The organism is Streptomyces sp. NPDC040405 (assembly GCF_055595765.1).
Genome location: NZ_JBVIVI010000003.1, coordinates 461059 through 518729 on the forward strand (window position 1 = coordinate 461059; position 57671 = coordinate 518729).

At 73.4% G+C, this 57671-nt stretch carries 40 protein-coding genes (2 of these 40 only partly in view); 26 read left to right on the forward strand and 14 right to left on the reverse strand.

Translation table 11 applies throughout. The features are described 5' to 3' along the window. From ACZ59A_RS15710 to ACZ59A_RS15740, 7 genes are all read left to right on the forward strand, one after another. Window positions 1-5448, forward strand: the 3' portion of a protein-coding gene (locus ACZ59A_RS15710; RefSeq protein WP_470958653.1) for an SDR family NAD(P)-dependent oxidoreductase. 1509 nt of this gene lie to the left of the window's left edge; only the last 5448 of its 6957 coding nucleotides appear in the window; the start codon falls outside the window, past its left edge; it ends in the stop codon at window positions 5446-5448. A 2-nt stretch (window positions 5449-5450) separates the two neighbouring features. After that, on the forward strand, window positions 5451-10508 hold the full coding sequence (locus ACZ59A_RS15715; protein ID WP_470958656.1) for a beta-ketoacyl synthase N-terminal-like domain-containing protein: 5058 nt from the start codon (window positions 5451-5453) through the stop codon (window positions 10506-10508). A 68-nt stretch (window positions 10509-10576) separates the two neighbouring features. Beyond that, window positions 10577-10891 carry an acyl carrier protein gene (locus ACZ59A_RS15720; RefSeq protein WP_470959665.1) on the forward strand — a complete coding sequence of 105 codons (315 nt, stop codon included), beginning with the start codon at window positions 10577-10579 and terminating at the stop codon, window positions 10889-10891. A gap of 2 nt (window positions 10892-10893) precedes the next feature. After that, the gene (locus ACZ59A_RS15725) at window positions 10894-11772 is read left to right on the forward strand and encodes an alpha/beta fold hydrolase (RefSeq protein WP_470958659.1); all 879 of its coding nucleotides are present in this window, start codon (window positions 10894-10896) and stop codon (window positions 11770-11772) included. Then, the gene (locus tag ACZ59A_RS15730; RefSeq protein ID WP_470958662.1) at window positions 11769-13004 is read left to right on the forward strand and encodes a glycosyltransferase; all 1236 of its coding nucleotides are present in this window, start codon (window positions 11769-11771) and stop codon (window positions 13002-13004) included. Before ACZ59A_RS15725 ends, ACZ59A_RS15730 begins: the two co-directional genes overlap by 4 nt. Next, window positions 13001-14113 (forward strand): class I SAM-dependent methyltransferase, encoded by a 1113-nt coding sequence (locus ACZ59A_RS15735; protein ID WP_470958664.1) that lies wholly within the window; start codon window positions 13001-13003, stop codon window positions 14111-14113. The genes ACZ59A_RS15730 and ACZ59A_RS15735 overlap by 4 nt, the downstream gene beginning before the upstream one ends. Window positions 14114-14331: 218 nt before the next feature. Then, on the forward strand, window positions 14332-16347 hold the full coding sequence (locus ACZ59A_RS15740) for an RICIN domain-containing protein (RefSeq protein WP_470958667.1): 2016 nt from the start codon (window positions 14332-14334) through the stop codon (window positions 16345-16347). Window positions 16348-16368: 21 nt separating this feature from the next. Here ACZ59A_RS15740 and ACZ59A_RS15745 read toward each other — a convergent pair whose 3' ends face one another. The 3 genes from ACZ59A_RS15745 to ACZ59A_RS15755 all read right to left on the reverse strand — a co-directional run bounded on the left by ACZ59A_RS15745 (window position 16369) and on the right by ACZ59A_RS15755 (window position 19452). Then, complete coding sequence (locus ACZ59A_RS15745; RefSeq protein WP_470958669.1) at window positions 16369-17718, reverse strand: MFS transporter; 1350 nt, start codon at window positions 17716-17718, stop codon at window positions 16369-16371. A gap of 203 nt (window positions 17719-17921) precedes the next feature. Then, a complete protein-coding gene (locus tag ACZ59A_RS15750; RefSeq protein ID WP_470959667.1) occupies window positions 17922-18002 on the reverse strand; it encodes a putative leader peptide in 81 nt (26 codons plus the stop codon). A 91-nt stretch (window positions 18003-18093) separates the two neighbouring features. Continuing rightward, a complete protein-coding gene (locus ACZ59A_RS15755; protein WP_470959669.1) occupies window positions 18094-19452 on the reverse strand; it encodes an FAD-binding oxidoreductase in 1359 nt (452 codons plus the stop codon). A gap of 176 nt (window positions 19453-19628) precedes the next feature. Here ACZ59A_RS15755 and ACZ59A_RS15760 point away from each other — a divergent pair, with 176 nt between their 5' ends. From ACZ59A_RS15760 to ACZ59A_RS15790, 7 genes are all read left to right on the forward strand, one after another. Then, window positions 19629-20981 carry a hypothetical protein gene (locus ACZ59A_RS15760; RefSeq protein WP_470958671.1) on the forward strand — a complete coding sequence of 451 codons (1353 nt, stop codon included), beginning with the start codon at window positions 19629-19631 and terminating at the stop codon, window positions 20979-20981. A 233-nt stretch (window positions 20982-21214) separates the two neighbouring features. Then, the gene (locus ACZ59A_RS15765) at window positions 21215-22024 is read left to right on the forward strand and encodes an SDR family NAD(P)-dependent oxidoreductase (protein WP_468045148.1); all 810 of its coding nucleotides are present in this window, start codon (window positions 21215-21217) and stop codon (window positions 22022-22024) included. A 33-nt stretch (window positions 22025-22057) separates the two neighbouring features. Beyond that, the gene (locus ACZ59A_RS15770) at window positions 22058-23425 is read left to right on the forward strand and encodes an MFS transporter (RefSeq protein WP_470958675.1); all 1368 of its coding nucleotides are present in this window, start codon (window positions 22058-22060) and stop codon (window positions 23423-23425) included. Window positions 23426-23461: 36 nt separating this feature from the next. Next, complete coding sequence (locus ACZ59A_RS15775; RefSeq protein ID WP_470958678.1) at window positions 23462-24322, forward strand: isocitrate lyase/PEP mutase family protein; 861 nt, start codon at window positions 23462-23464, stop codon at window positions 24320-24322. Window positions 24323-24330: 8 nt separating this feature from the next. After that, on the forward strand, window positions 24331-25317 hold the full coding sequence (locus ACZ59A_RS15780; protein ID WP_470958681.1) for a C-terminal binding protein: 987 nt from the start codon (window positions 24331-24333) through the stop codon (window positions 25315-25317). Window positions 25318-25336: 19 nt separating this feature from the next. Continuing rightward, window positions 25337-27193, forward strand: a complete 1857-nt coding sequence (locus ACZ59A_RS15785) for a bifunctional sugar phosphate isomerase/epimerase/4-hydroxyphenylpyruvate dioxygenase family protein (protein WP_470958684.1) — start codon at window positions 25337-25339, stop codon at window positions 27191-27193. 40 nt (window positions 27194-27233) lie between these two features. Next, window positions 27234-27962, forward strand: a complete 729-nt coding sequence (locus ACZ59A_RS15790) for a GntR family transcriptional regulator (RefSeq protein ID WP_470958687.1) — start codon at window positions 27234-27236, stop codon at window positions 27960-27962. Window positions 27963-27988: 26 nt separating this feature from the next. On the opposite strand, the gene ACZ59A_RS15795 is transcribed toward ACZ59A_RS15790, so the two are convergent. The 4 genes from ACZ59A_RS15795 to ACZ59A_RS15810 form a co-directional block, all read right to left on the reverse strand. Continuing rightward, window positions 27989-29266 carry a DUF1266 domain-containing protein gene (locus ACZ59A_RS15795; protein ID WP_470958690.1) on the reverse strand — a complete coding sequence of 426 codons (1278 nt, stop codon included), beginning with the start codon at window positions 29264-29266 and terminating at the stop codon, window positions 27989-27991. 39 nt (window positions 29267-29305) lie between these two features. Beyond that, window positions 29306-29869: a hypothetical protein gene (locus tag ACZ59A_RS15800; protein ID WP_470958693.1), complete on the reverse strand. Its 564-nt coding sequence runs from the start codon at window positions 29867-29869 to the stop codon at window positions 29306-29308. Between the two features lie 85 nt (window positions 29870-29954). Next, the gene (locus ACZ59A_RS15805; protein WP_470958695.1) at window positions 29955-30941 is read right to left on the reverse strand and encodes an FkbM family methyltransferase; all 987 of its coding nucleotides are present in this window, start codon (window positions 30939-30941) and stop codon (window positions 29955-29957) included. A gap of 200 nt (window positions 30942-31141) precedes the next feature. Continuing rightward, on the reverse strand, window positions 31142-32674 hold the full coding sequence (locus tag ACZ59A_RS15810; protein WP_470959671.1) for a glycoside hydrolase family 43 protein: 1533 nt from the start codon (window positions 32672-32674) through the stop codon (window positions 31142-31144). A 378-nt stretch (window positions 32675-33052) separates the two neighbouring features. On the opposite strand from ACZ59A_RS15810, the gene ACZ59A_RS15815 reads away from it, so the two are divergent. Continuing rightward, a complete protein-coding gene (locus ACZ59A_RS15815) occupies window positions 33053-34618 on the forward strand; it encodes a GMC family oxidoreductase (protein WP_470958698.1) in 1566 nt (521 codons plus the stop codon). A 24-nt stretch (window positions 34619-34642) separates the two neighbouring features. Here the strand turns inward: ACZ59A_RS15815 and ACZ59A_RS15820 are convergent, their stop codons facing one another. The 3 genes from ACZ59A_RS15820 to ACZ59A_RS15830 all read right to left on the reverse strand — a co-directional run bounded on the left by ACZ59A_RS15820 (window position 34643) and on the right by ACZ59A_RS15830 (window position 39192). Beyond that, window positions 34643-35374 (reverse strand): TIGR03943 family putative permease subunit, encoded by a 732-nt coding sequence (locus tag ACZ59A_RS15820; RefSeq protein ID WP_470958702.1) that lies wholly within the window; start codon window positions 35372-35374, stop codon window positions 34643-34645. After that, complete coding sequence (locus tag ACZ59A_RS15825) at window positions 35371-36384, reverse strand: permease (RefSeq protein WP_470958704.1); 1014 nt, start codon at window positions 36382-36384, stop codon at window positions 35371-35373. The genes ACZ59A_RS15820 and ACZ59A_RS15825 overlap by 4 nt, the downstream gene beginning before the upstream one ends. Before the next feature lie 117 nt (window positions 36385-36501). Then, window positions 36502-39192 (reverse strand): SpoIIE family protein phosphatase, encoded by a 2691-nt coding sequence (locus ACZ59A_RS15830; protein WP_470958707.1) that lies wholly within the window; start codon window positions 39190-39192, stop codon window positions 36502-36504. A 262-nt stretch (window positions 39193-39454) separates the two neighbouring features. Between ACZ59A_RS15830 and ACZ59A_RS15835 the strand changes: the two genes are divergently transcribed. From ACZ59A_RS15835 to ACZ59A_RS15850, 4 genes are all read left to right on the forward strand, one after another. After that, the gene (locus ACZ59A_RS15835; protein ID WP_470958710.1) at window positions 39455-39913 is read left to right on the forward strand and encodes a hypothetical protein; all 459 of its coding nucleotides are present in this window, start codon (window positions 39455-39457) and stop codon (window positions 39911-39913) included. 851 nt (window positions 39914-40764) lie between these two features. Further along, window positions 40765-41895 (forward strand): PLP-dependent cysteine synthase family protein, encoded by a 1131-nt coding sequence (locus tag ACZ59A_RS15840; protein WP_470958712.1) that lies wholly within the window; start codon window positions 40765-40767, stop codon window positions 41893-41895. Beyond that, window positions 41892-43190: an MFS transporter gene (locus tag ACZ59A_RS15845; RefSeq protein WP_470958715.1), complete on the forward strand. Its 1299-nt coding sequence runs from the start codon at window positions 41892-41894 to the stop codon at window positions 43188-43190. Before ACZ59A_RS15840 ends, ACZ59A_RS15845 begins: the two co-directional genes overlap by 4 nt. A 187-nt stretch (window positions 43191-43377) precedes the next feature. Beyond that, window positions 43378-44256 carry an SDR family oxidoreductase gene (locus ACZ59A_RS15850; RefSeq protein WP_470958718.1) on the forward strand — a complete coding sequence of 293 codons (879 nt, stop codon included), beginning with the start codon at window positions 43378-43380 and terminating at the stop codon, window positions 44254-44256. Window positions 44257-44269: 13 nt separating this feature from the next. On the opposite strand, the gene ACZ59A_RS15855 is transcribed toward ACZ59A_RS15850, so the two are convergent. Further along, window positions 44270-45289: a DUF5954 family protein gene (locus ACZ59A_RS15855; RefSeq protein ID WP_470958721.1), complete on the reverse strand. Its 1020-nt coding sequence runs from the start codon at window positions 45287-45289 to the stop codon at window positions 44270-44272. Window positions 45290-45488: 199 nt separating this feature from the next. On the opposite strand from ACZ59A_RS15855, the gene ACZ59A_RS15860 reads away from it, so the two are divergent. The 7 genes from ACZ59A_RS15860 to ACZ59A_RS15890 all read left to right on the forward strand — a co-directional run bounded on the left by ACZ59A_RS15860 (window position 45489) and on the right by ACZ59A_RS15890 (window position 54447). Further along, window positions 45489-46994, forward strand: coding sequence for a cryptochrome/photolyase family protein (locus ACZ59A_RS15860; protein ID WP_470958724.1), 1506 nt, complete (start codon window positions 45489-45491; stop codon window positions 46992-46994). A gap of 150 nt (window positions 46995-47144) precedes the next feature. Further along, window positions 47145-48308, forward strand: coding sequence for an NAD(P)/FAD-dependent oxidoreductase (locus tag ACZ59A_RS15865; RefSeq protein WP_470958727.1), 1164 nt, complete (start codon window positions 47145-47147; stop codon window positions 48306-48308). A 49-nt stretch (window positions 48309-48357) separates the two neighbouring features. Next, complete coding sequence (locus ACZ59A_RS15870; protein WP_470958730.1) at window positions 48358-50088, forward strand: thiamine pyrophosphate-binding protein; 1731 nt, start codon at window positions 48358-48360, stop codon at window positions 50086-50088. Window positions 50089-50159: 71 nt separating this feature from the next. After that, a complete protein-coding gene (locus ACZ59A_RS15875; protein WP_470958733.1) occupies window positions 50160-51488 on the forward strand; it encodes an MFS transporter in 1329 nt (442 codons plus the stop codon). Window positions 51489-51493: 5 nt separating this feature from the next. Then, window positions 51494-52204, forward strand: a complete 711-nt coding sequence (locus tag ACZ59A_RS15880) for an aspartate/glutamate racemase family protein (protein ID WP_470958736.1) — start codon at window positions 51494-51496, stop codon at window positions 52202-52204. Continuing rightward, window positions 52150-53160: a LysR family transcriptional regulator gene (locus tag ACZ59A_RS15885; RefSeq protein WP_470958739.1), complete on the forward strand. Its 1011-nt coding sequence runs from the start codon at window positions 52150-52152 to the stop codon at window positions 53158-53160. Before ACZ59A_RS15880 ends, ACZ59A_RS15885 begins: the two co-directional genes overlap by 55 nt. A 48-nt stretch (window positions 53161-53208) precedes the next feature. Beyond that, window positions 53209-54447 carry a 2-oxoadipate dioxygenase/decarboxylase family protein gene (locus ACZ59A_RS15890; RefSeq protein ID WP_470959673.1) on the forward strand — a complete coding sequence of 413 codons (1239 nt, stop codon included), beginning with the start codon at window positions 53209-53211 and terminating at the stop codon, window positions 54445-54447. 6 nt (window positions 54448-54453) lie between these two features. On the opposite strand, the gene ACZ59A_RS15895 is transcribed toward ACZ59A_RS15890, so the two are convergent. From ACZ59A_RS15895 to ACZ59A_RS15905, 3 genes are all read right to left on the reverse strand, one after another. Further along, the gene (locus tag ACZ59A_RS15895; RefSeq protein WP_470958743.1) at window positions 54454-55659 is read right to left on the reverse strand and encodes an alpha/beta hydrolase; all 1206 of its coding nucleotides are present in this window, start codon (window positions 55657-55659) and stop codon (window positions 54454-54456) included. A gap of 144 nt (window positions 55660-55803) precedes the next feature. Continuing rightward, the gene (locus tag ACZ59A_RS15900; protein ID WP_470958745.1) at window positions 55804-57054 is read right to left on the reverse strand and encodes an alginate lyase family protein; all 1251 of its coding nucleotides are present in this window, start codon (window positions 57052-57054) and stop codon (window positions 55804-55806) included. Then, window positions 57051-57671: the 3' portion of an alginate lyase family protein gene (locus ACZ59A_RS15905; RefSeq protein ID WP_470958748.1), read on the reverse strand. Its footprint extends 2727 nt past the window's final position; only the last 621 of its 3348 coding nucleotides appear in the window; its start codon lies off the right edge, out of view; it ends in the stop codon at window positions 57051-57053. The genes ACZ59A_RS15900 and ACZ59A_RS15905 overlap by 4 nt, the downstream gene beginning before the upstream one ends.

Below are 57671 nucleotides of genomic sequence, written 5' to 3' on the forward strand. Positions count from 1 at the left end.
ACCGAGGAGGCGGTCGCGCACGGCGCCGTGCGGCCCCTCTTCCAGCGCCAGGTGCTGGCCGCCGAGCGCACCGCGCTGCTGGAGACCGCCCCCGGCCACGCCACGCGCTGTGTGCCGAGCCCCTTCACCGCCGGCTACCACGCCCTCAAGGAGCGGCTGCGGGACGAGGGCGTCCCCGACCGGGAGCTGTGGGAGCGGCTGGAGAGACTGAACGTGGGGCGGCTGCGCATCGCCAGCAAGGGTCTGGAACGCGGCCCCGACGGCAGGCTCACCGAGGCCGACGAGCAACGCCAGCTCTCCGACGGGATGTTCATGGCCGGGCAGGTCGCGGTGCTGCGCTCGGCCACCACCACCGTCGCCGCGCTCCACCAAGCGGTGGGCCCGGCAGCGGCGGACTTCCTTGCCGCGCGGGCCGGGGTGCTGTGCGCGCCGCTGGGCGTGGCCGCGGCCCCCGCGGTGGCACCGGCGCCCGCGCCGCTGGACGTGGCCGTGGTCGGCATGGCCTGCATGTTCCCGCAGGCGCCCGACCTCGCCTCGTTCTGGGCCAATGTGGTGGGCGGCGTGGACGCCATCACCGAGGTGCCCGCCGAGCGCTGGGACCCCGCCGTCCACTACACGGGCGACGACGACGGCGCCTCCGCCTCCCAGTGGGGCGGTTTCCTGCCGCGCATTCCCTTCGACCCGCTGCGCTACGGCATCCCCCCGGCGTCCCTCGGCAGCATCGAACCCGTCCAGCTGCTGGCCCTGGAGGCCGCCCGCCGGGCGCTGGACGACGCCGGGTACGGCGACCCCGGGGACGGTGGCCGGACCTTCGACAGGTCGCGCACGTCCGTGGTGTTCGGCGCCGAGGCGGGGAGCGACCTGTCCAACGCGCAGACCCTGCGCGCCGTCCTGCCGTCGTACTTCCGCGAGGTGCCACCGGACCTGGCCGAGCAGCTGCCCAGGCTCACCGAGGACTCGTTCCCCGGCATGCTCGCCAATGTCATCTCCGGGCGGATCGCCAACCGGCTCGACCTCGGCGGCGCCAACTACACCGTGGACGCGGCGTGCGCGTCCTCGCTCGCCGCCGTCGACGTGGCCTGCAAGGAGCTGACCGCTGGCACCAGCGACATCGTGCTGTGCGGCGGCGCCGACCTGCACAACGGCATCAACGACTATGTGCTCTTCTCCTCCGTGCACGCCCTGTCCCCGACCGGCCGCTCCCGGGCGTTCGACGCGTCGGCCGACGGCATCGCGCTCGGCGAGGGCGTCGCCTGCGTCGTCCTCAAGCGGCTGGCCGACGCCGAACGCGACGGCGACCGGATCTACGGCGTCATCAAGGGCGTCGGCTCCTCCAGCGACGGCCGTTCGCTCGGGCTGACCGCCCCCCGCCCCGAGGGCCAGCGGGCCGCGCTGGAGCGCGCGTACGCCAGCGCCGGGGTGTCCCCGGCGAGTGTCGGTCTCGTCGAGGCGCACGGCACCGGTACGGCGGTGGGGGACCGTACCGAACTCACCGTCCTCACCGAGGTGTTCGCGGAGGCGGGGGCGGCCCCCGGCGGCATCGCGCTCGGCTCCGTCAAGTCCCAGATCGGGCACACCAAGTGCGCCGCCGGGCTGGCCGGGCTCGTGAAGACCGCGCTGGCGCTGCACACGGGCGTCAAGCCGCCGACCCTGCACGTGACGCGGCCGAGCGCGGCGTGGGACGCGGAGCGCGGCCCGTTCGTCTTCCACACCGAAGCGCGGCCGTGGGCCACGGCGCCCGCGGACCGGGTGGCCGGGGTCAGCGCGTTCGGCTTCGGCGGCACCAACTTCCATGTGGTGCTGGCGGCACACGGCAAGGGCGCGCCGCCACCCGCACACACGCTCGACGCCTGGCCCTGCGAACTCTTCCTCTTCCGCGGGGCCGACCGGGCGGCGGCGCTGCGCGCGGTCGAGGAGACGCTGCGGCAGACCGAGGCCAATGACGTGGCGGGGCGGCCATGGCGGCTGCGCGACCTCGCGCTGGCCGCCTCCCGGCGGGCCGACACCGGTCACGAACCGGTGCGGGTCGCGGTGGTGGCCGCGGATCTGGACGATCTGGCCGAGCGGTTACGGCGGGTGCTGGCGGGCGACGTGTCCCCCGCCGGGTCGCGGCCGAGACCGGGTGGTCGGGACGACGGGTTGTACGTGGCGCCGGGCACCGAGCCCGACGAGCCGGTGGGGAAGGTGGCATTCCTCTTCCCCGGGCAGGGCAGCCAGCGGCCCGGGATGTTCGCGGACGTGTTCGTGGCCTTCCCCGAACCGCGGCGGCAGCTGCTCCACGGCTCCCGCTACGCCGGTGTGCTGTACCCCCCGGCCGCCTTCGACGAGGCCGGGAAGGCGGCGCAGCACGCGGCCCTCACCGACACCCGGGTGGCCCAGCCCGCCCTGGGCATCGTGGGGCTCGCCGCCCACGCCCTGCTCACCGCGGCCGGGGTGCGGCCCGACATGGCGGCCGGGCACAGCTACGGCGAGCTGGTCGCGCTGTGCGCCGCGGGCGCCCTCGACCCGCGCGCCCTGCCCCGGCTCAGCGCCGAGCGGGCCGCCGCCATCCTCGACGCGGCCGAGGCCGCCGGACCCGAGCCGGGCACCATGGCCGCCGTGACCGCCCCGCCCGACACCGTCGAGCGGCTGCTGCGCGAGGCCGGGCTCGCCGAGCGCGTGGTGGCCGCCAACCACAACGCACCCCAGCAGACAGCGATCTCCGGCCCCGAACGGGAAGTGGCGGACGCCGTCACACTGCTGCGGGAGGCCGGGCACACGGTCCGTCGGCTCCCGGTGGCCTGCGCCTTCCACAGCCCGCTGGTCGCCGGGGCCGGGCCGCGCTTCGCCGAGGCGCTGGCCGAACACCCCGTGGCGGCACCGGAGTTCCCCGTGTGGGCCAACCGCACCGCCGCCCCGCACGGCGCCGAACCGGACGCCATACGTGCCGAACTCGCCGCCCAGATCGGCGCCCCGGTCCGCTTCCAGGAGCAGATCGAGGCCATGTACGCGGCGGGCGCCCGGATCTTCGTCGAGGCCGGGCCGGGCACCGTGCTGACCCGGCTGGTGGCCGAGATCCTGGGCGACCGCCCGCACCGCACCGTCGCCTGCGACACGCGCCGGGGCCGTACCGAGGGGCGACGAGGCGGCTTCGAGGGGCCGCGTGGGTTCCTCGACGCCCTCGCCCAGCTGGCCGTCGCCGGGGTTCCGGTGCGTACGGGCTGGCTGTTCCGGGGCCGGGACGCCGTGGACGCGGCGTCCACCGCACCGCCGAAGCGGCCCGGATGGACGGTCGACGGACAACTGGTCCGCACCGCGGACGGTGACCTTCTCCCCGGTGCGCTGGCACCGGCCCGACGTGTCGTGGAGGCGACGGTGAGTCAGACGGACCGCAAGGGCGGCGACGGATACGGGGACCGGGATGCCCTGATCGCCGAATATCTGAGAACGAGCCGGGAGATGATCGCCGCTCAGCGCGACGTCCTGCTCACCTACTTCGGCGGGGCGGCGGGGGAGCGGCCCACGGCGCCGCCCCCGGTGGCCACCGCGGCCCTGCCCCTGGCCGCCCCGGCCACCGCGCCGCCCATCGCGGCGGAGCCCGTGGTGGCCACTCCCGCCCCGGTCGTCCACGAACCGGCCGCGCCGGCCGCCGACGTGGCCGCGCCCGCCACCGGCCCCGATGTGCTGCACGCCGTCTCCGAGATCATCAGCGAACGCACCGGCTACCCCGTCGACATGATCGAACCCGATCTCGACCTCGAAGCCGACCTCAGCATCGATTCCATCAAGCGCGCCGAGATCGCCGGTGAGCTGGCCAGGCGCCTCGGCATCGCGGGCGCCGGAACCGCCGCGCTGGGCGACGAGGAGCTGGAGGAGCTGGCCAAGGCCCGTACGACCGCGGCCGTCACCGACTGGCTCACCGCGCGTCTCGCACCCGCCTCCCCGGCACCCGCCGCCGCTGCTGCTGCCGCGGCTGAACTCGCCGTCGTACCGGGCGTGGCGCCCCGGCGGATGCGGCTGGTGCCCGTACCCCTGGAGGAGGGTGCCGCGCCGCTCGACCTCACCGGCAAGCGCTTCGCCCTGCTCGGCGGGGACCCGGGCGGCGTGGCCGACGCGGTCGCCGCCCGGCTGGCCGGCCACGGCGCCGAGGCCGTGCCCCTCGCCGCGGGCCATCTGCTCGCCGAGGAGGACGGCCCGGTGGACGGCGTCCTGCTGCTCGACCCGCTGGCCGGGTCCGGCGCGCCCCTGCTGCCGCAGGCGTTCGCCGTGCTCCAGGCGGCGCTGCGGCGCGGACCGCACCGGCTGCTGGCCGTGCGCACGGCCGACCCGCTGGACCCGCGCCCGGCCGGGCTGCGCGGGGTGTTCCGTACGGTGGCCAGGGAGTACCCGGACACGGCCGCCACCCTGGTGGAGCTGGCCGCCGACGCGCCCGGATCCGCCGACGACGTGGCCGGTGCGGTGCTCGACGAGCTGTCCGCCGCCGACCGTACGCCCGTCGTCCTGCGCACCCCCGATGGACGGCGCCACCGGCTGGACCTGGCGCAGGCCCCGCTCGGGCCGCTCGCCGCCTCGGGTGCCGGGCCCGCCGGAGACGGGGCGGCGGAGGCCGCCGCGCTCGGGCTGGACCGAGACTCCGTGGTGGTCCTGGTCGGCGGGGCGCGCGGCATCACCGCCCGGTGCGCCGTCGCCCTCGCGTCCGCCGCCCGCTGCCGGATCGAACTGCTCGGCCGTACGCCGGAACCCACCGGCCCGGAGGACCCGGACACCGCCGCGGCGCGCGACGAGACGGCGCTGCGCGCCGCGCTCGCGGCCCGGGGCGGCGCGGCACCGGCCGAGATCGAGCGGGAGGTGGCCCGCATCCTCGCCCGGCGCGAAGTCGCCGCCACAGTAGCGGAGTTGAGCGCCCTGGGCAGCCGGGTGCGCTACCGCTCGGTGGACGTCCGGGACGACGCGGCGGTGCTCCAGGCCGTGAAGCAGATCCACGCCGACCACGGGCGGCTGGACGGCGCTGTGTACGCGGCCGGTGTCATCGAGGACCGGCTGATCGCGGAGAAGTCCGCCGAGTCCTTCGGGCGGGTCTTCGGCACCAAGGTGGACGGCGCGCGGACCCTGCTGGACGCCCTCGCGGAACTGCCCGAACCCCCGGCGTTCACCGTGCTGTTCGGCAGCATCTCCGCCGCCCTCGGCAACCGCGGCCAGGTGGACTACGCCGCCGCCAACGACACGCTGGAAACCCTCGGCGCGCGGTGGCGGGCCCGCACCGGCCGCCGGGCGCTGACCGTGCACTGGGGGCCGTGGGCCCCGACCGGCGCCCACGCAGGGATGGTCACCCCGGAACTCGGCCGGGAGTACGCCCGGCGCGGCATCTCGCTCATCGACCCCGAAGAGGGCGCGCTGGCGCTGCTGCGCGAGCTGGCCTGGGGCGAGGAGCCGGACGAGGCCGTCGTCTACACCGCCTCGGACTGGTGACCATGACGGCACATCGCAAGCCTTTCGAACAGCCACCGGTGGCCATCGTCGGGATGTCGGTCCTGCTGCCCGGCTCCCCGGATCTGGACACCTACTGGCGCAACCTGGCCGGTGGCGTGGACGCCATCACCGACGTCCCGGCCGGGCGGTGGGACGCGGACTACTACGACCCGCGGGGCAACGCCGGCACCCCGGCCGCGCCCGACCGGGTGTACTGCCGCCGGGGTGGCTTCGTCGACTGTTACGCGGAGGTGGAGGCCACCCGGTTCGGCATCATGCCCCACTCGGTGGCCGGCACCGAGCCCGACCAGCTGATCGCCCTCGGCGTCGCGGCGGCCGCCCTCGCCGACGCGGGCGGCGACGACCGGCTCCCCGACCGGGGGCGGGTGGGCGTCGTCCTCGGCCGGGGCGGCTACCTCACCCCCGGGCTGGTCCGGCTCGACCAGCGGGTCCGCACCGCGCACCAGCTCGTACGGACCCTCGGCGAGCTGCTGCCCGGCCTCGGCCCCGGCCAGCTGGACCAAGTCCGGGACGCCTTCACCGAACAGCTCGGCCCGGACCGTCCCGAGGCGGCCATCGGCCTGGTGCCCAACCTCGCCGCCTCCCGCATCGCCAACCGGCTCGACCTGCGCGGACCCGCCTACACCGTGGACGCCGCCTGCGCCTCGTCGCTCGTCGCCGTCGACCAGGCGGTGGCGGAACTGGCCTCCGGGCGGTGCGATGTGATGCTCGCGGGCGGTGTGCACCACTGCCACGACATCACCCTGTGGAGCGTCTTCGCGCAGCTGCGCGCGCTGTCGCCGAGCCAGCGCATCCGGCCCTTCGACCGCGCCGCCGACGGCCTGCTGATCGGCGAGGGCACCGGCGTGGTCGTCCTCAAACGGCTCGCCGACGCGCGGCGCGACGGCGACCGCGTCTACGCCGTCATCCGCGGCACCGGGGTGGCCTCGGACGGCCGCGCCACCGGCCTGGTCAACCCGGACCCGGGCGGCCAGGCCCGCGCCGTACGGCAGGCGTGGAGCGCCGCGGGCCTCGACCCGCGCGAAGCGGGCTCGATCGGGCTGCTGGAGGCGCACGGCACGGCCACGCCTGCCGGGGACACGGCCGAACTCGCCACGCTGGCCGAGGTGTTCGGGCCGGGCGCGCCGAGCGATCCTGCCGTCATCGGCTCGGTGAAGTCGATGATCGGCCACACCATGCCAGCGGCCGGTGTCGCGGGGCTGGTCAAGGCCGCCCTCGCCGTCCACCACGGGCGGCTGCTGCCCACCCTGCACTGCGACGACCCGCACCCCGGGCTGACGGCCACCCGCTTCCGCACCCTCGACGCGGCCACGCCCTGGGACGCCTCCGTACGGCGCGCGGCGGTCAACGCCTTCGGATTCGGCGGGATCAACGCCCATGTGGTGCTGGAACAGGAGCCGACCGCGACGGTGAAGCGACGCCCGGCCGCCGTCGTGACCGAACCCGAACGGGTGCTGGCCCTGGCCGTGGACACGCCTGCGCGGATGGCCGAACTGCTCGCCGCCGACGACGCGACCGTACGGGCCACCGCGTCCGCGTCCGCGTCCGTCGGTCACGCCCGCACCCGGCTGGGCATCGTCGACCCCACCGCCAAGCGGCTCGCCCTCGCCCGGCGCGTGGTCGCCAAGGGCCGCCCATGGCGTGGCCGCAACGACGTCTGGTTCACCCCGGAACCGATGCTCGCGTCCGCCGGGAAACTGGCCTTCGTCTTCCCCGGCCTGGAGGCGGAGTTCGAGCCCCGCACGGACGGGATCGCCGAGTACTTCGGGCTGTCCCGTCACACCGGCCACCGCCCCGGCGAGCGGTACGGCGAGGCGGCCCGCGCGGGCGACATCGGCCGCCACGGCGTCGGTGTCTTCGGCGTCGGACGCCTGCTGAACGCGGCGCTCGCACGGATGGGAATCGTGCCGGACGCGGTGGCCGGACACAGCGTCGGCGAGTGGTCCGCGATGGCCGCGGGCGGACTCTACGCGGGCGAGGCCGTCGACGCCTTCCTCGACTCCTTCGACCCCGACGCGCTGACCGTCCCCGGCGTGACCTTCGCCGTCCTCGGCACGGCCGCGGAACGCGTACTCGCCGCGCTCGCGGAGGTGCCGGAGAGCCGGATCGTGCTCTCGCACGACAACGCGCCCAGCCAGTCGATGGTGTGCGGGCCCCGCGCCGACGTCGAGGAGTTCGTCCGGACGATGCGCGCCACGGGCGTGATCGCGCAGGTCCTGCCCTTCCAGTCCGGCTTCCACACCCCCATGCTGGCCCCCTTCCTCGACCCCATCCGAACCCTGGCCGAGCGCTTCGAACTGCTCCTGCCGCCCCGCATCCCCGTCTGGTCCGGAACCACGGCCGCGCCGTACCCGGAAACCGAGGCGGAGGTGCGGCGGCTGTTCGTACGGCACCTCCTGGAGCCCGTACGGTTCCGGCTGCTGACCCGGGCCCTGTACGACGCGGGCTTCCGCGCGTTCGTACAGATGGGCACCGGCCAGCTGGCCTCGCTCATCGGCGACACGCTGCAGGGCCGCGACCACGTCGTGGTGGCCGCCAACTCCCCCCACCGCGACGGCGTCGCCCAGCTGCGCCGCGTCGCCACCGCCCTGTGGACGGAGGGCGCCCCCGTGGACCCCGCCCTCCCGCGCCCCACCGCGCGACCGCGTTCGGCCCCGGTGCGCCTGAACCTGAACGGCGCCCTGATCTCGCTGAGCGAGCCGAGCTTGAGCGAGCTACGCGGCACGCTCGCGTCGGTGGCTGCGCGGTCTTCCCCCACCCCGCCCCTTCCCGAAACCGGGGAGCTCCGCCCCCCGGCCCTCCAACAGACGCCCCCGCGCCCGGCAACGGCCGAGACGCGGCACCCGACGGCGCCGGACGCCGAGCTGCCGTCCCCGGCGGCGGGTGCCTCGCACGCTGCGCCGCTGTATCCGGCAGCGGCAGGCCCGCACCACCTCGGCCCGCAGCCTCCGGCGGTGGGCCCGGTCCAGTCTGACGCGCCGCACGCGGCGGTGGCGGGCGCGCAGTACCCCGAGCCGCGGCCTCCGGCGGCTGTGGGCCCGTCTCAGGCCGCACCGCCGCACGCGGCGACGGCGGGCTCGGCTCGCGCCGCACCGGCGCCCCCGGCGGCGGGTGCCGCGCAGCCCGCCCCGCCATATCTCGCGACGGCAAGCACGCATCACCTGGCGCCGCCACGTCCGGCGACGGCGAGTACGCATGCCCCCGCGCCACCGTCTCCGGTGGCGGGCGCGGGGCAGGCCGCACCCCCGAACCCGGCGGCGGGTGCCGTGCGCCACCCCATGCCGCCGTACGCACACGTGTCGACGGGCACGCCACTCACCGCCCCGCCGCACCCGGCGACAGCGGGCACGGCCCGCGCCACCCAACCGCACACCACCGCCCCCTGGGCCGCCGAGCTGGATGCGCTGCTTCGGGAGACGGCCGATACGGCGGCCGCCGTGGTCGCGGCGGGGCGTAGCAGGCAGGCCGGGTCTCGGGGGCGTACGTACCACGTGCGCGTCTCCACCGAGGCCATGCCCTACCTCCGCGACCACTGCTTCTTTCCGCAGCGGCCCGGTTGGCCCGATGAGGGTGATCGGTGGCCCGTGGTGCCTGCCACCACGATCGTCCAGCACCTCATCGACGCGGTGGAGCACGCGGCGGACGGCGGCGGGGTGGCCGTGGGGGTGCACAACGCGCGCTTCGATCAGTGGGTGACCGCGACACCGCCCAGCACCGTCCCGGTCACCGTGACACCGTCCGGCACCGACCCCGCCCACCGCACCGCCACGTTCGGCCGCAGCGCCCGTGGCACCGTTCAGCTCGCGGCCCGCTATCCGGACGCCGCCGAGCGGCCCGCGCCGTGGCGTATCGACCCCGCCACCGAGCGGGTGCCCGAGCACACCGCGGCGCAGATCTATGACGAGCGGTGGATGTTCCACGGCCCGGCGTTCCAGGGGCTCACCCGGATCACCGCCATCGGCGAGGCGCATGTGCGCGGCACGATCACCACTCCGGCCGCGCCCGGCGCGCTGCTGGACAACGTCGGTCAGCTCCTCGGGTACTGGATCATGGCGACCCGCACCGAGCGCTCCGTCGTGTTCCCCGTCGGCATGCGGCTGATGCGGTTCTACGGTCCGCCGCCGCGGCCCGGCACCGAGGTGGAGTGCCTGGTCAGGATCGTCGCGCTGACCGATGCGGCGCTTGAGGCCGATGTTCAGCTGCTGACCGGCGGGCAGGTGTGGGCGGAGCTGCGGGGCTGGCAGGACCGCCGGTTCGACAACCATCCGCAGACCCGCCCGGTGGAGCGCTTCCCGCAGCGCAACACGCTGTCGCAACCCCAGCCGGGCGGCTGGTCACTGGTGTACGAGCGGTGGCCGGACCTGGCCTCACGCGATCTGATCATGCGCAACTACCTGGGCGGCGCCGAACGCGTCGAGTACGAGCGGCAGCCGCCGCGCGGCCGCAGACAGTGGCTGCTGGGCCGGATCGCGGCCAAGGACGCGGTACGGCGGTGGCTGTGGGAGCACGGCGAGGGGCCGGTCTTCCCGGCCGAGATCCGGGTGTGCGACGACGACCACGGCCGCCCGTACGCCGTCGGCGTGCACGGCCGGACCCTGCCCCCGCTGGACCTGACGCTGGCGCACCGGGCCGAGGCCGGGGTCGCCCGGGTGGCGCCACGCCAGCCGGGAGAGCGACACGGCATCGGCATCGCTGTCGAGGAGGTCGCCGAGCGGGAGGCGGCGTTCGGCCCGGCGGAGCGCGAACTCCTCGCCACCGTCACCGCATCGGACGACGCCGCCTGGTGGGCCACCGCCTTCCGCGCCGCCAAGGCGGCGGCCGCGAAGGCGGACGGCATCGGCCGGGACAGCGCGGTGGTCGGCGCGGATCACACCCACCTCACCGTCGAGGTGGCCGCCGCCCCCGGACACCCGCCACGCCGTTACCGGGTGCACTGCACGAGGACCGCCAACCCGTCCGGGTTGCCGGGCAGGGAGTACGCCGTGGCCCGGACGACCGGTCCTGGCCACCGGGATCAGGACGAGGAGACCGATCAGTGACCACCGTCGAACCCACCGCCCCGGCACCGGCACCCGACGCACCAGCCGTGCTCGCGGACGTCGCCGGAATGCTCCGGACCATGCTCGACGAGGAGGGCCTCGACGACATCGAGGTCGCCATGGACACCCGCTTCAGCGATGACCTGGAGCTGGAGAGCATCGACCTGGTGACCCTGGCGGGCACCCTGCAGGACCGGTACGGACAGGAGGTCAACTTCGCCGAGTTCGTGGCCGATCTGGAGCTGGACGAGATCATCGGCCTCACCGTCGGGCGGCTCGTGGACTACATCGTGAGGTGCCTCAGAGCGCCCGAAGCCAGGGTGCCCGAGGCCAGGGTGCCCGTAGCCGGCGTGCCCGACGCCGGCGTGGCCGAGGGGAGCTGACCATGGCGATGCTCAACCTCGGTGGCCCGCCCGGCACCGGCGACGGACCGGACGGCATCCGCCTGCACGTACAGCGGCTGTCCCCGCCGGACGGCCGCCCGCCCACCGCCACCGTCGTCCTCGTACACGGCCTGCTCACCGACTCCCTGGCCAGCTGGTACTTCACCGTGGCCCCGGACCTCGCCGCCGCCGGGCTGGACGTGGTGATGTACGACCAGCGGGGGCACGGCCGAAGCGAGCGCCCCGGATCCGGCTACCGGCTGGAGACGTTCGTCAGCGACCTGGAACGGCTGCTGGACCAGCTGGAGATCACCACCCCGGTCCATCTGGTGGGCAACTGCTTCGGCGGCACGGTGGCGTACGGGTACGCCCTGCGGCGCCCGGAACGGGTGGCCGGTATCGCGACGATCGAGGCGAAGCCCGCGACCGAGAGCTGGCTGACGGACATCAGCCGGATCATGCGGCGCGTCGTCGTGGAACTCGTCGCCCACGAGGCCGAGTCGCTGGCCTGGGTCACCGCCCACCGGGGCGCGCACACCGCGCGGCTGGCCAAGTCGGCGGCCCGGCTGGTGCGTACGACCACCATCGCCGAGGACGTGGCGGCGAGCCGCACGGTGAGCGAGGAGCGGGTCCGCTCCCTGCGCGGCCCGGCGCTGGCCGTGTACGGCGCCGACTCCGAACTCGCCGGTGAGGACGGCTGGCTCAGGGCGCTGCCGCCCGGCACCCGGACGGTCATGCTGCCGGGGGAGGGGCACTCGGTGCTGGCCGAGGCGCCCGCGCGGATTCGCGCCCTGCTGCTGTCCTGGATCCACGAACAGGACACCGCGGGCGCCGCCGTCCCGATGGCGGCGGCCGGGCTCAAGGGGGCCGAGGTCTCATGAACTCGACGCCACCCGGACGCCGTTTCCTCTTCGTCGTGCCGCCGCTCGTCGGCCACGTCAACCCCACCGTCGGCGTCGCGGCCGAACTGACGGCCCGTGGCCACCAGGTGGCCTGGGCCGGGCTGCCGGAGGTCGTCCAGCGGCTGGTGGGTCCCGGTGCCACGGTCCACCGCTGCGCCGGGCCGGTGATCGGCGAGGGCGGGGCGGAGCGCCCGCCCGAGGTGCGCGGGCCGGGCGCGCTGAAATTCCTGTGGGAGGACTTCCTGGCGCCGCTCGCCGAGGCCATGGCGCCTGATGTGGCGCGGGCCATCGAGGAGTTCCGCCCGGATGTGGTGGTGTCCGACCAGCAGACCGTGGCGGGCGCCTTCGTGGCCGAGCGGATGGGCGTACGGTGGGCCACCTCCGCCACCACCTCGGCGGAGTTCACCGGCGCGCTGGACGGCATGCCCAAGATCGACGCCTGGCTGGACGGGCTGCTGGCCGGGGTACGGGGCCGGATCGGCGATCCGCAGGGCACGGCCGACCCCCGGTTCTCGCCGGACCTGGTGCTGGCGTTCACCACCGAGGAACTGGCCGGGCGGCCCGTCCGGGCGGCCGACCACATCCGGTACGTGGGCCCGTCCATCGCCGGGCGCCCGGCCGAACCGGACTTCCCGTGGGAGTGGCTGGACCCCGCCCGCCCCACCGTCCTGGTCACCCTCGGCACCGCGAACACCGACGCCGGGGCGCGCTTCCTCGCCGAGTCCCGGGAGGCCGTACGCGCCCGGGCCGACCGCTTCCAGACGGTCATCGTCGACCCGGCGGGCACCCTGGGGCCGCCGTCCACGGAGGCCGACAAGAACCTTCTGACGGTCCCGCGGATCCCCCAGCTGCGCCTGCTGGAGCGGGTGGCGGCGGTCGTGTGCCACGCGGGACACAACACCGTCTGTGAGGCCCTGTGGCACGGCGTCCCGCTCGTGGTGGCCCCGATCCGGGACGACCAGCCCGTGGTGGCCGCCCAGGTGGTGGCCGCCGGTGCGGGCGTCCGGGTCCGGTTCGGCAGGGCGCGGGCGGCGGCGCTCGGCGAGGCCGTCGACGCCGTGCTGGACGAACCGGGCCACCGCGCCGCCGCCGAGCGCGTCGGCGCGTCCTTCCGGGCGGCGGGCGGCGCCCGCGCGGCCGCCCGCCACCTGGAACGCCTGGCCGCCACCGTGGCCACCACGGCCACCACGACCCCCGAGGGAGAACGATGAGCCAGGACAACGCCACCTCCCGCAGACCCGGGGCGGACGCGCCGCGCCCGTCCCGCGCCGAGGCGGTGGCCGCTCTCCGGCCGCGCTACCAGGCCGACCTGGACCAGGGCACCGAGCGGTTCTTCGAACCGCGCCGCACGGACTGCCCGTGGTGCGGCTCGCCCCGGCTGAAGCGCCGCCTGCGCACCCGGGACCGGTTCCAGAACAAGCCGGGCGGCTTCCGGCTGGACACGTGCCGGGACTGCCGCCTGGTGTTCCAGAACCCCCGGCTGAACGGCGATGGGCTGGAGTTCTACTACCGCGACTTCTACGACGGGCTGGGCGAGGAGGGGATGGGCAACGTCTTCTCCGGGCGCCGCAAGATGTACCTCGGGCGCGCGGAGGCCCTGAAGCCCTCCGCCGACTCCCCGGCGAAGTGGCTCGACGTCGGCACCGGCCACGGCCACTTCCCCGAAGTGGCCCGCACCGTGTTCCCCGACACCGTCTTCGACGGGCTGGACTTCACCGAGGGCGTCGAACTGGCCGAGCGGGAGGGGCGGATAGACCACGGCATCCGGGGCAGCTTCCCGGAGCTGGCGGGGGAGCGGCTGGCCGGGCGCTACGACGTGGTGAGCATGTTCCACTACCTGGAGCACAGCACGGACCCCCGCGCGGAACTCCGCGCGGCCCACCGCGCCCTCGGCCCCGGCGGCCATCTGCTCATCGAAGTGCCCGACCCGGAGTGCTGGTTCGCCCGTGTCCTCGGCCGCTTCTGGCTGCCCTGGCTCCAGCCCCAGCACCTGTACTTCCTCCCGGTGGCGGGGCTGCGGAAGGAGCTGGAGGCGCTCGGCTTCACCGTGGTGCTGGAACAGCACCGCGAGTCGTCCGACACCGTCGACCTGATGGGCGGCGTATGGCTGGGGGTGAACGCGTTCCTGCCGCCCGAGGACGCCCCCTGGCTGGCCAAGTCGCCCGGTCGCGCGCGATGGCTGCTGCGCTGTGCGGGCCTGGTGGCGGCCATCCCCGCCCTCGTCGTGGCCACCACCCTGGACCGGTTGCTGCTCAAGCCACTGGCCGGGCTGGGAAAGGTGTCCAATGCCTACCGACTGGTAGCCCGGCGCAACGGGTGAATTCGTTCGCCACTTTGCATTTCGCAACGTCAGCCGACACTTCAGTGGCCCTTCGCGGTGCTCGAACTCGAAAAATGTGAAGTCCCTTGTTCCGCATCGGTTCCGTATGCAAAGGTGCAGGTGTCGCCACGTGGGTCAGGTGTTTTCGCGCCGCCGGCAGGGCCGACACCCCCCATTTGGTACGGACTTTTCTCGCTGCCCTGTGAAAGGGAAAAGACGTGAACGATGCTGCCCGGACCGACTTCTTAACCCCCGCGCCCCTGTTCGGTGTGACGGATGAACAGCTCACGGCCGAACTCAAGAAGTGCTCGGGGACACTGTCCGAGCAGCACCCCGTCGGGGAACTGCTGGGCCGTCACTGGGAGGCGGCCTTCTCCTACGCGAGCCAGTGCACCACGGGCACCCACCCGGCGGGGATCCTCACCTCCACCGCGTTCACCCGGCTCTTCGGCGAGGCACTGCCGCGGACCGCACCGGCCACCGCGTGGCGGCCACGGGTGCTGGCCACCGTGCGGGGCATAGCGGAGGAGTGGAACACGGGTCCACGCAGTGCGCTGCTCCACCCCGGCCTGCGGGCCGCCCTCGGGAAACGGGGGCGCGGGGACGGGCGGCTCCGTCCGCCGGAGAACAGGCGGCTGGTATTCCGTGCGTTCCAGCGGCTCCCCGAGGCGGCCCGCTGTTTGCTGTGGCACACGGAGGTCGAGGCGGACCAACTGGCCGTACCGGCAGGGCTGTTGGGGATGCACGACAATGCCCCCGCCGAGCTGGAGCGGGCCCGGCTGCGCTGGCGTCAGGGCGCTCTGGAGGCGCACCACGACACGGCCCCCGAGGAGGAGTGCCGACAGTACAGCCGGTTGCTGGACGTCTCGCTCCGCCGCGGCGACACCCGGCTCTGCCCCGATCTGGAGCAGCATCTGGCCAGGTGCGGGCACTGCCATGAGGCCGCCGGCCAACTGGACCACTCCACCGGCCGGCCGGGCGTTCTGCTCGCCGAGGCGGTCCTGGGGTGGGGTGCCCGGGACTATCTCGACTCCCGGCCGGGCCGCCGTGTCCCCGAACCGGACCCGGTCGTGGAAGCTCCGCCGATGCCGTCCACCCCGCCACGAGCCAGCGGCCCTCGCCACTCGGCGCGGAAAGACCCCTGGTGGAAGGCGAGCCCGGCACTGCGCCTCGCAGTGCGCCCGGCAGTGCGTCCGGCGGAGCGCGCGGCCGAGCGCCCGGCGGCCCGCCCGGCACGCCGAAAGCGCTCGCCGCTCACCCGCGGACGCCTCCTCGTCGTGGCGGCGGCCACGGTGAGCGGCTGCGTCCTGGTGTCGGTCGCGGTGGCGTCCGTCCTCCCGTCCGGCGGTGGCGAGGACGCGGCGTACGACCGCGACACCCCGGCCACGACGCCGGGCGCGGACGACACGACGGCCCCCGGCTCGGAGCCCTCCTGGATCGGCGCCGACGGCCGCCCGGCGGAGACCCTGCGCGGCCGACTGCGCAATGCCGCGAGCGGACTGTGCCTCGACATCGTCGGCGACAAGGCCAGGGCGGGCGCCGAAACCGAGGCCACCCGCTGCGCCTCCGCGGCCACCCAGCAGTGGACGTACGAGGCCGACGGCCTGCTGCGCAGCGGTGCCGACCCCGAACTCTGCCTCAACTCCCGGCTGAGCTTCTCGATCCGGCTGGGCCCCTGCGCGACCACGTCACGGCGGGCCGCCGAGAACGTGCGCTACGACTTCACCCTCCAGGGCACCCTGGTGCCGCGCTGGAACCAGGAACTGGCCCTGACCCCCGACTCGACGGAGAAGGGGGCCGGGCTGGTCCTCAAAACACGTGACGACTCCGCCAGGTCGCAGCGCTGGCTGGCGGGCGGCGCGGCGAAGGACAACCGGTACCGGACCGAGACGGCTCGCCCGGACCGGGAAGTGGCGCCCCGTCAGGTGTCCGCCGTCCGCCCGAAGCCCGCCCGCACCACGCCCCCGACGCATGCGCCCGAGCCGTCGGCGCCGCCGAGGTCCGCCCCGCGGCCACCGTCGCACTCCTCGCCCAAGGCACCGGGGCACCGCCCCAAGACCCCGGCGGATCAGCCCCCGCGGCAGGCGGGCTCCTGGTACGGACAGCCGGGCTGGCGCGGAGGGTACGGCGGGCAGTACGGAGGGCACGGGTGGTACGGGCAGCAGGGGCAGGCGCCCTGGGCCCCGGACCGGGCCGGACACGACGGCGGCTGGCAACGAGGGGGCTACCGCTGACCGGGCCGGGACACGAGGGCGCTACTTCACGGCCACCGCCGACCGCGCCGCCGTTTGGCGTGCGGGGCGGTCGGTGGCCCCGGAGGCGAAGTACGTGTCGGACGGCCGGATGCGCGAGGCCGCCCACACGCTGACGACCGCGGTGGCCGCGAGATATCCGCAGGCGATCCACGGAGCGCCGTGGCCGAGCGCGAGGAAGGTCGTCATCAGCAGTGGCGTGATGCCGGAGGCGTACACCCCGGACAGCTGGTAGACCACGGACATGCCGGTGTACCGGACCTCCGCGGGGAACAGGGAGGCGAACAGGGTGCCCTGGGCCCCGTAGAAGGACGCGTGGACCACGCCCAGCGTCAGCGCGATCGCCGCGGCGAACCCCCAGATGCCGGTGGCGTGGAACAGCCAGAACGCGGGGAACACGCTCACCCCGAACAGCGCCATGCCGACCATGTACATCCGGCGCGCGCCCTGTCGGTCCACCAGGGAGCCGGACACCGGGATCAGTACGGCCATCAGCAGCGCGGCGAAAGTGACGGCGAGCAGGACCGGGGTGCGGGGCAGGTGCAGCGTCGAGGTGGCGTACGAAATCGCGAACACCCCCCAGGTGTTGAACGCCGCGCCCTCGCCCCACCTGGCCAGCATGCCCAGCACGGTGTGCCGCCGGGTTCCCGGGTCCCGCAGCAGCCGGGCCAGCGGGATCCGGGATGCCGACTGCCGCTGCTCGATCTGTCGGAAGGCCGGAGTCTCGTCCACCTTGAGCCGCACGGTGATCCCCAGGACGACCAGCAGCAGACTCACCAGGAAGGCCAGCCGCCATCCGTAGCTGAGGAAGGCTTCGTCGCTGAGCACATTGCTGAGCAGGGCGAAAACACCGGTTCCCAGGGCCAGTCCGAGGGCCAGTCCGATCTGCGGGTAGCTGCCGTAGCGGCCCTCGCGGCCGCGCGGGCCGTGCTCCACGGACAGCAGCACGGCACCGGCCCACTCGCCGCCGAGTGCCACGCCCTGCGCCACGCGCAGGACGAGCAGGAGGACGGGCGCCCAGACGCCGATCTGCTGATAGGTGGGCAGCAGGCCGATGAGGGTGGTGGAGCCGCCCATCACGCTCATGGTGACGGCGAGGGTCCGTCTGCGGCCGATGCGGTCGCCGATGTGTCCGAAGAGCAGGCCACCGATGGGCCGGGCCAGGAAGCCGACGGCGAAGGTGGCGAAGGAGAGGATGGTGCCGACGGTGTCGTTGCCGGTGGGGAAGAAGAGGTCGCCGAAGACGAGGCCCGCGGCGGTGCTGTAGAGGAAGAAGTCGTACCACTCCACCGTGGTGCCCAGCAGGCTGGACAGCACCACCGTACGAAGTGACCGTCGGGATGTTTCGGGCATGGGAACTACCGTTTCGTTGCATGCCGGGGCGCCGGGGCAGGCGGAAGCGCGCGACGGCGAGCAGCACGGCGCGCGCACCGGCCTCAGCGGCAGGGTGCGATGGGGAAAGACAACTGTCCGCGGGCGGACGGCACATGACGAAGCATCAGGAGACCTGCGGCGCTACGGGGCCGGAGGCGTGATCGTCCGCGGGGGAGCCGGGATCAGAGGCGACAGCAGGCGCTGGACTGGCGGCACAGATCGACGTGGCGGCGTTCCACGAGCGGGCCAGCAGCATTCGACATGGCCGACAGTATGGTCGGCCCCCGTCGCCCGGCTCAAGGCGTCACCGGAAAGGTCTCAGCGACTGGGACGGGGCGCGGGACGGCCGTCCGCTCAGCTCCGGCCGATGACCTTGCCGGGGTTCAGGATCCCGTGCGGGTCGAGGGCCGCCTTGACGGCGTGGTGCATCTCCAGCACGGCGGGCGCGAGTTCCTGTTCCAGACCGTCCCGCTTCAGCAGCCCGACACCGTGCTCGCCGGTGACCGTCCCGCCCAGGTCGAGGGCGTCGGCGATGATGTCGCGGAACGCGGCCTGGGCGCGCTCCCGGGCCGCGGTGTCGCCGGGCTGGGTGATCAGCAGCGGATGGAGGTTGCCGTCACCGGCGTGGGCGATGTTGGCGATGAGCGTGTCGTGCCGGGTGGCCGCGCGCTCGATCCGCGCCAGCATCTCCGGTACGGCCGCCCGGGGCACGCACACGTCCTCGGTGAGCACCGGCCCCAGCCGCTCCAGCGCCGGGTAGGCCAGCCGCCGCGCCGCGAAGAGCGCGTCGGCCTCCTCCTGGTCCGTGGACTGCGCGGCCCAGGTCGCCCCCGCCTCCTCGAAGCAGGCGAGCATGCGCATCGCCTCCTGCTCCCCGGCGGGACCCGGCGCGTCGGTGCGCCCGAGGAGCACCACGTCCGCGTCGACGGACAGCCCCATGTTCTTCCACCGGTCGACCGCGGCCAGGCAGTGCCGGTCGATCAGCTCCAGTGCGGACGGGGTGAGCCCCGCGGCCCCGACCGCGGCGACGGCGCGGCCCGCCGCCACGACCGAGGAGAAGTATCCGGCGACCGTGCGCTCCGCCTCCCGCCGCGGGCGCAGCCGCACGGTCACCTCGGTGATCACCCCGAGGGTGCCCTCGGAGCCGACCAGCAGCCCGGCCAGGTCGTACCCGGCCACGCCCTTCGCCGTCCTGCGGCCGAGCCGCACCAGCTCACCGGTGCCGGTCACCGCCTCCAGGCCGAGGACGTAGTCGCGGGTGACGCCGTACTTGACGCAGCACAGCCCGCCCGCGTTGGTGGCCACGTTGCCGCCGATGGTGGACCAGGGCGCGCTGGCCGGGTCCGGCGGGTACCAGAGTCCGTGTTCGGCGCACGCGGCCCGCAGATCGTCGTTGACCACACCGGGGCCGACGACCGCGAGCCGCTCCACGGGATCGATCTCGTGGATGGCGTTCATGTGCTCGGTGGAGAGCACGACGCAGCCCTCGACGGCGTTGGCGCCGCCGGAGAGCCCGGTCCCGGCGCCCCGGGTGACGAGCGGAACGCCGTGCCGCAGACAGGCGCGCACCACGGACCGCACCTCCGCCGCCGTGTGCGGCCGCACCACCGCGCACGGCGTGCCGTACGGCGCCCACTCCGCCTCGTCGTGGGTGAATCCCGCGGCGATGTGCGGGTCCTCGACCAGCCGCCCGTCCGGCAGTTCCCGCCGCAGCTCCTCGATCAGCACGCCCGGCTCCCCGCCCTGTCGTCGTCCCCGTACCGCATCCTCGCCACGGTACCCACCGCGGCGAGGCTTGATGATCACCGCCCTCGCGGAGGTGCGTCACCGAGCGGCGAGAAAACCCCCAAATTTACGCAATGTACGCAAAGTGGGCTAGCGTCGTAGGTATGGAGACCGTACGACGCGTCTTCCGGAGAGCGCTGGTGCTTCCGCTGGTCGTCGCCGCGCTGCTGCTCGCCGCCGTCGCCGCGGCTCCCGGCGCTCGGGCCGCCGACTCCCTCGATGCGGCCGCGGCCTCCCTGCGCAACGGGCCCGTCTATGTCGATCCCCGCGCCCGGGACATCCTGCCCCGGACCGAGGCCGACGCCCTGTCGCAGAAGATCGAGAAGGCGGGCAAGCCGGTCTTCGTCGCCGCGCTCCCCGCCGCCGAGAAGCACGACCGGTCGACCCTGCTCCAGGATCTGCGGACGAAGGTCGGCATCACCGGCGTCTACGCGGTCGCGCTCGGCGACCGCTTCGACGCGGGTGCCGACCACACCGTCCTGTCCCGCGACGCCGTGCAGAACCTGACCGGCGCCGCGCAGCGGTCCCACCCGGGCGACTCCGGAGCCATGCTCACCGACTTCGTCGACCGGGCCGTGGACCAGGCCAAGGGCGACGCGCCCACCACCTGGAACAGCGCCGCCACGCCGAGCCGGGGCACCGGCGCACTGGGCCTGCTCGTCACGCTCGGCGTGCTGATCGTCGTCGGCGTCGGCGGCACCTACCTGGTGAGCAGGCGCGTCACCAGGCGGCGGCAGCGGGAGGAGCGGGCCCGGCTGGAGGAAATCCGCCCGGTCGTGGACGAGGACATCACCGCCTTCGGCGAGGAGCTGACCCGGATCGGCTTCGACCCGGGGTCCCCGAAGGCCGACGACGCGATGCGCGAGGACTACACCCGGGCCCTGGACTCCTACGAGCACGCCAAGACGTCGATGGAGAAGGCGCAGGCCGCCAGGGAAGTCCGGGACGTGAGCGAGGCGCTGGACGACGGCCGGTTCTCGCTCGCCACCCTGGAGGCCAGGATGGACGGCAAGCCGCTGCCGGAGCGTCGCCCGCCGTGCTTCTTCGACCCACGGCACGGCCCCTCGGTCGAGGACCGGCAGTGGACCCCGCAGGGCAGCACATCCGAGCGGACCGTCCCGGTCTGCGCGGCGGACGCGGCCCGGCTGGACGACGGCGAGGAACCGCTGGCCCGGAAGGTCGACACCTCCGCCGGGCGGCGCCCGTACTGGGACGCCGGACCCGCGTACGCCCCCTGGGCGGCCGGATACTACGGCGGCGCGCTGCTGCCGGGCCTGATGGCGGGCACGCTGCTCGGCACCGCGTTCGCCTCGCCCTACGCGTACGGGGACTACTACGGAGCCGGTCCCGCGGGCGACTACTCGGGCGGTGACCAGTCCGGCGGCGACTTCGACCCGGGCGATTTCGGCGGCGGCGATTTCGGCGGCGGCTTCGGCGGGGGAGACTTCGGCGGGTGACGTCGGCGGGTGACGTCGGCGGGTGACGTCGGCGGGTGACGTCGGCGGGTGACGTCGGCGAGGGTGGCACCGCCTCCCGGCCCGGTCCGCACCACGGCGCGACAATCGCGCGAGCAATCAGAGCAATCTCGTGCACACATCTTGTATCCCAGATTGCCGAACTCTAGTGTCCCAGTCTCAGCGGCCCGGCCTGCCCACCCATGCGGCCGGGCGCACCGACGAAAGGGACGAGAGTGGCAGACCTCAGCGGCCTGTGCGTCGCGGTCACCGGTGCCGGGCGCGGCATCGGACGGTCCATCGCCCTGCGGCTCGCCTCGGCGGGCGCGCACCTGGCCGTCATCGACCGCGACGCCGCCCGCGCCGAGGCCGTACGCGCCGAAGTGGCCGGACTCGGCCGCCCGGCGCTCGCCGTCGCGGGCGATGTGACCCGCGCCGCCGACTGCGCCGAGATGGTGCGGCGCACCGCCGACGGCCTCGGACGGCTCGACGTCATGGTCTGCAACGCGGGCATCGTGCAGGTCAAACCGTTCCTCGATATCACCGAGGAGGACTGGGACGCCACGTTCGCCGTCAACGTCAAGGGCGCGTTCCTGACCATGCAGGCCGCCGCCGCCCGGATGAAGGCCCAGGAACCCCTGGACGCCGCCCGTCCGCGCGGGAAGATCATCACGATGTCGTCGATCGCCGGACGGTACGGCGCCGGGCCGATGGCGCCCCTCACCCCCCACTACCGCGCCAGCAAGGCGTCCGTCATCAGCCTCACCCAGACCGCGGCCTACGCGCTGGCGCCGGACATCACCGTCAACGCCATCTGCCCCGGGCTGGTCGGGACCGACATGTGGCGCCAGATCGACCAGGAGTGGTCCGCCACCGAGGGATGGCCCGAGGGCGAGGCGTGGCAGCGGCGCACCGCCGTCGTACCGCTGGGCCGCCCCCAGACGGCCGACGACGTCGCGGGCCTCGCCCTCTACCTCTGCTCACCCGATTCCGACTACATGACCGGCCAGGCCGTCAACATCGACGGCGGACTGATCATGAGCTGAGCCGCCCTCCTCCCCGCACGATCGAGGAAGCACATGACACACGCACCCAGCGGCACCCCCGCACCGACTCTGGACGAGGCCGGGCAGCGGGCAGCCGTCTCGCGCATCACCTGGCGCCTCCTTCCGCTCATCGCGGTCGGCTACGTCATCGCGTACGTCGACCGCACCAACATCGGCTTCGCCCAGTTGGGCATGGGCACCGAACTGGGCATCAAGGCCGCCGCGTACGGCCTCGCCGCCTCGATCTTCTTCGTCGCGTACTTCTTCTTCGAGGTGCCCAGCAATCTGCTGCTGCGCCGCTTCGGCGCCCGCGCCTGGCTCGCCCGCATCATGGCGACCTGGGGGATCATCACCGTGATCACCGGGTTCACCACCAACGTGCAGATGCTGTACGTGATGCGCTTCCTGCTCGGCATCGCGGAGGCGGGGTTCTTCCCCGGCATCATCGTCTACCTCACCCTGTGGTTCCGCTCCGGCGACCGGGCCGTCGCGCTCGGCTGGCTGGTGCTGGCCCAGCCCGTCTCGTTCCTCTGCGGCGGGCTCCTCGGCGGCCTGATCCTGGACCACACCGGCTGGTTCGGCATGGCGGGCTGGCGCTGGCTGTTCATCCTGACCGGCGTCCCGGCGATCCTGATGGCCGTCGTGACGTACGCCTTCCTCCCGGACTCCCCGGGCACCGCGCGCTGGCTCGCTGCCGCCGACCGCGAGTGGCTGCGCACGTCGCTGGAGGCCGAACAGGGCACCGGCCACGACGAGGGCGTACGGGCGCAGCTCGCCGCCCTGCGCAACCGCCGGGTGCTGCACCTGGCCGCCACCCATCTCGCGCTCGCCATCGGCACCTACGGGTTCAACCTCTTCCTGCCGCTGATCATCAAGCAGATCAACCCCGCCTACTCGGCCACCAACATCGGCTTCACCGCGGCCGTCCCCTACATCTGCGCCGCGCTCGCGCTGCTGGTCACCGCCCAGCTGTCCAAGCGCGCCCGCGAGCGCAAATACCTGGTCGCCGTGCCGCTCGCCATGGGTGCCATCGGCCTCGCGGCGGTGATCGCCCTGCGCCACCACCCCGGGCCCGCGGTGGTCGCGCTCGCGGTGACCGGCATCGGCGCCTTCGCCTGGCTGCCGCCGTTCTGGGCACTCACCACCGACAGCCTGTCCAAGACCCACGCCGCGGTCGGCATCGCCGCCATCAACTCCATCGGCAACCTCGGCGGGTTCTTCGGCCCGTACATCGTCGGCAAGGAGACCGACGGCGACACCGTCACCGCGGGCCTGCTGATCCCCGTCGTGTCCCTGGCCGTCTCGGTCGTACTGATCCTCCTGTGGCGCAGCCCCGCGCGGCAGCCCGGCTCCGAAACCGGCCCGGCACCCGTGGCCGACGCACCCGCCACCGCCCGCTGACGCCCCCGCGACCCTCACCCCGAAGGAGCCCGACCCGTGTCAGCCGCCACGTCGCTCCACTCCCTTCTGGCCGGCCCCGGCATCGTGCAGGCCCCGGGCGCGCCCGACTCGGCCACGGCCCGCCTCGTGCAGGCCGCCGGATTCCCGGCCGTCTACATGACCGGCTTCGGCGCCACGGCCAGCCGCCTGGGCACCCCCGACATCGGACTGCTCACCCAGACCGAGATGACCGAACACGCCCGCAACATGACCCGCGCCGTGACCATCCCGGTCATCGCGGACGCCGACACCGGATACGGCGGCCCCTCCAACATCCACCGCACCGTGCGCGAGTACATCCAGGCGCAGGTGGCGGCCATCCACCTGGAGGACCAGGTGGCGCCCAAGCGGTGCGGCCAGATGAGCGGCATCCGGCTGATGGACGAGGACGAGAGCGCCGCCCGGATCGCCTGCGCCGTCGAGGCCCGGGGCGACGACGACCTGCTCGTCATCGGACGCACCGACGCCCTGCCCGCCGCCGGAATCGAGGAGGCGGTCCGCCGCGCCCGCCGCTACCGGGACGCGGGCGCCGACCTGGTCTTCGTCGACGGCATCAAACGCGTCGAGGAGGTGGAGGCCGTCGCCGAGGCCGTCGAAGGACCCAAGGTCGTCTCCATCGTGGACGGGAACGAGACCACCCGGCTCACCGCCACCGACCTCGCCGACATGGGCTTCCGCATCGTGTTCTACGCGGTCACCGCCCTGTTCGCCGCCACCCGCGCGGTCGCCGACGCACTGGACCATCTGCGCACCGCCGGAACCCCCGCGGGCGGCCCGGCCCAGCACACCTACGCCGAGTTCTGCGACCTGGTCGACCTCGGCTTCCACCAGGACCTCGACCATCGCTTCGGGAGCTGAGCGCCATCATGTTCACCGTGGTCGTCACCGACTACGAATTCGCCGATCTGGAGCCCGAGCGACGGGTTCTGGAAGCGGCCGGACTCACCCTCGTACCCGCCCAGGCCCGTACCGAGGACGAACTGATCGAGATCTGCGCCGACGCCGACGCCGTGATCAACCAGTACGCCCCCGTCACCGCCGAGGTGATCCGCAACCTGCCCCGCTGCCAGGTGATCTCCCGCTACGGCATCGGGCTCAACACCATCGACGTCCCGGCGGCGACCGCCGCGGGCATCGCCGTCGCCAATGTGCCGGACGGCTCCCTGGAGGAGGTGTCCGACCACGCCGCCGCGCAGATCCTCACCCTCGCCCGGGGGCTGCACCGCTACGACGCCGCGATCCGCCGGGGCGCCTGGGACTACACCGTCGCGAAGCCGCTGCGACGGCTGCGCGGACGCACGCTCGGGCTCGTCGGATTCGGCCGCATCCCGCAGCGGCTGGCCGAGAAGATGGGCGGCTTCGGGATGACACTCCTCGCCCATGATCCCTATCCGGACACCGCCCGGGCCGCGGCGCTCGGCGTCCGGCTCGTGGACCTCGACACCCTCTGCCGCGAAGCCGATGTGGTGTCCGTGCACGCCCCGCTGACGGCGGAGACCGAAGGGATGATCGGGCCCGGGCAGTTCGCCGCCATGAAGCCGACCGCCTGCCTGGTCAACACCGCCCGCGGCCCGGTGGTGGACGAGACCGCGCTCACCGAGGCGCTGCGGTCGGGACGTATCGCGGGCGCCGCCCTCGACGTCTTCGCCCACGAACCCATCGGGCCCGACAGCCCGCTGGCGCACTGCGAGAACGTGGTCCTCACCCCGCACACCGCCTGGTACTCGGAGGACTCCGAGATCGAGATCCGTACGAAGACGGCCCGAAACGTGGTAGAAGTCGCCCAGGGGCGGCTGCCCACCTACCTCGTCAACCACGACGTCATCCCCGGCCCGCGCGGCATCTTCCGATGAGCAGGAGGACGAAATTCCCATGACGCACACCGCGGTGGCCACGGTCTGCCTGTCGGGCACTCTGGACGACAAGCTCACCGCCGCGGCGGACGCCGGTTTCGCCGGGGTGGAGATCTTCGAACCCGACCTCGTCGCCTCCCCGCTCGCCCCCGCCGCGATCCGGGCCCGCTGCGCCGACCTCGGCCTGTCCATCGACCTCTACCAGCCCTTCCGCGACCTCGACTCCACCTCGCCGGACCGCTTCGCCGCCAACATCGACCGTCTGGAGCGGAAGTTCGAGGTGATGCGGCAACTGGGCACCGACACCCTGCTCGTGTGCTCCTCGGTCTCCCCGGACGCCGTCCCCGACCCCGACCTGCTCGCCGGGCAGCTGCACACCGCGGCCGAGCGCGCCGCCGAACACGGCATACGCATCGCCTACGAAGCCCTCGCGTGGGGCGCCCACATCGACACCTACGAGGCGTCGTGGGACGTGGTCGCCCGCGCCGGCCACCCGGCCCTCGGGCTCTGTCTGGACAGCTTCCACATCCTTTCCCGCGGCTCGGACCCGGCGGGCATCCGGGACATCCCCGCCGAGAAGGTGTTCTTCCTCCAGCTCGCCGACGCGCCCCACCTGGACATGGACGTACTCCAGTGGAGCCGCCACCACCGGCTCTTCCCCGGCCAGGGCGCCTGGGACCTGTCCGCGTTCCTCACCCATGTACTGGCCGCGGGCTACCGAGGACCCCTGTCGCTGGAAGTGTTCAACGACGTCTTCCGCCAGGCCGACCCGGCCCGGACCGCCATCGACGCCCACCGCTCGCTCCTCGCGCTCCGGGACACCACCGCGCGCCGCGCCGACGGGCGGTCGGCGGGCGCCGTGCCCGCCGCCCCTGCCGCGTCCGCGCCGAGCGGCGTCGCGTTCGCCGAGGTGGCCGTCGACACGGAGTCCGGGCCGCTGATCGCCAAGGCACTGGCCGGGCTCGGCTTCACCCACACCGGCCACCACCGCACCAAACCCGTCCAGCTGTGGACCCAGGGCCAGGCCCGGCTGCTCCTCAACACGGGCGTGACCCGGCCCGGCGGCGCGATCAGCGCCCTGGGCCTGCACACCGCAGACCCGGGCGCCTCGGCCGCACGCGCCGAGGCACTGCTCGCCCCGGTCCTGCCGCGCACGCGGGGACCGGCCGAGGCCGACCTCGCCGCCGTCGCGGCCCCGGACGGCACCGAGGTCTTCTTCTGCGGCACCAGTGACGACTGGTCGGCCGACTTCACCCCCGTCGCCGACGCGTCGGACCGGCCCGGCGCGGGCGTCACCCGCATCGACCACATCGCGCTCACCCAGCCGTTCGACCACTTCGACGAGGCCACGCTCTTCTACCGCGCCGTCCTCGGCCTCGCCCCGCAGCCCACCGCCGAATACGCCGCCCCCTTCGGCCTGGTCCGCAGCCGGGCCTTCACCGACCCCGCCGAACGGGTCCGCATCGCGCTGTCGGTCACCCTGCTGCGCCGGGGCGACTGGGCACCGCCGGTCGCCAGCCCCCAGCACATCGCCTTCGCCACCGACGACATCGTGGCGACCGCCCGTGCCGTACGCGACCGCGGAGCGCCCCTGCTGGCCGTCCCGGACAACTACTACGACGACCTCGACGCCCGGCTCGCCCCCGACCCCGCGCTCCTCACCGACCTCCGCGAGCTGGGCATCTTCTACGACCGCGACGCCGACGGCGCGTTCCTCCACTGCTATACGGAGATCCTGGGCGGCGCGGTGTTCTTCGAACTCGTCCAGCGCCTCGGCCGGTACACCGGCTACGGCGCCCCCAACGCCCCCGTCCGCATGGCCGCCCACCGCACCGCCCGCCTCGCCCAGGCCGGGCCGGATCCGGCGATACGGTAGCGTTCGGGATACGCACGGACATTCCCATGGACGGAGGGGCATGGCACGCACGACGGGCGGCGGACGGTCCTCGTCGCTGGCCTCCGAGGTGGCACGCCGTCTCCGCGCGGCGATCGTGGACGGCGAATTCGACCTCGGCGAGGCGCTCTCCGAGGACGGTCTCGCCTCCGTCCTCGGGGTGAGCCGCACACCGGTCCGCGAGGCCCTGCGCATGCTGCAACTGCAGGGCCTGGTCGAGATCGTGCCGAAGTCGGGGACGTATGTCTTCCAGCCCACCGAGGACGAGATCCACGAGCTGTGCGAATACCGCACCACCCTGGAGATCCGCGCGGCCCAACTGGCCCTCGAACGCAACCCGGACGCCGCCCTCGCTGCGATGCGCCATGCCGTCGAGGCCATGACCGGCGCCCTGGCGGACAACGACACCAAGGCGTACGGCACCGCCGACACCGCCTTCCACGAGGCGTTCTTCGCCCACTGCGGCAACCGCTACCTCAGCGACGCCTACCAGATGAGCCTGGCCCGCGTCTCGGCGCTCCGGGTCCACCTCACCTTCGTCGCCACGACGGAACCGGCGCGCTCCTTCGAGGAACACCGGCGCATCATCGAGATCTTCGCCGCGGGCCGTACGGACGAGCTGGAGGAGATCCTGAAGGCGCACATCATGCGGACCCGCGAGAACTACGTGCTGGCCCTGCGCGCCCGCGCCGCCCGCGACACCGAGTCCAAGGCGGCGGGCCTCCGCCGCAAACTGGGCCTGTCCAGCTGACCGTTCACCGGCCACTCACCGGCCGCTCACTTCCAGGGGATCGTGAGCCAGGGGCTGCGGGGGTCGGTGGTGAGGATGCGGTGCGCTTCCAGCATGTCCTGGTACCAGCTGCCGAATTCCTCCTCGTCGAAGTGCAGACACCGGCCGAGGACGAAGGACGCGGAAAACTCCTCCCAGGAGCGGTAGTTGGTCCGACCGCGCTTGCTGGCGCGGACGATCGCGTCCTCGGCCTCCCGCTGGTCGCAGTAGCGGGCGCCCAGCCCCCAGCGGGCCATTCCGGCGGCCCGCCCGTAGTCCCACGCCTCCACGGAGGGGACGAACTTCCCCTCCGCCAGCAGACCGTCGGCGCGGAAACGCTTCTCGTAGCGGGCGATCCGGCCGATGAGCCGCTGCACTCCCGCGATCTGCGCCGCCACCTCGGCGCCGTCGACGGGGCCGACCTTGGTCACCCCGTCGGCGCTCAGCCGGTACTCGGTCCCCTCGGCGCCCCGCCGCAGCACCTTCTCGGCCGCCTGCCGCCACTGGTCCACCTCGACGGGGCCGCCGAACTCCCGGGACAGCGACCGCCGGACCCCGAGGACGAACTCCCAGGCGCCGCGGACCTGGTCCGCTTCGAGCAACTGCTCCTGGTAATGCCGCCACTCCTCGCGGCTGGTGATGCCCCACCACTCCTTGAGGCGGCCCTTCTCACCTGTGTAGCCCGTGCCGTGGTAGGCGATGTTGTTCCACAGGTCACCGTTCTTGACGGACAGCAGCGCGACCAGCCCCAGCCCGTGGGCCACCTGCCCCGACGCGGCAGCGTCTCCCTCCAGAGCGCGCAGCCGCATGTGCTGGTGCGTGTGACCGCAGCCGGAGTGCGGGAGACGCCGCACATGCTGCTGCCACAGGGCCCGATGGGCCGGTGTCGCCGGGAAGAACACCTCGCACGGGCTGCCCGGGTTGACCACGATCCATGAGGTGTCGCTGTCCCGCCACTTCTCCGCGAACCAGTCCAGGGAGGTGTTCCAGAAGAGGGTCTCCGCATCGGGGGCGGGCAGCATGCCCTCGGTGAGGACGGGCAGACAGTTGGCCCGGACCTGGGAGTACCAGTAGGGCAGGCACTGAGGCGTTTGCGGATACGCTCGGACCCAGTCGGCGGACTCGGCGATGAAGAGATCCGCCCCGGCCAGCGCGTCGAAGAACGCGGGCCAGTCACCGCGCAGTTTGGCCTCGTACAGCCTCCGCTCGACCTCACCCGGCGCCTGCCATGCGGGCGGCGCCTGGTGTTCCGTACGGCCGACCGCGATTCCCTCCCCGTAACCCATGACACAGGACTCTATCGAGCGCCGCCGCTCGCGCTTCCGCTACCCCGCGATCAGATTGGCGAAGAAGAGCAGGACGACCGCGGCGGGCAGCAGTCCGAAGAGGGTGCCCGGCCGGAGCAAGAGGCGCTTGCCGGGGGCGAGTCGGCTGTCGTAGGGGTCGGGGCCGGGCTCCGGCAGGCGCTCGATCTTCGAGTGGACCCGCAGGTTCAGGACGATGGTGACGGGGTTGAACAGGAGCGCGGAGAGCGGATGCCACCACCCCTGCCACATTGTCATGGCGGTGTGCTTCCGGAAGAGCGCCGTGCCACAGGTCCGGCAGAAACGCCCCTTCCGCTTCCGGAACAGCATGATGAGGACCAGGCCCTGGTGGTGCCGGACCGCCATCTCGGCCGCGGGCGACGCACCGCACATCTGGCACGCGAGCTGCTCCGGCGCGGCGTACGGGGCCTCCGGCCCGGCCTGGCGCGGCGACGGAGCGGGGCGCAGGGGATACCCGGGCAGCGGCGGCCGATCGGCTACGGGGTGCGCCGTTCCGTACCCCGTACCGGGAACCGCGCCATAAGGGTTGCCGGGTGGTGCCGGCGGCGACATGGACTTCCTCACGGTGTCACCCTATGCGACGCGCCGCGCAGGTGGCCGAGGTCTCCCGTACGGGGCCGGACACCCCGGCCCCGTACGGGTGTTGGCTTCACTTGGGGGCGGCGTCCGCGCGCATCATGACGCAGTCGAACTCCACCACGCGTCCCGTCGTGTCCTCGCGGGTCACCGGGTACATGCCGGTGATCCCGAATCCGCTCTTCTCGTACGCGGCGATGGCCTCGCTCATCTCGGGGCTGCCCTCGTAGAGCCGCAGGGCCGCGACCTCCGACTGCATCCCCACGAACTCCTCGATCCGCTCCCCGGCGCCCGCGAACACCTCCAGGTCGTACCCCTGGGTGTCCATCTTCAGATACGGGCGGGGGTCGGTGAGACCGGCCAGCGCCTTGTCCATCACGCCGTCCAGCCTGCGGATCTCGATCTCCTCCGTGCGGTCCTTGGCGAACCGCCGGTAGCGGTCCTTGCCGTAGTCGCTCGCGGGGAGCAGGGAGTTCATGGTGGCCCAGCCCACGTGCATGGACTGGGTGGCCTCCTCGCGGCCGAGGGCGAAGGGGAACACCCACCACTCGGGATCGTTCTCGGCGGCCCGCTCCAGCTTCGCGAACGCCTCGTCGGTGGGCTCGAAGGAAACGATTCTGCCCGTATAGCCGAGCCCGCGCAGGCGCTTGCCGTACTGACCGGCGTTGGCCCCCACGTCGAAGACGCAGTTCACCTCGTACTTCTCCAGCAGCCCGGCCACATGGTGGCCGCACAGATAGGCGGCGGCCGCCAGCTGGAGCACGCGTTCGTCGGAAGCCTTCGCGTCGAAGAGCAGATGGGCGCCGGTGTCACCGAGCCGGACGTTCGTCCATGCCGCGCCCGGGTCCCCGCGGCCGCGGGCCACCACCCAGGTATCCGGCCGCACCCGCGTCACCGCGTAACGGCCACTGCCGCGCGTCACCAGGTCGGCCTCGCGGCCCATGGAGACCCGCTTCCGCTTGCCGCGCCGGGAGAGCACCGCGCTGCCCGACCCGAGGTCGAGCACCTCCACTCCGAGCCGGGGAAGCACATTCAGCAGTCTTCTGTAAAGGGTTTGCATCCAGACAGCGTCGCAGGTCTGGGCCGTCTCGGCTCCTGCTTGCGGCCAATTGATTGACCTCTCTGCCGTCTCCCCCCTCCGACCTGCTCTTTCTCAAGAAAAAGTATGCCAAGCGGCCCGACCGCCGAGGACGCCCGGGCCCTCCTCGGATAAACGGGAAGTGGCCGAAAATTGCCGGTATCGGGCAGTCGCGAGGGTAGTCAGAGAGCCGGGCCCACCCGGAACCAGTCGAACTCCGCCGCGCTGCGCCGGGTGACGGCCGCCGGTCCGGTGGCGAAGAGACCCACGGTCGCCCCGATCCAGGTGCCCGCGGTCGCCGTGAACGGCGGGCCGAGCGGGACGAACCCCCGGCCGTCCGCGTCGGCCGCGAACCGGCACACCGCGCCGGGACCCACGGTCATCCGCAGCCGCACCGCGGCGCGTCCGCGCCCCAGCGGCACCGGCGGGACGGCGTCCACCTCGGCGGCGCCCTCGTCCGCGGTGCGGCACACCAGAACGATCCGGTCGCCGTCGTGGCGCAGCCCCGCCCAGCGGTACGTCTCGCCCAGCATGACCAGTCCGGCGCGGGTGTCCGCGGTCGTGGTGGACAGCGTCATCGAGGTGGTGGCGGTGAAGGATTCGGCCGGCAGCCGCTGGCCCAGCACATTCGGAAGCAGCCGGAGGTCATGGGTGACCGGGCTGGGCGGGCAGGCCAGCGCGAGCCGACGGGGGAAGTGGCGGAACGACCACCAGGCCGGGTCGGCGTTCGCCTGCCAGCTCCACTGTTTCCCCAGCTCCGGCCCGGTGAACTCGTCTCCGGTGGCGGGCGCCGTCACCCTCGTCCGGCCGTGGACACATGGCTTGGTGTGTACCGCCACCGGGGTGCCCCGGCCGCTGCCGTCGTCGTCGCCCATCACCGGCCAGCCGTCGGAGCGCCACCGCATCGGCTGGAGGTGCACCACCCGCCCGTAGGCGCCGCGGTCCTGGAAGTGCAGGAACCAGTCCTCGCCGCCGGGTGTGCTCACCCACGCCCCCTGATGCGGCCCGTTGACGGGGCTGTCGCCCTGGGCGAGCACGACGCGGTCCTCGTACGGGCCCTGGACGGAGCGGGAGCGGAACGCCGACTGCCAGCCGTTGGTGACGCCGCCGGCCGGAGCGAAGATCCAGTACCAGCCGTCCCGCTTGTAGAGCTTCGGCCCCTCCAGCGTGGTGTAGCCGGGCAGTTCGTCGCCGTTGACGACGACGCGGCCCTCGTCGAGCAGGGCGGTCCCGTCCGGGCTCATCCGGTGCAGCGTCAGCCGGTTGTTGATGCCGCTGCGGCTCTTCGCCCAGGCGTGGATCAGATAGGCCCGCCCGTCCTCGTCCCACAGCGGACACGGATCGATGAAGCCCTTGCCCGGCTTGAGCGGATGCGGTGTGCTCCACGGGCCGCGCGGATCGGTGGCGGTCACCACGAAGATGCCGAAGTCCGGGTCCGGATAGAAGATCCAGAACTTGCCGTCGTGGTGGCGCAGGGCCGGGGCCCACACCCCTTGGCCGTGCCGCGGCTCGCTGAAGTGGTCCTTGGGCAGCAGCTCGGTCAGGGCGTGCCCGATGACGGTCCAGTTGACCAGGTCGGTGGAGCGCAGGACGGGCAGCCCGGGGGTGCGGTTGAAGGTGGAGGCGACCAGATAGAAGTGGTCGCCCACCCGGATCGCGTCGGGGTCGGACCAGTCGGCGTTGAGCACCGGATTCCGATAGCGGCCATCACCCAGGTCGGCCACCCAGGGCAGCCGCCCCCGCGCCGCGCCCGCCCCCCGCGGACCTTCGGTGGCGGCCTCGGCGCGGGCGGTGCCACCGGCCGCGCCCAGCACGGTCGACGCGGCCGCCGCGCCGAGACCGGTCCGTATCACGTGCCTGCGACTGTGTCGGCTCACTGTCTTCTCCGTATCTCGGCATCTCGAACGGGGAGGAGCACGTGCACTCGTTCAGTAAGCGCTTACCGCGCATGAGTGTGTCAGCGGGGGACTTTGTGGGCAAGAAGCCCCGGGCGTCTTGATCCGGCGTCAGATCGACCTGCCCGAGCCCCACATGATGCGTACCAGGACAATGGACGGGCCCAGTCCGCGCAGTTCTCGGTCAAAGGAAAAGGGATGAAAACTCACGACTACGTCATCGTCGGCGCCGGATCCGCGGGGTGTGTGCTGGCCGCCCGGTTGTCGGAGGACCCCGAGGTCCGGGTGGCGCTGATCGAGGCCGGAGGTCCCGACACGGCGGAGGAGATCCACGTTCCCGCCGCCTTCGCCCAGTTGTTCAAGAGCGAGGTCGACTGGAACCTCCAGTCGGGCCCGGAACCGGGGCTCGGTGGCCGGGAGACCTATCTGCCCCGCGGCAAGGTGCTGGGCGGCTCCAGCTCGATCAACGCGATGATCTATATACGCGGCAACCCCGCCGACTACGACGGCTGGGCCGCCGCCGGGGCCACGGGCTGGTCGTACGCCGAAGTGCTGCCGTACTTCCGGCGCGCGGAGGACAACGAGCGCGGCGAGGACGTGTTCCACTCGGTGGGCGGGCCGCTCACCGTCAGCGACAGCAGGTCCAACCACCCGCTCGCCACCGCGTACATCGAGGCCGCGGAGCAGGCCGGACACCCGCGCAACGAGGACTTCAACGGCGCGACGCAGTTCGGTGTGGGGCGATTTCAGCTGACCCAGCGCGGTGGCATGCGCTGCAGCGCGGCCGTTGCCTATCTGCACCCCGTCCTGGGGCGGCCGAACCTCACGGTGTACTCCTCGGCGCGGGCCCACCGTGTGCTGATCGAGGGCGGCCGGGCCGGGGGAGTGGAGGTGGAGCGCGGTGGCACGGTCGAGGTGATCCGCGCCGAGCGTGAGGTGATCGTGTCCGCGGGCGCCTACGAGTCCCCGAAGCTGCTGATGCTGTCCGGGATCGGGCCCGCCGCCACGCTGTCGGCCTTCGGCGTCGATGTGGTGAGCGACCTGCCGGTGGGGGAGGGGCTGCAGGACCACTACATGGCCCTGCTGAACTACCGCACCGATGTCGAATCGCTGATGACCGCGGCGACCCCGGAGAACGCCGCGCTGCTGGCGAAGGAGGGGCGCGGCCCGCTGACCTGCAACATAGGCGAGGCCGGTGGCTTCTTCCGCAGCCGGAACGGACTGGACGCCCCGGATGTGCAGTTCCACATGGCACCGGTGCTGTTCCACGACGACGGGCTCGCCCCCGCCACCGAGCACGGTTTCGCGCTGGGCCCGTGCGTACTCGCCCCGACCAGCCGCGGCCGGGTGACGCTGGACTCCGCGCGCCCGGACGCCGCACCCCGGATCGTGCACAACTACCTCATGACGCCCGAGGACCGGTACTGCATGGTCCAGGGGGTCCGCATCGCCCTGCGGATCGCGGCGCAGGACGCGCTGGCCGGGGTCACCACCGGGCCGTTCGACGTGCCGCACTCGGACTCCGACGCGGACCTGCTCGCCTTCTCGCGACGGGTCGGGCAGACGCTCTACCACCCGACGTCGACCTGTGCCATCGGCTCCGTGGTCGACCCCGAGCTGCGGGTGTTCGACGTGGCGGGGCTGCGGGTCGTCGACGCGTCGGTGTTCCCGACGGTGACGCGCGGGAACACCAACGCGCCCGTCATCATGGCCGCGGAGAAGGCCGCCGACCTCATCCGCGGCTTCCCCGCGGCCATACGCTGACCCCCCTCCCGCACCCGGCGCGGCTCAGCCGTTCCAGCTCTCGTCGTACGGGTCGCGCGGTACCGGGACCGGGGTGGCCCGGCTGACGTCGAGGTACGGAATGGCACCCCCGCCCACCGGGTCCCTGGTGCGCTTGGGCGTGTAGGTGCCGGTGACCTCGAGCCAGGTGTCGGGCCGCAGGACCGGGGGAGTCCGCCCGGACAGGCCGACCTTGACGGGCAGCGCGTCGGCGGCGCAGCAGTTGAGCGCCATGCGCACGAGATAGGGCGCGCCGCGGCGGTCGAGGGCGACAAAGCCGGTGATCTTGATGTGGCGGCCGCGGAGGGAACGGCCGTGGTCGTAGACCGCGCGGCCCGCGTAGTCGGCCACGTTGAGGGAGAGGGTGTCGCGGGCGGGGAGAGTGGGGAAGCCCCAGGGCGGCCGTTGCAGGGCCGTGCCCGCGTGCATGGCGCTGTAGGAGCCCAGCGCGGGCGGGGCGACCAGGATGAGAGCGAACAGGGGCAGCACCAGCAGCCAGGACACGCGCGGTTCGCGGTGGCCGTGGCCGTCTCCGTGCTCCGGTCCGGACCGGTCGCGCCGTGGCCGCAGTTCGTACCGGACGGTGGCGACGGCGGTGGCGATCAGCACGACACCGGCCGCGAGCAGCAACGGGCGCAACCCGGCCTTGACGTAACGCAGATAGAGGTCGGTGAACCCGGCGTGCAGCACGGCCACGCCGAGGAGGAACAGCGCGGCTGCCTGGGCCTGTCGGTTCACAGCAGCACCGCCCCGACCAGCGCCGACGCAAGGACGGCCACGGTGAAGGTGGCGGGGGCGAACCGCAGCGCGAACCCGCGGCCGAACGTACCGGCCTGCATGGCGAACAGCTTCAGGTCGATCATCGGCCCCACCACGAGGAACGCCAGCCGGGCGGTGAGCGAGAACTGCGACAGCGACGCGGCCACGAACGCGTCGGCCTCGGAGCAGATCGACAACACCACCGCGAGGAGCCCCAGGGCGAGGATCGCCACCACGGGGTTACCGGCCGCCGTGTGCAGCCAGCTCGCGGGCACCATGGCCTTGAGGGTGGCCGCGGTCATCCCGCCCACGACCAGGAAGCCGCCCGCGTGCATCACATCGTGGCGTATCGAGCCCCAGAACGCCGCACCCTTGCCGAGGCCGTCGAGCGACGGGTGGGCCGGTGGCCGCATCCAGTCGGTACGGCCCAGCCGTTGCCACAGCCAGCCCATCGCACATGCCACGAGCAGACTCGCCGCGAACCGGGCGAGGACCATGCGCGGCTCGCCGGGAAACGCGACGGCCGTGGCGGTCAGCACGATCGGGTTGATCGCGGGGGCGGACAGCAGGAACGCCAGCGCCGCCGCCGGGGTGACACCCCGTCGTACGAGCGCCCCGGCCACCGGTACGGAGGCGCATTCGCAGCCGGGCAGCACCGCCCCGGCCACCCCGGCGACCGGCACCGCGAGGGCGGGGTTCCGGGGCAGTGCGCGGGCGAAGAACGACGGTGGCACGAACACCGCGATGACGGCCGACAGCAGCACGCCGAGGACGAGGAACGGCAGGGCCTGGACGACCACCGCCACGAACACCGTCATCCAGCTCTGCATCACCGGCGCGGACAACGCCCCGCGAACCGGCCCCTGCAGCGCCACCACCAGGACCAGCAACAGGGCCAGGACGAGGGAGGAGTTGAACCGTCGGCCCCGGGGAGCGTCCGCGCCGTCCCGGCGGCCGTCCCGGGCCGGGGGCGCTTTGGTGAGGGTCACGGGTGAGGTACCTCCGGCGTGGAAGAGCGTCGAGGGTGGTTCCCCTCCCCCTTCAGTACGCCGGATCAGCCATCGCTTCTCACTGTGATCTTCGGGGTGAAGCGGCCGTGTACGGGGTCATCCGCCGGGGCGGGGCGGCGTCTGCTCGGCCCAGATGACCTTTCCGTCCGCGGTGTAGCGGGTGCCCCAGCGCCAGGCGAGCTGCGAGACCAGGAACAGGCCCCGGCCGCCCTCGTCGGTCAGTCCGGCCCGCCGCAGATGGGGCGAGGTGTTGCTGCCGTCGGACACCTCGCAGATCAGGCTGCGGCCGCGCAGCAGGCGTATCCGTACGGGAGGGGCGCCGTACCGCAGGGCGTTGGTGACCAGTTCGCTGATGACCAGCTCGGCGGCGTCGACGGTGTCGCCCAGCCCCCAGTCCCGTATCCGCTGGGCGCAGGCGGCGCGGAGCGGGGCGACCGCCGCCGGGTCGGAGGGGACCTCCCACTCGGCCACGTTCTCCGGGTCGAGCAGCCGGGTGCGGGCCACCAGCAGGGCGGCGTCATCGCTTGGACGGGCCGGGAGCACGGTCGAGAACAGCTCCTGGCCGGTGTCGCCGGGGTCGAGGTCCGGGTTGGCGGAGAGGGTGCGGCACAGGAGGGCCAGGCCGGTGTCGTGGTCCCGGTCGTGGCTCGCGACAAGTCCGTTGGTGTACAGGATCAGTCGGCTGCCCTCGGGCACCGGCAGGTCGGCCGCCTCGAAGGGTTCCCCTCCCAGGCCCAGCGGCGGCGAGGCCGGTACCTCGGGGAGGTTCACGGTGCCGTCCGGATAGGCCAGTACGGGGCCCGGGTGCCCGGCCCGGGCCATGCTGCACCGGCCGGAGACCGGGTCGTAGATCGCGTACAGGCAGGTGGCGCCGGTGATGCGCGTGCTGTCGGCGTCCGACTCGCGCTCCAGGTCGAGCCGGGCGACCAGTTCGTCCAGGAGGGCGAGGACCTCGTCGGGAGGCAGGTCCAGCGCCGAGAAGTTCTGGACCGCGGTGCGCAGCCGGCCCATGGTGGCCGCCGCGTGCAGTCCCTGTCCGGCCACGTCCCCGACGACCAGGGCTACCCGGGCTCCGGAGAGCGGGAGCACGTCGAACCAGTCCCCGCCCACCCCGGCCCGCGCGGGCAGATAGCGGGAGGCCACCTCCACGGCGTCCTGGTCGGGCAGCGCGCCGGGCAGCAGATTGCGCTGGAGGGTGGTGACCATGGTGTGCTCGCGGGTGTAGCGGCGCGCGTTGTCGACGCACGCCGCGGTGCGCGCGGCCAGCTCCCCGGCGATCACCAGGTCCTCGTCGTCGAACGGTGCGCTCGGCCGGGTCCGGCAGAAGGTGGCCACGCCCAGGGTGACGTCGCGGAAGCGCAGCGGAACCGTGATCAGCGAGTGGATGTCCTGGTCGAGCAGGCGCCGGGCCTCTGCCGCGTACCCGGCGGGCTCCTCCGCGGCGTCCGTGGCGTCGCGCAGGTCGGCGCGCAGGACGGCCTGTCCGCTCTCCAGCGCTTGGCGCTGCGGCGAGGACGGCGGATGGACGGCCTTCTCGCCCGAGCGGAAGAGCGGGTGTCCGGGGGATACGCCGCCGACCGCCGTACGGTGCAGTACGCCGGGGAGCGCCGCCGGTTCCTCGCCGCGCAGCACCGGCTCCAGCAGTTCGACGGTGGCGATGTCGGCGAACCGGGGGACGGCCACCCCCACCAGCTCCTCCGCGGTGCCGGTCAGCTCCAAGGTGGAGCCGATCCGTACCCCGGCCTCGTACAGCAGCCGCAGCCGCTCGCTCGCCGCCTCGGCCCGGCCGGACAGCGCGCGCAGCTCGGTGGTGTCCCGCAGCGTCGCCACGCTCCCGGCGGGGCCGCCGGCCCGGTCGGTGGGCCGGATGTTGACGGCCAGCAGCCGGTTCCCGGCGGCGTGCACCTCGTCGGTGACGGGCTGCCCCGCGGCCAGCAGCCGGGTCAGCCCCGGTTCGAGGCCGAGTTCGGTGGCGAGCCGCCCGTCGGTGTCGGAGGTCAGCTGGAGCAGCCGCCGGGCCTCGTCGTTGACCAGCAGGAGCCGCCCGTCGGCGTCCATGATCAGCACGCCTTCCCGGACCGAGTGCAGCACCGCGTCGTGGTGGGCGTACATGCGCGTCATCTCGGCGGGCCCCAGGCCGTGGGTCTGCCGCCGCAGCCGCCTGCTGGCCAGCGCCGTCCCGGCCGTCGCCAGGGCGAGGCCCGCGCCACCGGCGCCGAGCAGCAGCGGCAGCTGGCGGTCCACGGCGCTGTCCACGCTCTCGATCCGGACCCCGACCGAGACCCCGCCCACCAGCGTGCCGTCGGACGTGGTGACCGGGACCGCCGAGATCACGGAGGGGCCTTGGCTCGCCCGGAAGGTCCGGGCGATCGTCTTTCCGGCCAGCTCCTGCCGCACCACCGAGTCGGGCCCGATGATCCGCTTGCCGATCAATGCCGTCTCGGGGTGGGTGAGGCGCATTCCCTGCCGGTCGAAGACCACGACGCTGTCGACGCCGGTGCGCTTTCTCGTCTCCTCGGCGTGGGGCTGGAGCAGCGAAGTCGGGTGGTCGCCCGCCATGGCCCGGGCGATCCCGGGCCCCTCCGCGAACGTTCTGGCGACGGCCAGCGACCGCTGGCGGGCCTCGTCCGTGGCATGGCTCCGGGCCTCCAGCACAAGCGCCGCCACCGCCAGGGAGACGAGGACGAGTGTGAGGAGGACCTGAAGGATGAAGACCTGTCCGGCGAGGCTCGGCGCCCGAGACAGCGCCCCTATTCGGCCCCGGACCATACGAGCAAAATTGCTCATGTCGGCATTTATAACATTCCCCTCCGGCCACTCGACAGGGGCAAGATCATTCGGGGTCGTCTGCTAGCCCTCCCCGCGCGGAGGATCATGTTCCGGCCGATCCGTGACCGAGCGCAATACCTGGTCGCCGGGTTATCCGCGGCCGGGGTCCCGGCTGTGGCCCGGAGGGGTGCGTACCGCGCGCGGCGCGTGTCTGGCTTGTTAACGACATGCTCCCGAGCGGTATCGCAGCGTAGCCGTACGGAACGCTTAGGATCACCGCATGGTCACGGCCCGGTCGCGTTTCGGTATCCGGCGGGCTCGCGTGGTGGCGAGCCCGCTGCGTCTGCTGTGCCTGGCCGCCCTCCTGCTCGGCTTCGTTTCCCTGCACGCCGTGAGCGCCGAAGCCGTATCCGGCCATCTGACCGGCTGCGCGTCCTCCCCGGTGGCATCCGCCGCGTACGGCGAGGCCCCGGAAGAGACGGTGGCGGAGGCCGCGGAAGAGACCTCGGAGTCCGGGGCCGCGGGGCGTCATCATGACGACGAGGCGGCCCACTCCGCGCACGAATGCGTGCTCGCACAGCCCGAGCAGGGGCCCGAGCCCGCCGCCCCGTGTCCCGCTCTCCCGGCCGAGGGCGCGCCCGCCGCGGCGGGGCACATCTCGTCCTCGCGCCCGGTCGCGACCCCGGCGGCCGGTTCCCCCTCGCACGATCTCCAGCGGACCGCGGTTCTGCGCGTTTAGGGGATGCCTCGCCGGTCAGGCCGGGCTCCCGACGCCGCTGTGACATCAGCCGCTGCCGCGGCGGGCGGCACCTCGCGGCCCAGCGCTCGTCGCACGCGGCGCCTCCCCCAGCTACCGCTGGGAGGTGCCCCCTGACGCCGCTCGCTGATCCGGCCTGACCGGCAAGACACCCCCTAGTACGGCTCGGTCTCGGACCTGGTCGCCCACCGGCGCCCGTCTTCCGTTTCCCAGCCGACTCCAGTCCGCCACCTCCCGCCCCGCGCGGCGGGAGGGCGGCCGCCATGCGGAGAAACCGTGCCGATCCCTGTCCCACGCCCTCATTCCCGGGCCGCCCGCGGCCCGTTATGGTCTCGCCGTCTCCTGACGCTCGTCCTGAGCGCACTGCTGCTGACCGGAACCACCTGCCTCGGCCATGCGGCCGGTGCGGAACCCGTCGCGGGTACGCAGGTTGCCGACGGCTCCCGGCTGTCCCCAGCCGCCGACACCGCCGGGCAGCCATCCGCTGACGCGCCCGCGGGCCCCGAGCACTGTGCGCCCGCGCCCCAGGAAACGTCCGGCCGGGCCGCGCATCCGTCGGCACGTGCCCTTCCCGCCTCCGTCGCGGCCGAGACCTGCCGGACCGTGGTCCCCGCGGCGCGTCCGGACCGCCCGCACACGCTCTCCCTGCGCGCGCCGACGATCAGATCCACCCTCTGCTCGACCAGTCGGTGGCGCATATAGAGCCGACCGCCGTGGCCCGCGCCCCGGCCGCCGCCCTTCGGCGGCCGGACGCGGATCGGTGCATGCCCCACCGCGCTGCACCGTGCCCGAGATGAGCATCCGACGAGCCATCAACCATCGAAAGCGGACAGATGCGATCTCCGACTCTCAACGACGCCACCCCCACCGTCCCCGGCCTGTCCGGGCTGGTGGGCAACACGCCCGTCCTGCGGGTGTCCGAGCCGCTGGCCCCGGCGGGCCGCGGCTTCTGGGCCAAGCTGGAGGGCTTCAACCCCGGCGGCATCAAGGACCGGCCCGGTCTGCACATGGTCGAACGGGCGCGCGCCCGTGGAGACCTGCGCCCCGGCGGCGCGATCGTCGAGTCGACCAGCGGCACGCTGGGCCTCGGCCTCGCCCTGGCCGGTCTGGTGTACGGCCATCCCGTCACCCTCGTCACCGACCCCGGCCTGGAGCCGTCGATGACCCGGCTGCTGACCGCCTACGGAGCCTGGGTCGACATGGTCACCGAACCGCATCCGGAGGGCGGGTGGCAGCAGGCCCGCCGCGACCGGGTGACCGAACTCCTCGCCCGGCGCGCCGGTTCCTGGTGCCCCGACCAGTACAACAACCCCGACAACACCGCCGCCTACACCCCGCTCGCCCTCGAACTGGCCTCCCGGTTCGGCCACATCGACATCCTGGTGTGCAGCGTGGGCACCGGCGGACACTCCGCGGGGGTCTCCCGGGTGCTGCGCCAGCTCTACCCCGAGATCACGGTGGTCGGGGTGGACACCATCGGCTCGACGATCTTCGGGCAGCCCGCCCGCACCCGGCTGATGCGCGGCCTGGGGTCGAGCATCTATCCCCGCAACGTCGCCTACGACAACTTCAGCGAGGTCCACTGGGTCGCCCCGCACGAGGCGGTGTGGACGTGCCGTCAACTGGCCTCCTCGCACTACGCCACCGGTGGCTGGAGCGTGGGCGCGGTCGCTCTGGTCGCCGGGTGGCTGGCCCGTACCCACCCCTCGGACGCCCGTATCGTCGCGGTGTTCCCGGACGGTCCGCAGCGGTATCTGGACACCGTGTACAACGACGACTACTGCGCCGCCAACGGCCTGCTGGATCAGCCGCCCGCATCCGAACCGGACTCGATGGGGCACCCCGGCGAGCGGGAAGTGGCCCGCTGGACCCGCTGCACCGCCGTGGTCGACCCGCTCGCCCCGGGCGCTCCGGCCGGTCCTTCACGGCGCGCCGCCCCGGCCGCACCGGAGGCCGCCCGATGAAGGCGACGCTCACCCAGGTGCGTTCGTACGAGCGCAGTGTCCAGCTGCTGATGGTGAACCAGTTCACCATCAACCTCGGCTTCTACATGCTCATGCCCTATCTGGCCGCGCATCTGTCCGGGACGCTCGGGCTCGCCGGGTGGCTGGTCGGACTCGTCCTGGGCGTACGGAACTTCAGCCAGCAGGGCATGTTCCTGGTCGGCGGCGCCCTGGCCGACCGGTTCGGCTACAAGCCGCTGATCGTGGCGGGGTGTGTGCTGCGCACCGCCGGTTTCGCGACGCTCGGGCTGGTGGAGTCGCTGCCCGCGCTGCTGGCCGCCTCGGCGGCCACCGGACTCGCCGGGGCCCTGTTCAACCCGGCGGTCCGGGCCTATCTGGCCGCGGACGCGGGGGAGCGCCGGGTGGAGGCGTTCGCACTGTTCAACATCTTCTACCAGGCCGGAATCCTGCTCGGCCCGCTGGTGGGCATGGTGCTGACGGGCGTCGACTTCCAGGTCACCTGCCTGGTCTCGGCCGGGATCTTCGCGCTGCTGAGCGTCGTGCAGATCCGGTCGCTGCCCGCCCGCCGCGCCGATGACGTCCCGGTCCCCGGGACGGAGGGCCGTGAGCGGGTGCTGACCCAGTGGCGCGGGATCGTGGCCAACCGGCCGTTCCTGCTGTTCTCCGTCGCCATGATCGGCTCGTATGTGCTGTCCTTCCAGGTCTATCTGGCCCTGCCGCTGGAGGTACGGCGGCTCGGCGGCGAAGGGGAGTTCGGCACCGCGGCGGTGGCGCTGCTCTTCGCCGTCTCCGGGCTGAGCACCATCGTCGGGCAGACCCGGGTGACCGCGTGGTGCAAGGCCCGCATGGCGCCCGGGCGGGCCCTGGGCTGGGGGCTGGCCCTCATGGGCGTGGCCTTCCTGCCGCTGCTGGTGGCGACCGCGCTGCCGGTGCCGGACGGCGGACCCGGCCGGTGGATCCTCGCGGCCGTGCCGCCCGCGCTCGCCGCGTTCCTGCTCGCAGTGGGCACGATGATCGCCTACCCGTTCGAGATGGACACCATCGTCCGGCTCTCGGGGGAGCGGCTCGTCGCCACCCACTACGGGCTGTACAACACCATCTGCGGGGTCGGCATCACCCTCGGGAACCTGCTCACCGGCGCGGCGCTGGACGCGGCGCGCGAGGCGGGCATGCCCGCCGTCCCGTGGATCGTGCTGCTCGCGCTCGGCCTGTCCTGCGCGGCGGCGCTCTTCGGACTGCACCGCACGGGCCGACTGGCACCGGTCGTGCCCGAGCCCCGCCCCGCGGCGGCCTGACAGGAGCGGACCCGCGGAGATGCGACGGCGCCCCCGCCGGTGGCCATGACCGGCCACCGGCGGGGGCACGCCGCGTGCCACCGCCGAACAGGTGCCACCGCCCGGCGGCCACGGCGGTGATCGCGCCGCGGCCGGGCCCGGGCCCGTACGGTCGCCTCAGCCCCGTCCTACGACCAGGGAGCGCCACGTGCCGAACCCCAGCCCCCTGACCGGACGCCTCGCCGTCGTGACCGGTGCCGCCCGCGGACTGGGCGCGGCCATGGTCCGGGAACTGGCCGGGCGCGGCGCACGCGTCGTCCTCCTCGGCCGGGAAGAGGAAACCCTCGCGCAGGTGGCCGACTCGCTCTCCACGGAAACCCACACGTACGAGGCGGACGTGGCCGACGACGCGGCGATGGCCCGGGTGGCCGGGCAGATCCACGACCGCGTCGGCACCCCGTCGGTGGTCGTCGCCAACGCGGGCGTGGCCGAGGGCGGGCCCTTCGGGGAATCGGATCCGGCCACCTGGCGGCGCGTCATCGAGGTGAACCTCATCGGCAGCGCGAACACCGCACGGGCCTTTCTGCCCGGACTGCTCGCCACCCGCGGCTACTTCCTCCAGATCGCCTCGACGGCCGCCTTCGGCTCCGCGCCCATGATGAGCGCGTACTGCGCCTCGAAGGCGGGTGCCGAGTCCTTCGCCCAGTCACTGCGCGCCGAACTCGCCCACCAGGGGGTCGGTGTCGGCATCGGCTATCTCAGCTGGACCGCCACCGACATGATCCGCGACGCGGACCGGTACGGGGTGCTGAGGGAACTGCGCGCCCATATGCCGCCACCGGCCAGGCGCGTCCACCCCGCCGGTGCGGTCGCCGCGCGCATGGTGTCCGCCATCGAGCGCCGCGCCGCCACCGCCTACGCCCCGCCCTGGCTGCGCCTGGCCCAGCCGGTCCGCCCCCTGCTGCCGCCGCTGGTCACGTGGTTCTCCACGCGGGAGCTGCCCCGGCTGGCCGAGCGGACCCGCTTCGAGGCGACCGGACTGCTCGGGGCCGGGGGCCACGCGGACCGGGCGGCCGCGGAGGGCTGAACCGCCAGCGGGCTCAGCCGTTGTCGAGGATGGTGCCGTGCTCGTCCATGGTCGGGTGCATCTTCATGGGGCCGTAGTTGTCGAGGTCCGAGGGGCGCGGCGGTTCCGGCCCGTCGCGGCCGCTGCGCACCATCCGCTCGATCCGGCAGATGCGGAACAGACGGCCCTCCACGCGGGCCTCGTCGGCCCGGCGGGCGCGTCTGAACTCCTCGGCGGCCCGTGCGTACACCGCCCGCTTGCTGTCGCTGTATTCGTAGAGCAGCGGCCACATTTCGGCCATCCCCTGGTAGAGCAGCCGCCGCGCGTCGTGCGGCGTGGGCATCAGGGCGCCCTGCGGCCGCCACCGCTGCCCGGCGCGCTCGGCCACGCCGAAGCCGACGGGCAGCAGGACGATGTCGGGGTGGGTGGTGACGGCCCGCTCGGAGTGCTTGCGCACGACGGCGGGGAACCGCGGTCCGGAGTAGGCGAAGGTGCTCAGCGCCAGCTTCATGGCGCCCGCCATCAGCCCGGCCTCGTCCTGCTCGGGGTCCAGCACGAACCCGGTGTCGGGCGACCGGGCCTCGTGGCGTCCGTCCCAGGAGACGATGGACGGCTCCGGGTCGGTGGGCCGCGGCGGCTCCAGGTTGTGCTCGCCGGTGCGGGCGAACTCGTCCCCGCGCACCACCCGGTAGCGCACCCCGAGCACGGTCGCCTCGTCGAGCGGCTCCTTCTCGAGCCGGGCGACGGCCGCCAGCAGCTCGCGGCGGGTGGCGGCGTCGTCGGTGTCGTCCCGGGCCCTGAACCACAGGAGCGAGTTCAGCTCGTCCCGGGCCTCCTGGGGCGTGCCGCTGGTCACCGGCTTCACCAGCTGCCAGTGCTCCCCGGCGGCGGGGTCCTGTACGGCCAGGCCGAAGACGGGGCCGCGGAGCGCGAGATGCGGGTAGCGGGAGGACGCGTCCACGGCGTCGGCTTCGGTCACCCAGGCGGCGGGATCGTCGCGCCGCACCAGATCCGCGTGGAGCCGGTCCAGCTTTCGCTTCCAGTGTTCGGCCATGCGCACATTGTCGAGGGCCCTGGGCGGCAAACGGGCGGGAACGCCTCAAGTGATCAAAAGCCTTAAATCCGATGTCACTACTGCCTGTCCGCCGGTCGCCGGGCGGTCGGCGGAGCGGCATGCGTGGCGCGTCGTGGACGGGCGGACGGCCATGGCCCATAGCCTGACATATCAGTTTTCACGGGGAGGAGTTCGAAGGATGACGACACGTCGGCACTGGCTCTTCGGGGACCAGCTCGGTCCGCACTTCGCCGACCACCGCCGCCATGGCCCCGACGCACAGGCCCCGCTGATCATGATCGAGGCGACGTCGGTGCTGAGCCGCCGTCGCTTCCACCGGGCCAAGGCGCATCTGCTGCTGTCGGCGATGCGCCACCGGGCGGCCGAACTCGGTGACCGGGTGCGGTACGTCCGGGCCCGGACGTACCGCGAGGGGCTGGCCGAGGCGGCAGGCCGGGACCGGGTGACGGTCTGCCACCCCACCTCCCGCCGGGCGCTGGAGCTGGTCGGCTCCCTGGGCCAGGTCGACGTGCTCCCCGCGAAGGGCTTCCTGGTGCCGATGGCCGACTTCGCCGCATGGGCCGGGGAACACGCCCATGGCCGCCTGCGGATGGAGGACTTCTACCACTGGGTGCGCCGCGGACACGAGCTGCTGATGGACGGCGGCGAGCCCGCGGGCGGCCGGTGGAACTTCGACCGGCAGAACCGCGAACCACCGCCCCGGGCGCGCACCCTCGACGCGCCCGGACCCTGGCGCCCCGACGAGGACGAGATCGACGACCGGGTGCGGCACGACCTGGACCGCTGGGAACGCGACGGCACGGTCTCCTTCGTCGGCCGGGACGGCCCGCGGCGCTTTCCCGCGACCCGGCGCGAGGCGCGGGCCGCGCTGCGCCACTTCGTGACCCACCGGCTGCCCTGCTTCGGGCCGTACGAGGACGCGATGCTCGCGGCGGACCCGGTGATGTGCCACAGCCTGCTGTCGGCACCGCTCAACCTCGGGCTGCTGCATCCGGCCGAGTGCGTGGAGCTGGCGGAGCGCGCGTGGCGCGACGGCGCCGCGCCGCTGGCCGGGGTCGAGGGGTTCGTACGGCAGATCGCCGGCTGGCGGGAGTACGTCTGGCAGCTGTACTGGCACTTCGGCGAGGACTACCGCGGCCGCAACGCACTGCGCCACACCGCCCCGCTGCCCGGCTGGTTCCTGGAGCTGGACGCCGACGCGGTGACCGCGCGCTGCCTGTCCACGGTGCTGGCCCAGGTCCGGGACACCGGGTGGACCCACCACATCCCGCGGCTGATGGTGCTCGGCAGCCGTGCGCTCCAGGACGGCTGGGACCCGGCGGCGGTCACCGACTGGTTCCACCGCTGCTTCGTCGACGGATACGACTGGGTGATGCTGCCGAACGTCGTCGGCATGTCGCAGTACGCCGACGGCGGGCTCATGACGACCAAGCCGTACACCTCGGGCGGGGCGTACCTCAACAGGATGAGCGATCTCTGCGGCCCCTGCGCCTACCGCCCGGGGGACCGGACCGGTGAGCGGGCCTGCCCGTACACCACCGGCTACTGGGCCTTCCTGCACCGGCACCGGGGGCGCCTGGCCGGGAACCACCGCATGGTCCGGGCGGTACGGGGGCTGGACCGGCTGGGCGATCTGCCGGAGGTCCTCGCGCGGGCCGCGGAGCGCGGCGACGCCGCGCCGTGACGGCTTTGCGAATTCCCCTTGGAGAGGGAGGTGAACGAAAGCTTTACGGCGCGTGAAGTATCGCTGCATCTCACGCCTCTTGTCCGCGGTGGGTGCCGGGTCTAGAACTGACGCAACACCGTGCCCCGCATGCCCTTCAGGAGGTTCCAATTGCGCCGGGAAACACTGAACGGCGGCCGCGTCATCATTGTCGGCGGCGGCGTGATCGGCACCTCTGTCGCATTCCACCTGAGCGCACGCGGATACCGCGATATCACCGTGGTGGAACGCGGACTGCCGGGAGAAGGCACGACCGCGTACGGGACCGGCGGCATCCGGCAGCAGTTCTCGACGCGCGTGAATATCGAGCTGGTGCGCCGCTCGCTCCCGTTCTGGCGCGACTTCGAGGAAATGACCGGGGCGCCGATGCATTTCCGGCAGCACGGTTATCTTTTCCTCATCTCGGATGCCGCCACCCTCGGAATCTTCGAAAAGAACGCGGAACTGCAGCGGTCGCTCGGCGTCGATGTGACGATGCTCGACCCCCGGCAGGCGGCCGACATCTTTCCCGGGATCCGGACCGACGACCTGCTCGGCGCGACCTACTCCGCCGACGACGGATCCGGTTCCCCGGCCGACGCCGTCGCCGGATATCTGCGCGGAGCGCGGGCCCGCGGGGTGGAGGTCCGGCAGCACACCGAGTTCCGCGGGCTCGTCACGGACACCGACGGCACGGTACGCGGCGTCCGGACCGCCGACGGGACGCTCGACGCCGAGCTGGTCGTGCTCGCCGCGGGGCCGCAGGTCCGCGGGGTGGGGCGGCTGTGCGGGGTGGACATCCCCGTACGGCCGCACCCCCGGCAGGCGTTCGCCACCGGCCCGCTGCCCGCCCTGCACGGCGGGCTGCCGCTCGCCGTCGACATGACCAGCGGCGCGTATGTGCACCCCGAGGCGGCCGGGACGGCGATCGTCGGCGGCAACGACCGCTCCGCGCCCAGCAGCGAACAGGCGACGGTGGACTGGTCGCGGGTCGAGTCCCTGGCCGGTGCGCTGACCCACCGCTTCCCCTCGCTGGAAGGGCTGGAGGTCACCCGCGGCTGGGCCGGGCTGCGGGAGATGACCGCCGACGACCACGCGATCGTCGGCCCGGTCGACGAGGTGCCCGGGCTGTGGGTCGCGGCGGGCTTCTCCGGCCACGGCTTCATGCAGTCCCCGGCCGTCGGCGCGGCGCTCGCCGAGTGGTGGCTGACCGGTACCCCGCCGCTGGACCTCTCCGCGCTGCGGCTGTCCCGGTTCACCGACCGGGCGCTCGAACTCGAAACCGCCGTCTTCTGAACGGAGCCCCCCCATGGCTTGCGACACGGACATGGCTTGCGACACGGACATGGCTCGCGACACGAATCCGACCGGGGCCGAACTGCTCGTCGACACGCTCGTCCGGCACGGCGTCGACACCCTCTTCGGCGTCCCCGGCGACACCGGCGTCGTCCTGTACGACGTGCTCGCGCGGCGTACCGACGCCCTGCGCCACGTACTGGCCCGGGACGAACGGCACGCGGGCTACATGGCCGACGGCTACGCCAGAACACTCCGGCGGATCGGCGTGTGCGAGGCGTCCAGCGGCGGTGGCGCCGTCTACCTGGCCGGTGGGCTGGGCGAGGCGTACGCCTCCGGCGTGCCCGTCCTGGCGATCACCAGCGACATCCACCGGCGCAGCCGTGGCTCCGGCGCCATCACCGAGATCGACCAGGAGGCCCTCTTCGGCGCCGTCACCAAGTGGTGCCGCACCGCCGAACGCGCCGCGGACATCCCCGCGCTGGTCGCGGAGGCCGTCGCCACCGCCACCGGCGGCCGCCCCGGACCGGTCGCGCTGATCCTCCCCGAGGACGTGCTGGAGGAACACGCGGCGGCCGCCGTACCCGAGGGCGATCCCGCGCTCCCGGCCGCCCGCCCCGGCGCCGCCGAGTTCGCCGTCGCGGGCGTGGCCGCCGATCTCGCCCGCGCCGAGCGGCCCGTGATCTTCGCGGGCGGCGGTGTCCACGCCTCGGGCGCCTGGCGGGAGCTGCTCGCCCTCGCCGAGCACGGTGCGCTCCCGGTGGCCACCACGATCCACGGCAAGGGCGCGGTCCCGGAGGACCATCCGCTCTCCCTCGGTGTCGCGGGCGGAAACGGCTGCCGCGGCTACGCCAACGAGTACCTGGCCGGTGCCGATGCCGTGCTCATCGTGGGCAGCCGGGCCAATGCCACCGACACCAACGGCTACACCTCCCCGCCCCGCGACCCCGGTGTCCGGGTGGCGCAGATCGACACCGACGCCTCCCGTGCGGGCCGGAACTTCCCCGGCAGCGTGCCCCTCGTCGGCGACGCGGCGACCGTGCTGGACCAGCTGCGCGAGCAGCTCCCGGCCGCCCCCGCCGCGACCGGGGCGGCCCGGGAGGCGGGCATCGCCACCGCACGGGACACCTGGGCGCGGGCCGCCGCCGAAGAGCCGCCGGACCCGGGCGAGGGCCTGCTCCCGCCCCGCGAGGTGATCCGGGTCCTGCACCGGGTGTTCGGCCCGCGGGCCTGGGTGGTGGCCGACCCCGGCACCCCGACGCCGAACCTCTCGGCGTACTGGGAGAGCGCGGGGGAGGGCTGGCGGGTGGTGATCCCCCGCGGCCACGGCCCGATGGGCTACGCCATCGCCTCGGCCATCGGCGTGGCCGTCGCCCACCCGGGCGAGCGGATCCTGTGCGTGACCACCGAAGGCAGCCTGGCCATGGGCGTCGGGGACTGGGAGACCGCGGCCCGCCTCGCGCTCCCCATCACGTACGTCGTGCTGGACAACACCTCGATGGGCTGGATCAAAATGCTCCAGCACCTGTTCCTCGAACAGCGCTACTTCGGTGTGGACCCCGGGCCGATCGACCCGGTCCCGCTGGCCACCGGCATGGGCATCCCCGGCGCCAGGGCCACCACGCTCGACCGGCTGGAGGTGCTGGTCAAGGAGTCGGCCGGGCGCCAGGGGCCGTCGGTCGTGCACGTCCCCGTACCCGAGCACAAGGACGCGCCGCCGCCCGTCGCGCCCTGGGAGGCCGTGCTCACCGGACACTCCAGCGGCCGCCCCGTCTACTGACCCCGCCGCATCCCCGTCCCCGTTTGTCCGCCCTCTTCACAGCACGTGCAGGTTCCCGGAAGGATCCGCTCATGGAGGCTCACGCAGTACTCCCCACGCCCCCTGATTCCGCCGCCCCGGCGGTCGACCATCCGACCGCCATGCGGGCCGCCCGGGCGAGCTTCACCGGCACCGCCATCGAGTGGTACGACTACTTCCTCTACGGCAGCGCCGCGGCCGTGGTGTTCCCCAAGGTGTTCTTCTCCGACCTCGGCTCCACCGCGGGCACCCTGACCTCCCTGGCCACCTTCGGCGTCGCGTTCTTCTTCCGTCCCCTCGGCGGCGTCATCTTCGGTCACTTCGGCGACCGGCTCAGCCGCAAGCAGGCCCTGGTGACCACGCTGCTGATCATGGGCCTGGGCACCTTCGCGATCGGTCTGCTGCCCACCGTCGGACAGGTCGGTGTCCTCGCCCCCGTCCTGCTGGTGTTCCTGCGCGTGCTGCAGGGCATCGGGCTCGGCGGCGAATGGGGCGGCGCGGCGCTGCTCATCGTCGAAAGCGCCCCCACCAAACGCCGCGGGCTGTACGCGTCGGCCTGCCAGCTCGGCGTACCGGCGGGGCAGCTGGCCTCCGCGGGCATGGTGGCGCTGTTCTCGCTGCTGCCCGAGGACCAGTTCCTCAGCTGGGGCTGGCGGATCCCGTTCCTCTTCAGCGGGCTGCTCGTGGCCTTCGGCCTCTACCTGCGGAAACGGCTTCCCGAGCCGCCCGAGTTCCAGGCGCTGAAGGACGCGCGGAAGCGGCCCAAGATGCCCCTCGCGGAGGTTCTGCGCCACGCCAAGAAGCAGACCCTCCTGCTGATCTTCGTACAGGCCGCGGCCACGATCGGCTACTACCTCTTCACCGTGTACTCGCTGTCCTACGTCGAAGGCGACCTCGGGCTGCCGCAGTCCTGGGCGCTGAGCGGGGTGCTCATCGGCGCCGCGCTGCTGCTCCCGGCGATGCCGCTGTACGCCGCGCTGTCGGACCGGATCGGGCGCCGCCCCGTGTACTTCGCGGGCACCCTGTTCATCGCCCTGTTCGCGGTCCCCTTCTTCTGGCTGCTCGACACGCGCAACCCGTATCTCATCGCGCTGGCGATCGTCCTGGCGCTGGTGTGCGGCTACGGTCCCACCGGGGCGCTCAACAGCGTCCTGTACGCCGAGCAGTACCCCACCCGCTACCGGTACACCGGGGCCTCGGTGGCCTACCAGATGTCCAGCGTGGTCGCCGGGGCACCCGCGGCGCTGGTCGCCGCCGCGCTGGTGTCCGCCACCGGATCGGGCATGGCAGTCTCCTGGTATGTGATCGGGGCGGCGGTCATCTCGCTGATCTGCGTGATAGCGCTCGAGGAGACCCACCGCACCGAACTGACGAAGGAGTAGAGACGATGGCGGACATCGGGATCGTCATGCTGGACAACCGGATTCCCCGCCCGGTCGGTGACGTGGGAAATCCCGCCAGCTTCGACTTCCCCGTCGCCATGGCGGTCGCCCCGGGGGCCGGTACCCGCCAAGTGGTGGAGCGCTCGGCCGAGGGCCTGCTGCCCGCGCTCACGGCCGCCGCCACCGGCCTCCAGGACGCCGGGGCGGCCGCCGTGACCACCTGCTGCGGCTTCCTCGCCGTCCACCAGCCGGAGCTCGCCGACGCCCTGCGGGTCCCGGTGGCCACCTCCAGCCTCCTCCAGGTCCCCCTGGTGCTCCAGACCCTGCGCCACGACCAGACGTGCTGTGTGCTCACGGTCAACGCGAGCACGCTCACCGACGCCCACCTCCGGGCGGTCGGCATCGGACCCGCCCAGCGCGACCGCCTCCACCTCGCCGGTCTGGAACACACCGAGCACCTCTTCCACGTCCTCACCGGCGACGACGAGACACTCGACCTCCCGCGCGCCGAGGCCGAGGTGGTGGCCGCCGCGCAGGCCGTGCTCGGCGAGCACCCCGACATCGGCGCGTTCGTCCTCGAATGCACCAACCTCCCGCCTTACTCCGCCGCCCTCAAGGCCGCCACCGGCCGCCCCGTCTGGGACGCGCTCACCCTCATCCGATGGCTGCACGGCGGCTGCGCGGGGCCGACGGCACCCGGGACACGATCATGCTGAACATGGTCCATCTCCAGACCCTTCAGGCGGTGCTCGCCACCGGCTCGCTCAGCGGGGCCGCCAAGGAGCTGGGCTACACCACCTCGGCGGTGTCCCAGCAGATCGCCGCGCTGGAGCGGACACTCGGCGTACGGCTCTTCGAACGCGGCCCGCGCAACCTGTGGCCGACCACGGCCGCCCTCCAGATGGGCCGCCACGCCGCCGCCCTCCTGTCCCGGCTGGAGGAGGCCGAGGAGGACATCCGCGGCTACGCCGACGGCAACCGGGGGCGGCTCCGGGTGGCCGCGTTCCCGACCGTGAGCGCCCAGCTCCTGCCCAAGGCGCTGAGAAGGCTGGTCGCCCGGCTCCCCGACGCCGAGATCACCCTGCAGAACGACGGCGATGCCACGGACGTGGCCCTGGCCGTGAGCGAGGGCCGGGCGGACCTCGGCCTCGTCTACGCGTACGACCTCGTCCCCGAAACCTGGCCCGGCGAACTGACGCTCCGACCGATCCTCGACGAGGAACTGATCGTCCTCTGCGGCCCGGAGCAGCACACCGCCGACGCGCACCACGTGGACCTGCGCGAACTCTCCGGCGCCATCTGGGTCACCAACGACGAGGGCACCGCGGCCCACCACAATCTGCTGCGCCTGTGCGCCCAGTCCGGATTCCGCCCCGAAGTCCGCTTCACCAGCAACGACTACGACGTCATCCGCGGCATCGTGCGGGAAAACCTCGGCGTCGCGCTGGTCCCCGCGCTCTCCCTGGGCATCGACCGGGCGATCACGATGCGCCGTATGCGGAGCCGCGGCCCGCGCCGCAAGGTCCTCGCCGTGTACCGGTCCACCGACCCCAACCCGCTGGTGCCCGTGGCCGTCGACGCCATCCGGGAGGCGGCGGAGGAGTTCGTGACCTGGACCACCGAGGCATTCGGCGCCCGCGTCGACACCCCCCTCGCCACGACCCCCGGCTGAGCACCCCCGGACAGCCGGGCCACCCCGGACAAGGACCCCCGCATGAACGTGGTTCCCCCCTGGCGGCTACGCGCCCGATTCGCCCGCTCCCTCTCCGACCGGTACGGCCACGAGGTGCCCGGCTACAGCACGCTCGTGGACGTGGCCGCACAGGTCGACGCGGACGTGCTGCGCCGCGACGGCGCCACGGCGCGGCGCCTGGGCAGCGTCGAGCGGGTGACCGCCGAGCGGCACGCCGCCGTCGGCGTCGCCACGCCCGCCGAGCTGCGCCGGGCGGGCCAGATCTTCGCCGCCCTCGGGATGCGTCCGGTCGGCGTCTACGCCCCGGGTGCCGTCCCGGGAAACACGTACGACCCGGGAAACACGTACGCCCCGGAGGCGGCGACCAGCCCGGGCCCGGTCGTCTCGACCTGCTTCCGGCCGCTCGACCCCGCGGAGCTGGCCCGCGACGCCTTCCGGGTGTTCGCCTCCGCCCCGGCCCCCGGCGCGCCCCGCTTCTTCCCGCCGGAGCTGCTCGGCCTCGCCGAACGCGCCGAGGCGGAACAGGGGCTGCCGCCCGAGGAAGCGCGGCGTTTCCTCACCCTCGCCACCGCCGCCTTCCGCCCCTCCCACCTCAGCCACCTCACCCCCCGGGTCCTCGACCTCGACGCACTGCACCGGCGCATGGCGGAGCGCGGCGGTGTCGCGGTGGCCGACGAGATCCAGGGCCCGCCGCGCTGGGACGGCCCGGACATCCTGCTGCGCCGGACCTCCTTCGGCCCGCGGTGCGCGGCCGAGGCCCGCGGCATCGCGCTCACCCCCGCGGGGCGGGCCCGCTACGACGCGATGACGGCCGAGACCGACCGGCTGCTCGCCATCGACCCGGTGCTCACCCGCCAGGAGGCCGCCGCCAAGATCTGGGCCATGTGCCTGCCCGCCACGGAGGCCGGACTCGCCCGGCAGGACCTCGCGTACTTCACCTACCACGCCACCGATCCCGCGGCCCGCCCCCGGGACGGCCTCGGACCGCCCGCCGGGCTGTCCGGGCTGCTCCACGGCGGCTGGATCACCGCGGAGCCGATCGTCTACGAGGACCTCCTGCCCCCGCCGGACCCGGACGGCCAGCGTGCGCACCCCGACGCCGACTGGCTGGCCGGGGTGCTGGAGCGCCCCGTACACGACCCCGCCGAGACCTACGCCCGGCAGCGGCGGGACTCCCTGGACGAGGCGGCGCGAACCCTCGGCATCGCGCCCATCGCACACCCGACCGCCCCGGACGACCCCGCCGACCCCGGGGCCGCTGAGTGAAAGCGCTCAGGCGCGGGGTGCCGTGCCGTTCAGGAAGCGCAGCAGCAGATTGCGGCCGACCGCACCGGCGATGCTGTGGTACGTGTCGTCGAAGGCGTGGTCGCTGTAGGGGATGGCGTTGAACCCCACGTCGTCGTGGGCCTGCCGCAGCCGGTCGGCGAGCCCGCGGACCCGGGACTCCCGGATGAGGTGGTCGGAGGCTCCGCTGACCAGGAGGGACGGCATCAGACCGGGGCGGACGCGGTTGATGGCGGAGGCGTAACGGTAGCGCTCGGGATGCTGGGCCGGGGTGCCGCCGGTGTACTCCTCGGTGATCTCGCGTCCGTAGCCCATGAGGCCGTTGTCCTGCCAGGTGCCCTTGAGGTCCGAGGCGGGGTAGAACCCGGCGACGGCGACCGGCGGGGCGGGCAGCCGCGAGGTGCAGCTGCTGGCGATACGGCCGGTCTCCAGCCCGTAGGCCACGTTCAGCGCGAGGCTGCCGCCCGCCGAGCCGCCCACCAGCACGGTGCGGGAGGTGTCGACGCCGTACGGGCGGGCCAGCCTGGCGAGCCGGGACATCGCGCAGACGACATCGTCGGAGGCGTCCTTCCAGCGCGGCGGCGGCGTGAGCCGGTAGTCGATGGACAGCACCGGGTAGCCGTGGTTCGCCAGCCAGCGGTAGTCGCCCGCCCGCTGGTACCGGCTGCCGGTGGCGAACCCGCCGCCGTGGATCCACACCACCATGGGCTTCTTCCCCTGACGGTGCGCCTCGCGCGGCGCCCACAGCCCGGCCTTGAGCGTGCGGCCCTCGACGCGGTCGTAGTCGATCACGTGGTCCGGCGGCGCCGTGGGCTGGTCGACGGCGAGGACGTCGGCGGGGGACAGCGGGACGTTCTGGGCGTGGGCGTAGAGCAGCTGGGTGGTCAGCACGGTGGCCGCGCCGATGGCGGTGACCGCCGAGGTGGCCGTGGTGAACACCGCCGTCCTGCGCTGTCCGCGCCGCCATGCCACCACCGCGCCCACCGCGATGACCAGGCCGAAGACCACGTACCACAGCGGCCGGGGCCCGACCCAGGTCGTCGCGTAGTACCCGAGGACGGGAATGGCCGGAACGACCGCACCGAGCGTGATGAGCGCCAGCAGCCCCGAGACCACCAGCCCCAGGCCGAGGCAGGTGCGGCGCGCCCAGCGGGGCAGGGCGCTGCGTGGGGATATGCGGACACGGGCGTTCATGTCGGGGCGTTCTCCTGTTCGCTGTCGTCGATGTGGCTCAGGCGCCGTCAGCAGTGAGGAGGGCCCAGCTCGGGAATTCAGGGTAGCCACGAGGTGAACCGGCCCGGCCACGCGGGTCGCCGGGCCGGGCCCCGGTGCACGCGGTTACTTGGCGTACAGCAGGGTGCCGAAGCCGGTCTGGTCGAAGCCGCCGCTGGTCGAGCCGTAGTCACCGCCGCCGCCCTCGGGCCGGACGCTCTCGGCGATGGCCTTGATGTACGGCACGTCCAGGCCGCGTCGGCGGCCGTAGTGGTAGTACAGGAGGTCCCAGACCGGCCGGACCTGGCCGCGGCTCGCGGCGGAGATGACGGTGTGCGACCGCTGGGCGCAGTTCTGGCCGGTGCCCCAGGTGTAGGTGGTGAACGGCACGTCCTGGCCGAGGTTGTACTTGGCGACGTACTGGGCGGCCTTCAGGAAGCGGTTGCCGTCGTAGCCGTACAGGTCGTCGCCCTGGGACCAGGCCATTTCGCAGAAGGCGCCCATCTGTCCCATGCCCATCATGGTGTGGCCCTGGTCCCGGCCGGATTCCTGCCACTGGCCGAGGGCGTAGCCGTCGACGTTGTCGTACAGATACGGGACGGCGTGGCGGAGGGAGCCGTTGCCCGCGCCGCTCTTGAAGTACGTGACCGCCTGGTCGTACTTCGCGGCGTCGTCGCACAGGATCCCGATGGCGAGGACCGAGTTCATGTTGCACAGGTCCCAGTTGGCCCAGTAGTTGGTGATGCACGCGTCGTTGTGTCCGGTGAGGAACTGGTTGTTGAGCGGGTAGAAGACGTCGCGCATCATCGTCTGGAAGCGGCCGAGGTCGAATCCGCTGTAGCCGCGCATGAGTTCGGCGGCGTTGGCGAACTGGTAGCCGTACAGCCCGGCGGCCAGGAAGCGGTCCGCGTTGCCGGTGACCGTGGTGAGGGTGGCCGACCAGGCGTTGAGGATCTTGACGGCGGTGTCCGCGTTCGCCGTGGTGCCCGCGATCTTCCAGCGCAGGGCGTTCTGGTAGGCGGCGTGGATGTCGTTGTAGAGGATGCCGTAGTTCTCGCCCGTGCCGCCGCGGATGATGGTCTGCTGCGGGTTGGGGGCCCAGGTGCTGGCGGAGTGGCGGTTGGCTGTCAGGCGGTTCCACCCGGACAGCCACGGTTCGGTGCCCGCGGCGACCCGGACCTTGGCGCGGTTGAGTTCGCCGTAGGCGTGCAGCATGCCCGGATGGGTGAAGGTGGCGGGCGCGGCGCCCGCGCTGCCACCGGTGGCGGCGGCCGTCGCGGCGCCGACGGCGAGGGCGGCGGTGAGGCCGCCCGCGGACCGCAGCAGGGTGCGGCGGGTCGGCGTGTGGGCGGGGGTGGGGGTGTTTTCGCGGCTCATCGCGGTGTGTCTCCGCTCTGGGTGGGGGTGAGGTGCACGCGGTCGAACCGCGTGGTGGTGCGGGCCAGCGGGTCGCGGGAGCAGACCACGAGGCCCACGTGGTACGGGGCGTCACCGAAGCCGGGCACGGCGCCCTCGGCGAGGGGGATCCAGGTGGCGCCGTCGTCGGTGGAGGCGGCCGTGGCGAACACGGTCCCGGTGCGCCTCAGCCGCAGCAGGCAGGGCAGGGTGAGGCGGCCGGTCCCGGTGAAGGCGGACGCGCCCGCCACGACCGGGCGCAGCATGAGCTGCGCGGTGGTCCCGCCCGTGACGACCGCCCCGGCCGCCTGGTCGAACGGCGACAGGGACTTGGCCATCAGCAGCCCGACCCGGTCGGCGTCCGTGGCCCCGGTCCGCGAGACCAGCCGGGCGGTGAACTCGCAGTCTCCCCTGACGGCCCTGCGCACGAACTGTCCCGTCATCCCCTGGCCGTTGACGGTGAGATCGGTTCCGGCGCCGCGCACGGTGAACGTCCCCGCGTCGTACGCGGTGCTCCCCGGGGTACGGACCGCCACCACCCCGTACGTCCCGTACGCGCGCTCGTCGAGGACGACATCGCCGAGGTCGCCGTACGACCA

Bases quoted from the DNA above. Each gene is read 5' to 3' on its own strand.
- ACZ59A_RS15715 (WP_470958656.1), top strand. From the start codon at position 5,451: ATGACGGCACATCGCAAGCCTTTCGAACAGCCACCGGTGGCCATCGTC.
- ACZ59A_RS15720 (WP_470959665.1), top strand. From the start codon at position 10,577: ATGCTCCGGACCATGCTCGACGAGGAGGGCCTCGACGACATCGAGGTC.
- ACZ59A_RS15725 (WP_470958659.1), top strand. From the start codon at position 10,894: ATGGCGATGCTCAACCTCGGTGGCCCGCCCGGCACCGGCGACGGACCG.
- ACZ59A_RS15730 (WP_470958662.1), top strand. From the start codon at position 11,769: ATGAACTCGACGCCACCCGGACGCCGTTTCCTCTTCGTCGTGCCGCCG.
- ACZ59A_RS15735 (WP_470958664.1), top strand. From the start codon at position 13,001: ATGAGCCAGGACAACGCCACCTCCCGCAGACCCGGGGCGGACGCGCCG.
- ACZ59A_RS15745 (WP_470958669.1), bottom strand. From the start codon at position 17,718: ATGCCCGAAACATCCCGACGGTCACTTCGTACGGTGGTGCTGTCCAGC.
- ACZ59A_RS15750 (WP_470959667.1), bottom strand. From the start codon at position 18,002: ATGTCGAATGCTGCTGGCCCGCTCGTGGAACGCCGCCACGTCGATCTG.
- ACZ59A_RS15760 (WP_470958671.1), top strand. From the start codon at position 19,629: ATGGAGACCGTACGACGCGTCTTCCGGAGAGCGCTGGTGCTTCCGCTG.
- ACZ59A_RS15770 (WP_470958675.1), top strand. From the start codon at position 22,058: ATGACACACGCACCCAGCGGCACCCCCGCACCGACTCTGGACGAGGCC.
- ACZ59A_RS15780 (WP_470958681.1), top strand. From the start codon at position 24,331: ATGTTCACCGTGGTCGTCACCGACTACGAATTCGCCGATCTGGAGCCC.
- ACZ59A_RS15785 (WP_470958684.1), top strand. From the start codon at position 25,337: ATGACGCACACCGCGGTGGCCACGGTCTGCCTGTCGGGCACTCTGGAC.
- ACZ59A_RS15790 (WP_470958687.1), top strand. From the start codon at position 27,234: ATGGCACGCACGACGGGCGGCGGACGGTCCTCGTCGCTGGCCTCCGAG.
- ACZ59A_RS15795 (WP_470958690.1), bottom strand. From the start codon at position 29,266: ATGGGTTACGGGGAGGGAATCGCGGTCGGCCGTACGGAACACCAGGCG.
- ACZ59A_RS15805 (WP_470958695.1), bottom strand. From the start codon at position 30,941: ATGCAAACCCTTTACAGAAGACTGCTGAATGTGCTTCCCCGGCTCGGA.
- ACZ59A_RS15815 (WP_470958698.1), top strand. From the start codon at position 33,053: ATGAAAACTCACGACTACGTCATCGTCGGCGCCGGATCCGCGGGGTGT.
- ACZ59A_RS15830 (WP_470958707.1), bottom strand. From the start codon at position 39,192: ATGAGCAATTTTGCTCGTATGGTCCGGGGCCGAATAGGGGCGCTGTCT.
- ACZ59A_RS15835 (WP_470958710.1), top strand. From the start codon at position 39,455: ATGGTCACGGCCCGGTCGCGTTTCGGTATCCGGCGGGCTCGCGTGGTG.
- ACZ59A_RS15840 (WP_470958712.1), top strand. From the start codon at position 40,765: ATGCGATCTCCGACTCTCAACGACGCCACCCCCACCGTCCCCGGCCTG.
- ACZ59A_RS15845 (WP_470958715.1), top strand. From the start codon at position 41,892: ATGAAGGCGACGCTCACCCAGGTGCGTTCGTACGAGCGCAGTGTCCAG.
- ACZ59A_RS15855 (WP_470958721.1), bottom strand. From the start codon at position 45,289: ATGGCCGAACACTGGAAGCGAAAGCTGGACCGGCTCCACGCGGATCTG.
- ACZ59A_RS15860 (WP_470958724.1), top strand. From the start codon at position 45,489: ATGACGACACGTCGGCACTGGCTCTTCGGGGACCAGCTCGGTCCGCAC.
- ACZ59A_RS15870 (WP_470958730.1), top strand. From the start codon at position 48,358: ATGGCTCGCGACACGAATCCGACCGGGGCCGAACTGCTCGTCGACACG.
- ACZ59A_RS15875 (WP_470958733.1), top strand. From the start codon at position 50,160: ATGGAGGCTCACGCAGTACTCCCCACGCCCCCTGATTCCGCCGCCCCG.
- ACZ59A_RS15880 (WP_470958736.1), top strand. From the start codon at position 51,494: ATGGCGGACATCGGGATCGTCATGCTGGACAACCGGATTCCCCGCCCG.
- ACZ59A_RS15885 (WP_470958739.1), top strand. From the start codon at position 52,150: ATGGCTGCACGGCGGCTGCGCGGGGCCGACGGCACCCGGGACACGATC.
- ACZ59A_RS15895 (WP_470958743.1), bottom strand. From the start codon at position 55,659: ATGAACGCCCGTGTCCGCATATCCCCACGCAGCGCCCTGCCCCGCTGG.
- ACZ59A_RS15900 (WP_470958745.1), bottom strand. From the start codon at position 57,054: ATGAGCCGCGAAAACACCCCCACCCCCGCCCACACGCCGACCCGCCGC.